We start from the raw sequence: 55,585 nt of genomic DNA, 5'->3' as shown, positions 1-55,585 counted from the left end.
GGCGCGCAGGATGTTGTCGCGGTCGATCCGCGAGCGCGAGGCGACGACGACGGAAACCTGCGCGGTCGCGCAAATCTTGTCGAACAGCTTTTCGCGCTCCTCCGCGGTGAGCCGCTTGGAATCGTCGATGCCGCGGGGAATACGGTCAGGGTCGAGAATCACGGCGGCCGCCACCACGGGGCCGGCGAGCGGGCCGCGGCCGGCCTCGTCGCAACCGGCGACCGGCCAGACGCCGCGCTTGATCAGCGCGCGCTCGCGGCGGAAGCTCGGCGGCGCGATGGCGATGATGCCTTTTTTGGCCTTGCCGCTATCCTCGTCCTTGCTGACCACGACCTTCACCGCCTTGGAAGACGCTGCCTTCTTCGTAGCATCCTTCTTTAGCGTGTCTTTGGCCGATTTTTTGGCGGACTTGTCCCGAATCATGGCCGGGATCGTGCGCAAGCGGCCCCGCCAGCGCAACCGGGAACCCCGGATAATTCCCGTTATTCAGACCGCCCTACTCTCCCAGATGCACCCGCCGGTCCGCGCCGACCTCGATACCGGGCGCGACCACGACTTCCCAGGGATGGCCGTCAGGGTCGGTGAAATAGCCGGAATAGCCGCCATAATCGGTCTCATGCGCAGCCTTCAGCAGCCTCGCTCCCTTGTCGATTGCGAAGGCCAGCACCGTATCGACCTCCTCGCGCGTGGCGCAGTTCCAGGCGAGCGTCATGCCGCGGAAGGTCGTTGGCCTCGGCTGGTCCGGCAGGGTCGCGTCGGCCGCGAGCTGATCCCAGGGGTACAACGCGATCACCGGACCACCGGTGTCGAAGAAGGCGACCGCCTCGCCGGTCGCCTTGAGCCGGCGCGAGAAGCCGAGCGCGTCGTAAAAGGCGATGCTGGCGCGGATGTCGCTGACGCCGAGGGTGATGACGGTGAGCCGCGGCACCGGCGGCAACTGCTTGCTCATGCGACGCCTCTTCCATTGCTCCAATCAGAACAGGCTGAGCTGATCGCCGTTCCGCTTGGGTCTTGCAAAGTGATCCGTCGTCAGCTTGGAGCGCCGCTTGTTCAGGCCGAGCCTGTCGCAGGCGATCTCGAAGCGGCGGCCGATGGTCCAGGCCATCGGACCGGTGCCCTTCATGCGCTCGCCCCATTTCGCATCGTAGTCGCGGCCACCGCGCATGTCGCGGATCAGCGTGAAGACGTGGCGGTAGCGGTCCGGATAGTTCGCCATCAGCCATTCGCGGAAGAGATCGCGCACCTCCAGCGGCAGCCGCAACAGCACATAGGAGGCTTCCTTGACGCCGGCATGGGCGGCGGCATCCAGAATGCGCTCGATCTCGGAATCGTTCAGCGCGGGGATCACGGGCGCGACCATGACGGTGGTCGGAATACCGGCGTCCGAGAGCTGCTTCAGCGCCTCCAGCCGCTTCGGCGGCGTCGCTGCCCGCGGCTCCATGGTGCGCGCCAGCTTCGGGTCGAGCGAGGTCACCGAAATCGCGACCTTGGCGAGGTTGCGCTTCGCCATCCGCGCGAGAATGTCGATGTCGCGCACGACCAGCGCCGATTTGGTGACGATGCCGACGGGATGGCCGGCGCGCTCCAACACCTCGAGAATGCCGCGCATGATCTTTCGCTCGCGCTCGATCGGCTGATAGGGATCGGTGTTGGTGCCGATCGCGATCATTCGCGGCTCGTAGCCGGAGGCTGCAAGCTCCTTCTCGAGCAGTGCCGGCGCCTCGGGCTTGGCAAACAGCTTCGACTCGAAGTCGAGCCCCGGCGACAGGCCGAGATAGGCATGGGTCGGCCGCGCGAAGCAGTAGACACAGCCGTGCTCGCAGCCGCGATAGGGATTGATCGAGCGGTCGAAGCCGATATCGGGCGAATCGTTGCGGGTGATCACCTTGCGCGAGGTGTCGACGGCGACCGTCGTCTTGAACGGCGGCAGCTCCTCCAGGCTCTGCCAGCCATCATCGAAGGCGACGCGGGCCTCGGCCTCGTAGCGGCCACTGACGTTGGACTGTGCGCCCCGCCCTCGCCGGCGCGCGCGGTCGATGGCGACGCCGAGCTCAGGAAAATCAGAGTCCGCACCCGCCGGCTCGGAGGGCGCCGTGACCGGCGGGTGCTTGAGAGCATGAGAGGATGCTGGACTCATGAAGCCAAGATAGCACGCATAAGGAACAAATCAAGAACAAGAAACGTGAAAACAACCCCATGCACAGTAGAGCTGCCCAAACTTCGCGCGGCCGCCTTTGACCTCACGCAACACGCTGTCACCGCGATCCCGTTTGATCCCGCGACGGATCGATCATGCCGGAACAGGGTTGATGACGATCACTGGTTGAAGGTCGGCAAGAATCGGCAGGAACATGACAAATCAACAACAATCGGCTGCCGCGAGCAGCAACCTCGACCTCCTCGATCGCTACTGGCGGGCGGCGAACTACCTCTCCGTCGGGCAAATCTACCTGCTCGACAATCCACTGCTGCGCGAGCCCCTGCGGCCCGAGCACATCAAGCCGCGCTTGCTCGGCCATTGGGGCACGACACCCGGTTTGAACTTCATCTACGCCCACCTCAACCGCGTCATCCGTGCGCTCGACCTCAACGTGATCTATGTCTGCGGTCCCGGCCATGGCGGCCCGGGCATGGTCGCCAACACCTATCTGGAAGGCAGCTACGGCGAGATCTATCCCGACATCGCGCGCGATGCGGACGGATTACGCAACCTGTTCAGGCAGTTCTCCTTCCCCGGCGGCATTCCGAGCCACGCCGCGCCCGAGACGCCGGGCTCGATCCATGAAGGCGGCGAACTCGGCTACGCGCTGGTGCATGCCTATGGCGCCGCGCTCGACAATCCCGACCTGATCGTCGCCTGCGTCGTCGGCGATGGCGAGGCGGAAACCGGCCCGCTCGCGGCGTCATGGCACTCCAACAAGTTCCTGAACCCGGCGCATGACGGCGCGGTGCTGCCGATCCTGCATCTTAACGGCTACAAGATCGCCAACCCCACCGTGCTCGGGCGGATGGGAGATGCGGAGATCCGCGATCTCTTCCGCGGATTCGGCCACGAGCCGCTGTTCGTCGAGGGCGACGATCCCAAATTGATGCACCAGGCCATGGCGGACGCGTTAGATGTCGCGTTCGCCAGCATCCGCTCGATCCAGCAGCACGCCCGCCACGATCGCAAGAACATCGAGCGGCCGCGCTGGCCGATGATCGTGCTGCGCAGCCCCAAGGGCTGGACCGGGCCGAAGGAGGTCGACGGCAAGAAAGTCGAAGGTTTTTGGCGCGCGCACCAGGTCCCGGTTGCGGGCTGCCGCGAGAACCCCGCACATCTGAAGGTGCTCGAAGACTGGATGCGCAGTTACGAGCCCGAAAAGCTGTTTGACGCGAACGGCGCGCTCGTTCCCGAGCTCCAGGCGCTTGCGCCAGAAGGCCATCGCCGCATGGGCGCCAATCCGCACGCCAATGGCGGAGTGTTGAAGAAAGAGCTGAAGCTGCCGGACTTCCGCAGCTTTGCCATCGAGGTGCCGCGGCCCGGCGCCGTCGTCGCGGAAGCGACACGCGAGCTCGGCAAATTCCTGCGCGATGTCATCCGCCTCAATGCTGACGAGCGCAACTTCCGCATCATGGGTCCTGACGAGACCGCGTCAAACCGGCTCGACGCAGTGTTCGAGGCCACCGAACGCGTCTGGATGGAGCAGACCGAACCTTACGACGTGCATCTCGCGCAGGACGGCCGCGTGATGGAGGTCCTGAGCGAGCATCTGTGCCAGGGCTGGCTCGAAGGCTATCTGCTCACGGGGCGCCACGGCTTCTTCTCCTGCTACGAGGCCTTCATCCACATCGTCGATTCCATGTTCAACCAGCACGCCAAATGGCTGAAGGTGACGCGGCATCTGCCATGGCGGCGCCCGATCGCCTCGCTCAACTATCTCTTGACCTCGCATGTCTGGCGCCAGGATCATAACGGCTTCAGCCATCAGGATCCCGGCTTCGTCGATCTCGTCGCCAACAAGAAGGCCGACATCGTCCGCATCTATTTCCCGCCGGATGCCAACACCCTGCTGTGGATCGCCGACCACTGCCTGCGCACCTACAATCGCGTCAACGTGATCGTCGCCGGCAAGCAGCCGGCGCCGCAATGGCTGTCGATGCAGGAAGCCATCACGCATTGTGATGCCGGCATCGGCATCTGGACCTGGGCCGGCACGGATGATGCCATCAGCGAGCCCGACGTGGTGATGGCCTGCGCCGGCGACGTGCCGACGCTTGAGACGCTCGCCGCCGTCGACCTCCTGCGCAAGGCGCTGCCGGATTTGAAGATCCGCGTGGTCAACGTCGTCGACCTGATGACGCTGCAACCGAAGGAGCAGCATCCGCACGGCCTCTCCGACCGTGACTTCGACGGCCTGTTCACGCGCGACAAGCCCGTGATCTTCGCCTATCACGGCTATCCCTTTTTGATCCACCGGCTGACCTATAGCCGCACCAACCATGCCGGCATGCATGTGCGCGGCTTTGCCGAGGAAGGCACCACGACGACGCCGTTCGACATGGTCGTGCTCAACGAGCTCGACCGCTATCACCTCGCGATCGAGGCGATCGAGCGCGTTCCGGGGCTAGCCACCAAGGCGGCGCATGTGAAGCAGCAGTTCCGCGACAAGCTGATCGCGCATTCACGTTATGTGCGTGAGCACGGCGAGGACATGCCGGAGGTCCGCGACTGGGTCTGGCCGGGCAGCGCAGGCGGCAACACGCCGGCTGAAGCCGGCGACTGAAGCCATGTCGGACACCGTCCTCGTGCTCAACTCCGGTTCGTCGAGCATCAAGTTCGGCCTGTTCGACGTCTCCGCGGCCGACCCTGCCCTGCTCTGCAAGGGCCTGCTTGATGAGCACGAGGCAAAGCCCCGGCTGGTCGTGAAGAGCGCCGCGGGCGAGGACCTGTTCGAGAAGCAGAGGGAAGCATCGGACGCGGACGGCGGTCAGCTGTTCGCCGACGTGCTGGCCTTCGTGAACGCGCGTTTCGGCGAGCACCGCCTGCGCGCCATAGGCCACCGCATCGTTCATGGCGGGCCGGATTACTTCGGGCCGGTCGAACTGACGGACGACGTCTACACCAAGCTGGAGGCGCTGACGCCGCTGGCGCCGCTGCACCAGCCGCGTTGCCTGGAGCCGGTCCGCGCTATCTCGGCGATCCGGCCCGACCTGACGCAGATCGCCTGCTTCGACACCGCCTTTCATCACGATCTCGCGCCACCCGCGCGCCGTTTCGCCATTCCGAGGCACTATGACGAGCGCGGCGTCAGGCGCTATGGCTTCCACGGCCTCTCCTTCGAATATGTCGCAGGCCGTCTGACCGAGATCGCGCCGGAGTTTGGCGCGAAGCGTACCGTCATCGCGCATCTCGGCAATGGCGCGAGCCTCTGCGCGCTGCGTGTCGACACCACGATGGGGCTGACGCCACTCGACGGCCTGGTGATGGGCACACGCGGCGGCACGATCGATCCCGGCGTGCTGCTCTATCTGCAACAGCACGAGCGGATGTCCGTCGAGGCCGTCCAGCACCTGCTCTATCACCAATCAGGCCTGCTCGGCGTCTCCAGCATCTCCTCGGACATGCGCACGCTGCTCGCGAGCCGCGAGGCTGCGGCGCGGGAGGCGGTCGATCTGTTCACTTTCCGCGCCGCCCAGCAGATCGCGGTGATGGCGAGTTCGCTTGGAGGACTGGACGGCCTGGTGTTCACCGGCGGCATCGGCGAACACGCCGGCGAGATCCGAGCCGGAATCGGCGAGCGTCTCGCCTGGCTCGGCGTGCGGATCGATGCGGCTGCAAACGACGCGGCGCGCGAACGGATCAGCGACGGCGGCAGTGCCATCGAGGTGTTCGTCATTCCAACCAATGAGGAGCTTGCGATCGCGCGGCATTGCGCGGCGGTACTGCGAGCGATGGCGAGCGCATCCAACTAGCGCGTGATGTCAGCCAACCCGTCATTGCGAGCGAAGCGAAGCAATCCAGACTGGCTCTGCGGCGGGATTCTGGATTGATTCGCTTCGCTCGCAATGACGGAGAATCCGGCAACAGCGCGCATCATAGAGCACTATGCAGGCGCGCGGAGACAGTATCGTAGGGTGGAGCGAGCGAAGCGTGCCCACCACTTCGGTCGCAGTGCTGGATCGATGGTAGGCACGGCGCAAGCGCGCCTTTGCCCACCCTACGAGTCCAGACACGCGGAGAGACACCCCTCACCCTGGTGAATTCCGTCTTCCAGCGGTGCTGCCCTCTCCCGCAAGGGGAGAGGGCACAGTCACGCGCAGCCCGCACGCCGCGGCTCAGTGAGTCCCCGACGAGATCTGAAAAACGCTCATCGCGACCTCGATCAGGATCAGCACCACCACCGCGATTTCGAGGCGGAGCGAGCGCTGGGTGTCGATGATGTCGGTCAGCGCGTTGGCGGTCTCCGACACCGCCGTGAGCTTGCGCTCGAGCGTGTCGAGCCGCTCCTTCAGCTCGTACTCGTCTTCGAGACGGGCGTAGAGCCGATCCAGCTCCGGCTTCTCCCAGAGCACGTCGGGTTTCTCGGCCACGGCCACGCGGCCGGCCACGCGCTGCTGGACGAGTAGCGCGTTGCCGATCAATTGCAGGATGCCCTTGCGTCGTGACGGCGTGCGGCCCTGCTCGGCAAGCTTGTGCGCGAGGGGTTCGATCACGTCGAAGACCGCGGCAACGCGCCGCTCGTCGCGCGCCAGCGAGGTGCTCTTGGCGAGCGCATCCGCGATCAGGAGCAGCCGGTCGTCGGTGAATTTGGCGAGGCAGATCGGTCCGCCCGGCTGGATCACCTCGGCGTTTTCGTCCTTGCAGAGCTGCGCCTGCGCGGTCTCCTCCTCATGGGGGCTGAGCTCGCCGATCACCCGCGACTTCAGGCTGTCGATGACGACCTTCTCCTCCGATGGGAGGAGGCCGATCAGCACCACGACGCCGTAGCGGAAGATCACGGCCAGCCCGGCGTGAACGCGGAAGGCGGCCGGCGTCGAGGACACCAGCGCGCCGAGTTCGAGGCCGGAGGCGTTGATGCGGTCGCCCAGCATCAGCGCCCGGATGCGCAAGGTCGGCACGGCCTCCGCTCTGGCGGATGTTGCCGCTGCGCTGGCAGCTAGTTGATCGGCGTTCATTCGAATATCCTGGTCTGCACCGAGGTCGGTCGCTTAACCCCGGATTAGTACGGACCGGCGGGTTTACTCCGACACATTCGGCAACGTTGCCACCCCGCGCGGGACATATTTGGATGCAACGGTCCGCGCAGTTTACCATCGAACGCCGAGGCGCTGGCCAAAAGTTGCGCTCGGCAGCGCCGCGTGTTTATGACACCATCATAACAAGCTACGCTTCGCCCGAAATTTAAGACAGTGAAGCCTCGATCATGCTGAGCGTCATCATACCGACCGAAGGCGTCGAACAGACGGCGGTCGCAACTCTGGCTGCGCTGGTTCCTGGGGCCGCGGCCGGCATCATCCGGGAAGTCCTCCTGGTCGACGGCACCGGCAACGGCGTCATCGAGCGCGTTGCCGACGTTGCCGGCTGCCGTTTCGTCGGCTTCCAGGGTTCCTCGCAAGGTGCCGCGCTCGCCGCCGGCGCGCTGCAGGCGCGCTCGCCGTGGCTGATGTTCCTTCCCGCAGGCGCCGTGCTGGAAACCGGCTGGATCGAGGAGACCACCCACTTCATCCAGACCGTCTCGAGCAGCGGCCGGGATCGTGCCGCGGTGTTCCGTTATGCGCGCTCGCCCTACGCCGACACCGGGATCCGCGACATCCTCCGGGCCGTGGCGCGCAAGCTCGTCGGTCCGCTCGGCGATCAGGGACTTTTGATCGCGCGTGATCATTACGATCGGCTCGGCGGCTATCCGCCGCAGGCCCGCCGTTCCGAGGCGCGGCTGCTGCGGCGGCTCGGCCGCTCGTCGAGAACCATGCTGCGCAGCCGGATCGTCATGGCCGGCTGAAGTCACCCATACTTGCCAAAGTCAAATAATTAATTGACAATGGCAAGTATCGAGGTGTGCCATGGCAATCGACGGTACCGACGACCAAATCGCAGCGGTTCGCGCCTTCAACCGCTTCTATACCCGCAAGCTTGGTGTGCTCGACCAGCATCTTGGAAAGAGCCCGTTTTCGCTCAGCGAGGCCCGCGTGCTCTATGAGCTCGCCCATCGCGACGACCTCGCGGCAAAGGAGATCGGAACCGAGCTTGGTCTCGACCCCGGCTATCTCAGCCGCATCGTGCAAAACTTCGACGAAAAGGGGCTGATCACGCGAAAGCCCCTGCCCGCAGATCGCAGGCAATACCAGCTCAGCCTCACCGCCAAGGGTCGCCAATCCTTCGCCAAGCTGAACCTGGGCTCGCAAAACGAGGTCGCAGCAATGCTGGCTCAGCTTTCGCCCGGCGATGCAACGCGGCTCACGCAGGCCATGGCGACCATCGAAACCGTGCTGGAGCCACGTCGAAGCCAGCCCGCGGCTTTCATGCTGCGCAGCCATCGCGTCGGCGACATGGGCTGGGTCATCTCCCGGCAGGCCGCCGCCTATGCCGCCGACTACAACTGGGATATCAGCTACGAGGCGCTGGTCGCCGAGATCTGCGCGCAGTTCATCAAAAATTACGACGCCGCACGCGAGCACTGCTGGATCGCGGAAGTCGGTGGCGAGCCGGTCGGCTCGATCTTTCTGGTCAAGGCCACCGACGAGATCGCAAAGCTGCGCCTGTTGCAGGTGGAGAAGAAGGCACGCGGGCTCGGTGTCGGCCGCGCACTGGTCGAGCAGTGCATCCAGGGCGCACGCGAGCGGGGCTACAGCAGGATGACGCTGTGGACCCAGAGCATCCTGGTCGCCGCACGCGGCATCTATCAAAGTGCAGGCTTCAGGCTCGTGAAGGAAGAGAAGCACCACAGCTTCGGTGCCGATCTGGTCGGGGAGACGTGGGAGCGCGATCTCTGATTTCGCGCCAGCGCGCGACTACACCGTCGCGCCCTGCGCCTTCGGCCGCCGCAGGTGCTCGTCCAGCCGCGGCATGATCTCGACGAAATTGCAGGGACGGGTGCGATAGTCGAGTTGGGCCTTGAGGATGCCGTCCCAGGCGTCGCGGCAGGCGCCGGGAGAGCCCGGCAGGCAGAAGATGTAGGTCGCGCCCGCAACGCCCGCGGTGGCGCGGCTCTGGATCGTCGACGTGCCGATCTTGGCGTGGCTCAGCATATGGAACGCGATCGAGAATCCATCCATGCGCTTCTCGAACAGCGGCTCGATCGCCTCCGGCGTGACGTCGCGCCCGGTGAAACCGGTGCCGCCGGTGGTGATGACGACGTCGATGCCGACATCCGCGATCCAGCGACGGATCACGGCGCGGATCGCCTCGACGTCGTCGGTGACGATCTCGCGCGCGGCGAGATGATGGCCCGCCTCCGTGAGGCGGTCGGCCAGCGTCTGGCCCGACTTGTCGTCGGCGAGCGCGCGCGTGTCGGACACGGTGAGCACCGCGATGTTGAGCGGGATGAATTGTTTTGACTCGTCGATGGACGCCACGACTTCACTCCTGCTTCCAAACCACCGCCATCATCCCCGGACGAACGCAATTGCGTTCGCTCGGGAGGTGCGCGCAGTGCGGTGCAAGCACACCGCACGGCAAGCCTCGAAGGATGGGCCGCGGGCTCGCCATCCTTCGAGGCTCGCCAAGAGGCGAGCACCTCAGGATGACGCCACTACTCCCGGACTCCCAGATGCGCAATGGCGCATCATAATTCGCGCCGCGTCCGGGGCACGAGGCCGTCGGTCGTTACAACGCCCCGCCACCGAACGTGTTGCAGGCTTGCACCGTGCCCTGCTGGTAGCCGGTCATGAACCACTGCTTGCGTTGCGCCGCCGAGCCATGGGTGAAGGAATCGGGCACGACGCGTCCGGTGGCCTGGCGCTGCAGCGTGTCGTCGCCGATCGCGCTCGCCGTGGTCAGCGCGGCGTCGATGTCGCCGGGCTCCAGGAAGTTCGGACGCTTCTTGGACTCGCGATTGACCCAGACGCCGGACAGGCAGTCGGCCTGCAATTCGACCTTCACCTGGAGCGCATTGGCCTCGGCCTTGCTGCCGGCCTGCTGCTGCAGCCGCGTCACGCGCGGGATGATGCCGAGCAGGTTCTGGATGTGATGGCCGGCCTCATGCGCGATGATGTAGGCGGTGGTGAAGTTGCACGCGGACTTGCCGGAGCAGCCGCGAAAGCGCGTCTCGACCTCGCGGAAGAAGCTGGTGTCGAGGAAGATGGTGCGATCCGGCGGGCAATAGAACGGCCCCATCGCCGACTGCGCCATGCCGCACCGGCCGCCATTGGTGGCGTTGCGGAACAGCACGATCTTCGGACCGGTGTAGGACTGGCCGCTGGCCTGGAAGATCTCGCTCCAGCGATCGTCGATCTCGCCGAGAATGCCGGAGATCATGCTGCCCATCTCGTCGGTCGGCGCGCCGCGCTTGCCCGAGGACGCCTGGCGATCGGTCTGGTAGGTCGGCGCCTGGCCGCCGCCCGTCAGAATCTCGGCGCCCCCGATCAGGATGCGCGGGTCGATGCCGAAGGCATAGCCGATCAGGCCGAGCACGATGATGGTGCCGATGCCGAGCCCGCCGCCGCCCATCGGCAGGCCGAACCCGCCGCCTCCGCCGCCGCCAAACCCGCCACCCTCGTCGCGACGATCCTCGATGTCGTCGCTGCGGCGGAAATCATCGTAACGCATGGCGGCCTTCCCTTTGGGGTCCCTGATCCAGTTTCGTCGGCGCGCAGAGACGCGAAAGCTCAACGCGCCACACACGTAAAATTTCCTTTGCTTTTATCAATATCGTGGTCGGCAAAAATTGCCTAGTGCGGCAACATGCCGATGCCAGCAATTTTTTCCGAGGGTCGAGCAACTTTTTCCGAGAGAAATTTGGCGCCTTTTTGGAGCCATGATTGCTCCCGCGATGCGACGAAATGCGAAATACGCTGCAAAACACGCCGAATGTGCACGTCGACATGCGCACAACGCGCGGTGCGAGGACTGCTCACGAAAGCGGCGGGTTAAGTCGATTTTTACTTTGCGCCTTCAATGTAAGGGCCAGTCGGTTGTTTGGTCCCGCGTCGCCGACAGCGTCGCCTGAGTCAGAGTTCTTGAGTCATGGTAGAGTCGCGTCGCGGGGCGTCTGCAAGGGCGCCCCGCACAAATTTTGAGTCCCCGTCGCATCGCATCACCCTCGGCGATTGCGTCGCCGAGATGTCGAAGCTTCAAGCTGGTTCGGTCGATCTCGTGTTCGCCGATCCGCCCTACAATCTCCAGCTCAAGGGCGATCTCAAGCGCCCCGACGAATCCCATGTCGATGCCGTCGACGACGATTGGGACAAGTTCGATTCCTTCTCCGCCTATGACGATTTCACCCGCGCCTGGCTGCTTGCCGCCCGCCGCGCCATGAAGCCGTCGGCGACGATCTGGGTGATCGGCTCCTATCACAACATCTTCCGCGTCGGCGCGATCATGCAGGACCTCGGCTTCTGGCTCCTGAACGACATCGTCTGGCGCAAGTCGAACCCGATGCCGAATTTCCGCGGCCGCCGCTTCACCAATGCGCACGAGACCATGATCTGGGCCGCGCGCGACGAGAAGGCCAAGGGCTACACGTTCAACTACGAGGCGCTGAAGGCGGCGAACGAGGACGTTCAGGCGCGCTCCGACTGGCTGATCCCGCTCTGCACCGGCGAGGAGCGTCTCAAGGGCGCCGACGGCAAGAAGGTGCATCCGACGCAGAAGCCGGAAGGCCTGCTGGCGCGCGTGCTGCTGTCCTCGTCAAAGCCCGGCGATCTCGTGATCGATCCCTTCAACGGCACCGGCACCACCGGCGCGGTCGCAAAGCGTCTCGGCCGCTCCTATATCGGCTTCGAGCGCGACAAGACCTATGCGAAGGCGGCCGAAGCGCGCATCGCAGCGGTCGAGCCGCTGCCGGAAGAGAGCCTCGCCCCGTTCATGACCGCGCGCGAAGCGCCTCGCGTGGCGTTCTCCGAGCTGATCGAGCGCGGCATGATCATGCCCGGCACGAAACTGTTCGACGCCAAGAAGAAGCTCGGCGCCCTCGTCCGCGCCGACGGCGCCATCATGCTGGGCGACAAGGTCGGCTCGATCCACCGCATCGGCGCCGTGGCGCAGGGCGCGCAGGCCTGCAACGGCTGGACCTTCTGGCACGTCGAGACCAAGAAGGGTCTCAGGCTGATCGACGAGCTCCGGGCGGAGATCCGCGCCGGCATGGCGGAGTAGTTTCTCTCCGTCATTCCGGGGCGCGAGCGAAGCGAGCGAGCCCGGAATCCATCCAGCTACAGTACAAGCGGCCCAATGGATTCCGGGCTCGCGCTTCGCGCGCCCCGGAATGACGGCGGCAGTTGAAACCCGACGCCATCAGGACTAGATTCACCCGATCAGTCCGTCTTGACCGGTCTTGCTCCCATGCGACGACAGTCCGAGACATTGCTGCTGGTGCCGCTGCTGCCGATCTTCCTGCTCGGCATGTTTCCGATGTTCCTGATCGCGCTCCTGGGATTCTTCGGGCTCGCCTTGTTCGGCGTGCTGGTGATCTGCGTCGGGCTCGCCAGCAGCAACGAGGCCCACGACAATTTCAATCACGACGTCATCGTCCACGGCTACGCGCGCGGGTCGGAGCGCAAGGCGCGGGCCTCCGACATGCATCTCGCCGCGCGGCTCGGGCTGCGGCTGGAGGCGGTCGGCGCGGCGATGGTCATTACGGCGGCGATCGGTCTTTGTTACGCTGGCTGATCTGCGCCGCGCGCAGATACCGCCCGGCAAACTCGCCGGTTGCTCTCCCGCAACGGGTTCAGGCAAGAGAAGGACGCCAGCCGCAATGACGCTGCGTTTGCTCTCGGCAACAGCCACTGGGGAGATGCCCGATGCTCAAATTCTATTTCAACGGATCGCCGAACCCGACCAAGGTCGCGCTTTATCTCGAGGAGTCCGGCCTGCCCTACGAGCCGGTCAAGATCGACACCCGCAAGGGCGAGCAGTTCACGCCGGAGTTCCTCAAGATCAATCCGAACGCCAAGGTGCCGGCGATCGACGATGGCGGCACCATCGTGTTCGATTCGAATGCCATCCTGCTCTATCTCGCCGAGAAGACCGGCAAGTTCCTGCCCGCAGCCAACGTGCGCGGCGAGATGCTGTCCTGGCTGATGTTCGTGGCGACCGGCGTCGGGCCGTATTCGGGTCAGGCCGTGCACTTCAAGCATTTCGCGCCGAAGGACCAGAACCACGACTACGCCCATAACCGCTATCAGTACGAGACCGATCGCCACTACAAGATTCTCGACGGTCACCTCGAAGGCCGCCGCTACATGGTCGGCGACAGCTATTCAATCGTCGACATGGCGCTGTGGGGCTGGGCGCGGATGGTGCCGTTCAAGCTCGGCGACGACGCCTTTGCGCGATACCCGAACGTGAAGCGGCTGGTGGACGAGATCTCGGCGCGCCCGGCGGCAGCGCGCGCGATCGCCCTGAAGGACAAGTTCACCTTCAAGGCCGAGATGGACGACGAGGCGAGAGCCAACATGTTCAGGCACATGACGACCAAGGTGGCCTGATCGCACCACGTCGCGCTTCAAGGCCACGCGCATGCGCGTGGCCTTTTGCTTTTCACGCTCAGGCGGCGTGGACCGAGTCCAGGAACTTGGCGACTTCGAGCTTGAGGCGGTTGCTGTCGGCCGACAGCGAGCGCGCCGCCGAGAGCACCTGCGAGGAGGCCGAACCGGTCTCCGACGCGCCGCGCTGCACGTCGCCGATATTGGTCGAGACGCGCTGGGTGCCGTGAGCGGCCTGCAGCACGTTGCGCGAGATCTCCTGCGTGGCGGCGCCCTGCTGTTCCACGGCGGCGGCGACCGTCGAGGAAATCTCCGACAGCCGCTCGATGGTGCCGCTGATCTCCCTGATGGCGCCGACCGATTGCTCCGTGGCCGCCTGGATGTTCGCGATCTGCTGGCCGATCTCGCCGGTCGCCTTGGCGGTCTGCTCGGCGAGCGCCTTGACCTCGGAAGCCACGACGGCGAAGCCACGGCCGGCTTCGCCGGCGCGCGCTGCCTCGATGGTGGCGTTCAGCGCCAGGAGGTTGGTCTGGCCGGCGATCGTGCTGATCAGTTCGACCACGTCGCCGATCCGGGAGGCCGCCTTGGAGAGCTCACCGACGCGGTCATTGGTCCTGCTGGCCTGACCGACCGCCTCTCCCGCGATGCGGGCGGATTCCTGCACCTGGCGGGCGATCTCGCTGACCGAGGAGGACAGCTCCTCGGTGGCAGAGGCGACCGCCTGCACGTTGGCGGTGGCTTCCTGCGATGCGGACGCCACCTCGGTCGACAGATCCTGGGCGCGCGAGGCGGTCGTGGTCAGGGTGCCGGCGGAAGCTTCCAGCTCACCCGATGCCGACGATACGGTGTTGACGATCTCGCCAACCGCCTGCTCGAACTGGTCGGCGAGCCTGACCATATCGGCCTTGCGGCTTTCTGCCTGCCGCGCCTCGAGCTCGGTCTGCTCGGCACGCATGCGCTCTGTGTCAATCATGTTGTCCTTGAACACCTGGATCGCCTTGGCCATGTCGCCGATCTCGTCGGCCTTGCCGCGGCCGGGAATCTCGACCTCGAGATTGCCGCCGGCAAGCCGCCCCATCGCGCCCGTCATCGAGGTCAGGGGACCGACGATGCTGCGGGCGATCAGGAAGGCGACGATGCCGCCGAACAGGATGGCAAGGCCGCCGGCGATCTCCTGAACGGTCGTCGTGCCCGCGATCACGGCTTCGGCATTGGTGCGCGAATCCCGGTAATCCTTCTTCAAGGTCGTTTCCGCGGCCTTGAGCTTGCCGATGCTCTCGACGATGAGCGGGGCGAGGTTCTTGTGATAGATCTCGTCGGCCTGAAGCATCGCGGCGGAGGTCGTCTCGAACGCGGATTTGTAGATTCCGAGAGCGGTCTTCAGCGGCGCGAGCGTGGTTCGCAATTCCGCCGCCTGCGGACTCTTCTCGATCGCCGAGAGCCGTTGTGCTGCCCTGTCCACACTCGCCCGGAAATTCGCAGGCCCCTGGGTGTCCCGCAGGGCCAGGAAACGCCAGTTTGCGACCCGAACGAGAAGGACCCGGGATTCAAGGTCGGCGACCAGAGCCGCGGTGTCTTCATCAACGGCTGCGCGCGCCGTATCGACCAGCTTGCTCATCTTGACGGTGAGGTCCTCCCCGCTCGGCAGCAGCGTCGCCTTGCCCGTTCTCGCCTCGTTGACGGCGTCCCCGAGCTTGTCACGCAGACGTCGCATCTGGGCGATGTCGTCGATGAGGCCCTCGTAAAGCCTTCGCCGCTCCTCCGACAGCGTGCCCTTCGCCCCGACCTGCAACAGCTCGGTCGCCGCGGCCTCCCGCTCTTGCGCTTCCTTCATCGCGGGCTCATTGGCGTCGTAGACGTAACGCAGATTGGCCCGCTGGATCGCCTGGAGGTGGGTGGAAATCTCCAGCACCCGCGCCGTGCTGTCCGAGAGCGCGGATTGTCTTGCGACCTGGTCCTGCACCGCCCGCAAATTCCAGACGGCGACGACCGCCATCACGACACCAACCGCCACAAGGGCCATGAAGCCTGCGTACAGGCGTCCCCTGATCCGCAAACGAAACTTCGGCATTCCCACTGTCCACCCAGATGCATGTGACTTCGAGCGGCCGAACGCGTCCGACGATCGTCCCTGGCCACCCCGGCAGCCGCGCGTCGCGCCGTTGCGACCCACGCTGCACCGCGACACAATGGGGGACACTCGTTAATTGAACCTTCAAATTTTTCGCGCATGCCTGCGCGAGATCGCACAAGCCTGCTGATTTTATCGGCAGTTGCGCAAGGTCTTGGCGCGCAGCCGGCAACGGCATGCGGCGTGCTGCATGCGTTGCCGGACTGAATATATGCGAGGCGTTCGCGCGCATGCGGGCGCCGAGGTCGAACAGGATGATCTCCGCGGCCATTGCGACGATCAGATTGTCCTCGACGATCAGCGCCCGGTCGTCGCTCGCTCTCTATTTCCGCCGGCGGGGCTTATGCAGCTCGTAGGCGATCTCCGACCGTGTCATTCCAAAGTCCAGAAGCTCCCGCTCGGTCATCGCAGCGAGCTGATACCGGGCCCGGGACCGCTCGCGGCTGATACGGATCATCTCGACCAGCGCCCGCCAGACCCGCACGACCATGACCGGCTCCGGCGGACGGCATCGGCCGGTGGACGTGACGCGGCTCAATCCACTCAGCTCGCAGCCCTCACCGGCGCTTGCGGGAAAAGGCCGAGCGCCTTCTCGGTCAGCACCGAGTCGCAATATTCCCGGATCTCCTTGATCTTGCCGTCCTCCAGGCGAAACACGAGGCAATAGTCGTTGTCGTAACGCACGCCTTCAGGCGTGACGTTGTCGCCCTTGGCTTCCACCACGACGATGTCGCCGTCGGCAATGAAGCGGTGGGCGACCGTGCGCGTGCGATCGCGCAGGCGGGTGCGCACGTAGCCATGCAGGTCGTTGAGGATCGCCTCTTTGCCGGCGAAGGTGCGCGACCAGGAATATTGCCCGGTCACGATCCATTTGGCGTCGTCAGCAAGGCTCGCGGTGAACAGCGCGCGGTCGCGCGCGGCGGGGTCAGGGTTGGCGGCGGCTGCAAAGATATCCTGCATCAGTTTCTTGTTGGCGCTCGCGTTCATGGCGGCATCTCCGTTGGTGAGAACGCGCAGATCATCGCCGGGCGAAGAGAATTCTTCAAATCGATAGTGAATATGATATCTATTCACCTGATGAATTTGAATTCGCTTGACCTCAACCTTCTGACCGCCCTCGACGCATTGCTGCGGGAGGCCAACGTCAGCCGTGCCGCACTTCGGATCGGCCTGTCGCAGCCGGCCGCGAGCCACGCCCTCCAGCGCCTGCGCGACATTTTTGGCGATCCGCTTCTGGTGCGCACCGGCGCCCGGATGGAGTTGACGCCGCGGGCGCAAGCCCTGCGCGCGCCGCTGGCGCAGGCGCTCGATCAGGTGCGCGGGCTGTTCGTGCCGGAGGATTTCGACGCCGCGCGCAGCGAGCGGCAATTCCGCCTGATGATGCCGGACCTCGCCGTCGAGCTGCTGATGCCGCCCTTCATGGAAAAGGTGACGCGCCTTGCGCCGAACGTCCGCATCGACGTCGTACCGTGGCGCGGATCGGCGATCTTCCACGCCGAGTTCGCCCGCACCATCGACCTCGTGATCTCGATCGGCAATGCGTTCAAAGGCTTTCACCGCCAGCTGCTCTACACCGACAGCGACGCGCTGGCGGTGCGGCGCGGCCATCCGATGGCTGCGAAGCTGACGCGGCGCGAGGCGTTCCTGGCCGCACGCCATGTCGGCGTGATCATCCGTGGCGGCGCCGAGGACCTGATCGACACCTGGCTGCGCACCAAGGGCATCGAGCGGCATATCTCGCTGGTGGTGTCAGGCTATCTCGAAGCGCTGCACGTCGCCGCCCGCACCGATCTCGTCGCCTTCGTGCCGCGCCGGCTGATCGCTGCTCTGTCGAAGCAATTCGGCCTCGTCACGGTGACGCCGCCGCTCGACCCCGGCATCGACGAGCAGTTCATGTTCCACCCGACGCGAGCGCAGATGGACCCCGGCTCGATCTGGTTGCGGCGGCTGATGCTGGAGACGGGGCGGGAATTGGAGCAAGCCAAGCGCAGGCTCTCGTAGGGTGGAATGGACTCTCAACACACTCGATGTCGTCCCGGACAAGCGCAGCGGAGCGGAGCGCAGATCCGGGAACCATAACCCCAGGAAGGTGTTTGGCGAACACTCGCCGTTCGGTACTCCTAGCGAACGCGATCGATAGATTCCGCGGTATGGGTCCCGGCGTTCGCCGGGACGACAGCGGAATCTGCGGCGCGCCCCTACGCCTTCTGCTCGTCCATCACCTTGCGCACCGCCGGCCGGTCGGACATGCGCTTGAAGTGATCCGCGATCTTCGGCGTCGCGTTGATGTCGACGCTGTCGCCCTCGAGCCAAGTCGAGAGCGTGTGGAGATAGGGATCGCAGATCGTGAACTGATCGCCCATCACCCACGGTCCCCTGAACATCCTCTGCTCGATCAGGGCGAAGCAGGCGCCCATGGTCTTCGGGACCATCGCCTTCATGTCGGCGAACGAGCTCTCCTGCGTCGCCCAGCGCGCGCCGCGCAGCTTGTGGGCATGGTTGATGTGCACGGTCGAGCAGAGATAGGAGTTGAACGACTGCACCTGCGCGAAGTCGAAGGGATCATCGAGCGGCGCGAGCTTCGCCTTGGGGAAGGTCTGTGCGATGTAGGCCAGCATCGCCGGCGTCTCGGTCAGGACGCCGCGATCCGTCACCAGCGCAGGGACACGGCCCTTCGGGTTGATCGCGAGATAGTCCGGGCTGGTCTGCTGGTTGTCCTTGAAGCTCAGCCGCTCGGCCGAGTAGTCGGCGCCGACCTCCTCCAGCGTGATGTAGGTGGCGAGCGCGCAGGTGCCGGTGGCGTAGTAGAGCTTGAGCATGTCGGACCTCATGGGAAAGTTGGAAGTTAACGGCTGCCGGGCCTGAGGTCCATAGCACGTTGTTCTACGTGCTTTGCTCTTCGCAGTTGCCCACCGCCGCCCGCCTGTGCCAAGACGCCTCCAATTGGAGGGGTTTTGTCATGACCGTACTCATCGCCGGTGGCGGCATCGGCGGGCTGACGCTTGCGCTCAGCCTGCATCAGATCGGCGTTCCCGCAAAGGTGTTCGAGAGCGTCGCGGAGCTGAAGCCGCTCGGTGTCGGCATCAATGTGCTGCCGCACGCGGTGCGCGAGCTGATCGAGCTCGGCCTGATGGACAAGCTGAATGCCAGCGGCGTCCGCACCCGCGAGCTCGCCTATTTCTCCAAGCACGGCAAGCCGATCTGGAGCGAGCCGCGCGGGCTGGAGGCCGGCTACAAATGGCCGCAATTCTCGATCCATCGCGGCACGCTGCAACAGCTGCTGCTCGACACCGCGGTCGAGCGGCTCGGCCGCGAGAACATCCTCACCAGCCATCATTTGACCGGCTGGACCGAGACGGCCAACGGCGTGCGCGCCGACTTCATCGACAGGGCGACCGGCAAGGCCGCCGCCGGGAGTTACGACGGCGCGATCCTGATCGCCGCCGACGGCATCCATTCCGCCGCGCGAGAAAAGCTCTACCCGAACGAAGGCCCGCCGATCTGGAACGGCCGCATCCTCTGGCGCGGCGTCACGCCTGCGAAGGCCTTCCTCACCGGCCGCACCATGATCATGGCCGGACACGAGATCCTGAAATTCGTCTGCTATCCGATCTCGAAGGAGCCGGACGCGGCCGGCAACCATCTGATCAACTGGGTCGCCGAGCGCCACATGCCCCCGACCTATCAGTGGCGGCGCGAGGACTATAACCGCGCCGCGCGCCTTGAGGAGTTCTTGCCCTGGTTCGAGAGCTGGCAATTCGACTGGCTCGACGTGCCCGGCCTGATCCGGAACTGCCCGCACGCCTATGAATATCCGCTGGTCGACCGCGATCCGGTCTCGCAATGGACCTTTGGCAAGGTCACGCTGATGGGCGATGCCGCGCACCCGATGTATCCGATCGGATCGAACGGCGCCTCGCAGGCGATCCTCGATGCCCGCGTCATCACGCGCGAGATTCTGGCGCACGGCCCGACGCAGGCCGCGCTGCTCGCCTATGAGGCCGAGCGGCGGCCCGCGACCACCGACCTCGTCCTGCTCAACCGCAAGAACGGCCCCGAGCAGGTGATGCAGCTGGTCGAGGAGCGCGCGCCCGACGGCTTTGAGGTCGTCACCGACGTCTTGTCGCAGCAGGAGCTCGAAGACATCGCCGCCAACTACAAGCGCGTCGCGGGTTTCCAGGTGGAGGCGCTGAACGCGAAACCGCCGATCGTGAGCAAGGACGCCCGCGCGAGGGCGTGAGTTTTCGCTCAAGGCTCCACTTCACCTCTCCCCGCTTGCGGGGAGAGGTCGGATCGCCCTTGCGATCCGGGTGAGGGGGTACAAGTCTCTCTTCGATCCCACTCGTGGAGAGAGGCCCCTCACCCCACCCTCTCCCCGTAAGAACAGGGCGAGGGAGTGAGAGACCGATGCCCGCCTCACTTCACCACCCTCGCCGCCTCCAGCAACCGCTCGCTCGCACTTGCCGTCGCCAGCACCGTGCCGTCCTCCGCCATCAGCCTGCCCTCGACAAAGGCAATCGTCTTCCCGAGCTGCGTCACCCTCGCCTCGCCGATGATCGGTCCCGGCTTTGCGGGGCTGAGGAAATTCACGGTCATGCTGATGGTGGTGGTGTAGAGCCGGCCCTCGCTCATCACCAGCACGGCGGGGCCCATCGTGTCGTCGAGCATGGCCGAGAGCATGCCGCCCTGGATGAAGCCCGCCGGGTTGCAGAATTCCGGCTTGCCCTCGAAGGCAAGCTTGATCCAGCCCTCTTCCGGGCGGGCATCGAGCAGGCGCCATCCGAGCAGTTCGGCGCAGGGTGGCCTTGGAAAGTTGTCGAGTGCGGTCTTGATCATTGGCAGCCTCCGATCGCGCACTGATAGCTTAGCTCTGCTGCCAGCGTGCTGTCAGGAGGATAGGCCCGATCAAAGGTCCAGTGCGTGCGCGATCACCTTGCGCATGACGCTGGGCAGCGCCTCGCCGGCAAGGGTCGCGATCGGCACCCAGCGCATGCCTTCGGGTGCGCGCGTGCGCGCCTCAGCCTTCGCCGTGTAGACGACGAGCTCCAGCGGAAAATGCGTGAAGACGTGGGTGACGACGCCCACCTTGCGCTGCCAGCGCGACAGCCCCTTCAGCTCCGGCGCCTGCTGCTTCGCCGCCGCATCGTCCTGGCCGGCGAGCCAGTCCGAGCCCGGCACTTCCGTCATGCCGCCGAGCAGGCCCTTTTCGGGACGGGTGCGGACGAGCAGCTCACCGCCGCGCGTGACGACGAAGGCGGCTCCGCGCCGCAACGCCCCGCTCTTCTTCGGCGCCTTGCGCGGAAACGTCTCCTGCGTTCCCAGCGCACGCGCGGTGCAATCCTCTGTGAACGGGCACAGCGAGCAGGCCGGCTTCTTCGGCGTGCAGATCGATGCGCCGAGATCCATCAGCGCCTGTGCGCTGTCGCCGGTGCGGGAATCGGCCAGCAGCGTCGCCGCCCGTTGCTGGATCAGCGGCTTGGCCTGCGGGAGCTCTTCTTCAACTGCAAAGAGCCGCGACACCACGCGCTCGATATTGCCGTCGACCGGCATGGTGCGGCGGTCGAAGGCGATCGCGGCGATCGCCGCCGCGGTGTACGGCCCGATGCCCGGTAGCGCGCGCAGACCTTCCTCCGTGTCTGGAAACACGCCGCCATGCTCGCGCGTCACCGCGACCGCGCAGGCGTAGAGATTGCGTGCACGCGAGTAATAGCCGAGCCCGGCCCACATCCGCAGCACATCATCGAGCGAAGCCCGGCCAAGCGCCGTGACATCAGGCCAGCGCGCCACGAATTTTTCGAAGTAAGGGCCGACCGCCTTCACCGTGGTCTGCTGAAGCATGATCTCCGACAGCCAGACGCGGTAAGGGTCCGATGCCTCGCCGGGCGCGGCCCGCCAGGGCAGCCTGCGGCGGTGGCGGTCGTACCATTGGAGGAGCACGAGCGGACGCGACGAGATCTCCGACTGAACTGGTTCCGACTTGGCCTTGAGGGCGGATCTGGGGCTCATGCTCTCACTGTAACGACAACGCACCGCCCCCTCCACGTCATGCCCGCGCTTGTCGCGGGCATCCACGTCTTTCTTCGCGGTGGGGAGCCTGCGGATCGCCCTGGAGTGCTATAAGGTCCCGATGTCCAAATTCCCTCCCAAACCCGGTCCCATCAGCGCCAAGCCGCTGTCGCTCCTGCTTGATGATGTCTTTGCGGAAGCCTACGCCAAGCAGGGTTTTGCCGCGCGCGAGCTGGTGACGCGATGGGCGCAGATTGCCGGGCCGGAGATCGCGGCTCATGCCGAGCCGCTCAAGATGCAATGGCCGCGGCCGGTGGAGGGCCAGCCGCAGGAGCCGGCGACGCTGGTGCTGCGGGTCGAGGGGCCGATGGCGCTGGAGATCCAGCACTCCGCCGACGTGATCCTGGAACGGGTCAACCGCTTCTTCGGCTGGAGCGCGGGCGGCAAGCTCGCCTTCCGCCAGGCCCCCCTGTCGCGGCCCCGCCGCCGGGCCCGACCGGGCCCGCCGGACCCCAAGAGCGTCGCCAAGGTGGCAGAGAGCCTGGGCGATATCGAAGATGAACAATTGAAGACGGCGCTGGCGCGGCTCGGGGCCGCCATCAAGCGAAATTGAGCCTCATTCCGCCGCTAATCTGGACCTGTCCATGCGGCTCGCCATTGCCTCAAACGACGTTTCAAGCTAGCGACAGGCCGCCCGGGAACCTCGATGCAACCTCGGGCGCGACCACGCCAATCCGGGAGCCGACCTTGATCATCACCCGCCGCGCCTTCACCACGATGCTGTCGCTGACCGGGCTTGCCGCACTCGCCGGGCTCTCGCCGCTGCGGTTCATCTCGGAAGCGATGGCTCAGACCGCCGCCGATGTGGCGAAGCCCGTGTCGCTGCCGGACATGGCGCTCGGCCCGAACGATGCCGCCGTCACCATCACCGAATATGCCTCGATGACCTGCCCGCATTGCGCGGCCTTCAACGAGCAGGTGTTCCCCAAGATCAAGAAGGAATACATCGACACCGGCAAGGTGCGTTACATCTTCCGTGAGTTCCCGCTCGACATCAAAGCCGCTGCCGGCTCGATGCTGTCGCGCTGCATCGCCAATGGCGATGCAGAGAAATACTTCGCCGTCACCGACATGCTGTTCCGTCAGCAGAACGACTGGGTGTTGAAGAACACCACCGAGACCCTGACGCGGATCGGCAAGCAGGCCGGCCTCACCCAGCAGCAGGTCGAGGCCTGCCTGAAGGACCAGGCGCTGCTCGACAAGATCGCCGCCGACCAGAAATACGCCAGCGACGTGTTGAAGGTCGATTCGACGCCGACCTTCTTCATCAACGGCGAGAAGATCAAGGGCGAGGCCTCGTTCGAGGAATTCGCCAAGAAGATCAATCCGCTGCTCAAGAGCTGATTCGCACGCCACAATCCTGATTCGCGCATCGAGAGCCGTATCTTTCCCGGCATAAATCCCTTGGGAAAAGCGGCTTTCGCCGGTTGCCCTCGCGGCGCACCGCGGCCATTGTCCAGCCGCATGAGGCGCCTCGCGCGACTCGCCCGGATAGCGACATTGCCTTCCATGGTATTGTCCCGGCAGGGGGATTCGCGCCTGCCAACAGAGATGCGTGCTTATGAAAATCACCCGCCTGCGCCTTCACGGCTTCAAGTCCTTCGTTGAGCCCACGGACTTCGTCATCGAGCCCGGCCTGACCGGCGTGGTCGGTCCCAACGGTTGCGGCAAGTCGAATCTCGTCGAAGCGCTGCGCTGGGCGATGGGCGAGACCTCCTACAAATCGCTGCGCGCCGCCGACATGGATGCGGTGATCTTCGCAGGCTCCGGCAACCGTCCGGCGCGCAACCACGCCGAAGTGACGATGACGATCGACAACGCCGATCGCACCGCGCCGGCGGCGATGAACGACAGCCAGCTGCTCGAAATCTCCCGCCGCATCGAGCGCGAGGCGGGCTCGGTCTATCGCATCAACGGCCGCGACGTGCGCGCCCGTGACGTGCAGATCCTGTTCGCCGACGCCGCCACCGGTGCGCGCTCACCCGCCCTCGTCCACCAGGGCAAGATCGGCGAGATCATCCAGGCCAAGCCCGAGCAGCGCCGCCGCGTGCTGGAAGACGCCGCCGGCGTCGCCGGCCTGCATGCCCGCCGCCACGAGGCCGAGCTGCGGCTGAAGGCGGCCGAGACCAACCTCACCCGCGTCGAGGACGTGATCGGCCAGCTCTCCGGCCAGATGGAAGGCCTGAAGAAGCAGGCCCGCCAGGCCGTGCGCTATCGCGAGGTCGCGGCCAAGGTCCGCAAGGCCGAAGCCACGCTGTTCCATCTGCGCTGGATCGGCGCGCATGCCGACGTCAACGAATCCGGCCAGACCCACGATCTCGCCGTGCGCGAGATGGCCGAGCGCACCCAGCACCAGGCCGAAGCCGCCCGCATCCAGGCCATCCGCGCCGCTGAAATGCCGGCACTGCGCGACGCCGAAGCGCGTGCCGCGGCCGGGCTCCAGCGCCTAACCAATGCCCGCGAGCTGCTCGACCGCGAGGAAGAGCGCGCCAAGGAGCGCGTCGCCGAGCTCGAACGTCGCCTCGCGCAATTCGAAGGCGACATCTCGCGCGCCCAGCAGCAGACCATGGACGCCGACGTCGCGCTCCAGCGGCTCGACACCGAGGACGCCGAGCTCAAGGAAGAGATCAAGTCGCGGGTCGAGAAGCGCTCCGGCGTCGACGAACGCGTCGGCGAAGCCGAGGCGGTGCTGACCGAAACCGAGCAGCAGTTCGCCGAGCTCACCACCGCGCTCGCCGACCTCACCGCCAAGCGCAATCAGCTCGAAGCCAATGTTCGCACCCATCGCGACAAGCTCGCCCGGCTCGATCAGGAGATCGCCAATGTCGCGGCGGAAGAGCAGAAACTCACTGAGGCGACCGGCGGGTTCGGCGATCTCGACGAGCTGACCGCAACGGTCGAGACCGCGGAGCAGACGCTGGCAGCTTCCGAAGCCGCCGCGCAGGCGAGCGAAGCCGCGCACGTCGCCGCCCGCCAGACGCTGGAATCCTCGCGCTCGCCGCTCGTCGAAGCCGACAAGCGCGTGCAGCGGCTCGAGACCGAGGCGCGCACGATCTCCAAGATCGTCAACGGCGAGACCAAGAATCTGTGGCCGCCGATCATCGACGGCATCACCGTCGACAAGGGCTTTGAAAAGGCGATCGGCGCCGCACTCGGCGACGATCTTGACGCGCCGGTCGACCCGTCGGCGCCGATGCGCTGGACCAATGCCGGCGTCACCGAGGGCGATCCGGAGCTGCCCGAAGGCGTGGTGCCGCTCGCGAGCCACGTGCAGGCGCCGGCCGAGCTGGCCCGCCGCCTGGCGCAGATCGGCGTGGTGCCGCGCGAGCGCGGCGCCGAGCTGGTTTCGCAGCTCAAGACCGGCCAGCGGCTGGTCTCGCCCGAAGGCGACGTCTGGCGCTGGGACGGCTTCGTCGCCGCGGCTCACGCCCCGACCGGCGCCGCGCGGCGCCTTGCCGAGCGCGCCCGCCTCGTCGACATCGAGAACGAGCTGGAGCAGGCCCGCATCGACGCGCAGATCAAGCGTCAGGCGCTGGAGAATGCCGAGTCCGAGCTGCAGATGGCCGCCAGCACCGAAGGTGCCAGCCGCGAAGCCTGGCGCGCCGCGCAGCGCGAGCTCAACGTCGCGCGCGAGCGCCACGCCACCGCCGAGCGCGAGATCAGCCGCCACGCCGCGCGCAAGGCGACGCTGTCGGAAGCGCACAGCCGGCTCGCCGCCGACCGCGCCGAGGCCGAGGCCGCCTACGAATACGCCGAGGCCGGGATCAGCGAACTGCCGTCGAGCGAAGACACCGAGACCCGTCTCGCCGCGGTCAGGAGCGACATCGAGGGCCAGCGCCGCGTGGCCGCCCAGGTCCGCGCCGAGGCGCAGGCGCTGGCGCGCGAGGCCGAGCTCGCCGACCGCCGCGTCCAGGCGATCCTCGCCGAGCGCACCGAGTGGCAGAACCGCAAGGAGAGCGCGGCCTCCCATATCGACACCATCCAGGCCCGTATCGCCGAACTCACGATCGAGCGCAGCGAACTCGAAAACGCGCCCGCCGTGTTCGCCGAGAAGCGCAGCGCGCTGATCACCGAGATCGAATACGCCGAGAACGACCGCCGCATGGCCGCCGACGCGCTCGCCGCGGCGGAAACCGCGATGGCCGAGACCGATCGCGTCGCCAAGCTGACGCTCGAAGCACTGTCGAGCTCCCGCGAGGCCACTGCCCGCGCCGAGGAACGCATGGAAGGCGCGCGGCGCCGGCTCGAGGACATCGAGCGCGAGATCCGCGACATGCTCGAAGTCGAGCCGCAGGCCGTCGCCGGCCTCGCCGAGATCGAACCCGGCGCGGAGCTGCCGCCGCTGCACGACATCGAGGAAGACCTCGAAAAGATGCGCCGCGACCGCGAGCGCCTGGGCGCGGTCAATTTGCGCGCCGAGGAAGAGCTGCGCGAGGTCGAGACCCAACACACCGGCCTCGTCACCGAGCGCGACGATCTCGTCGAAGCCATCAAGCGGCTGCGCCAGGGCATCCAGAGCCTCAACAAGGAGGCGCGCGAGCGTCTCCTGACCTCGTTCGAGGTCGTCAACAACCACTTCAAGCGCCTGTTCGTCGAGCTGTTCGGCGGCGGCGAGGCGGCGCTGCACTTGATCGAGAGCGATGACCCGCTCGAAGCCGGTCTCGAAATCATCGCCAAGCCCCCGGGCAAGAAGCCGCAGACGCTGTCGCTGCTCTCGGGCGGCGAGCAGGCGCTGACCGCGATGGCGCTGATCTTCGCGGTGTTCCTCACCAACCCGTCGCCGATCTGCGTGCTGGACGAAGTCGACGCGCCGCTCGACGACCACAACGTCGAACGGTACTGCAACCTGCTGCACGAGATGACCGGCTCGACCGACACGCGCTTCATCATCATCACGCACAATCCGATCACGATGGCGCGGATGAACCGCCTGTTCGGCGTCACCATGGCCGAACGCGGCGTCTCGCAGCTGGTGTCGGTGAGCCTGGCCGAGGCGGTGGACATTCTCGACCAGAACGTGGCTTGAAGATTGACCGTCATTCCGGGGCGATGCGCAGCATCGAACCCGGAATCTCGCGCTACAATCTCTGGATTCCGGGTTCGCGCTTCGCGCGCCCCGGAATGACGTGAGCTTGCCGATGATAGCCCCCACCCTCCCCGCCGAACTGAAGGCCGCCCTCGACGGCAAGCTCCAGGGCTTTTCCCGCACCGACGCCGCACAGCGCTCGCAAAAGATCTCGACCACCTACCGCGCCGGTGGCGGCTCCGGCACGATCAAGTCGGAAGCCGATGCGCTCGCTTATGCGCTCGCGCGCATGCCGGCGACCTACGCGGCCGTCGCCGCAAGCCTGAATGCGCTGACGGAGATCGCGCCGGACTTCGCCCCGGAAACATTGCTCGACGTCGGCGCAGGGCCGGGCACCGCGAGCTGGGCCGCTGCGGAGGCCTTTCCCTCACTGCAAGACTTCACCCTGCTCGACGCCAACGCCACACTGAGCCGGCTCGCGCTTGACCTCGCGCGCGACAGCACGCGTCTGGCGGAGTGCCGCTATCTGCCGGGCGATGCCGGCGGCAATCTCGCCGAGGTCTCGCAAGTCGATCTCGTCGTTGCGAGCTACATCATCGGCGAGCTCGGTGAGGCCGATCAGCGCAAGCTCACGGAAGCGATGTGGGCGAAAGCGCGCCACGCGCTGGTCGTGATCGAGCCCGGCACGCCTGCCGGCACCACCCGCATCCTCGCGCTGCGCCAACAGCTGATCGCAGCCGGCGCCTTCGTTGCGGCGCCCTGCCCGCACGAAAAGCCCTGCCCGCTCACCGCGCCCGACTGGTGCCATTTCAGCCAGCGCCTGCCGCGCTCCCAGGCGCATCGACAGATCAAGGGCGCCGAGGTGCCGTTCGAGGACGAACGGTTCATCTACGTCGCCCTGACCCGTGCGCCGCCCGCGAGCCGCGCCGCGCGCGTGCTGGCAGCACCGGATGTCGGCAAGGCCGAGATCACGGCCAAGCTCTGCGCCGAGGACGGTGTTGAGCTCGCGAAGGTCCCACGACGTGACAAGGCCGCCTATGCGAACGCCCGGCGCTGGCGCTGGGGCGATACCGTCCTGTCCGAAAGTTAACCTCGTTCAGGGCTTTTGCCTTGAACTTGGACGGTTCCTCGTCCGACCAAGCCTTACCTCCCCTCTGCGCCGGGGCTCTCGCCCTGCGCCAATTTGGTCTACCCTAGCGACCGCCTTCTTTCCCCATCAGGAGTTCTCCATGTCGACCGGCTGGATCGTTCTCGGCGTCATCGTCGTCCTCGTGTTCCTGGCCTTCAGCGCCTACAACCGCCTGGTGGCCCTGAGCCAGCGCGTCGGCCAGGCCTTTGCCGACATCGATGTACAGCTCAAGCAGCGTCACGATCTGATCCCGAACCTGGTCGAGACGGTGAAGGGCTACGCATCGCACGAGCGCGGCACGCTCGACGACGTCATCAAGGCGCGCAATTCGGCGATGTCGGCGCAGGGGCCGGCACAGGTGTCCGCGGCCGAGAACCAGCTCTCCGGTGCGCTCGGCCGGCTGATCGCACTGTCGGAGGCCTATCCCGACCTCAAGGCCAACGCGAATTTCCAGCAGCTTGCATCCGAGCTCTCCGACCTCGAGAACAAGATCGCGGCGAGCCGCCGCTTCTTCAACAATGCGGTCCAGGAATACAACACCGGCATCCAGCAAATGCCCGCCGCACTGTTCGCCGGCATGTTCGGCTTCACCAGGAAGGACTTCTTCGATCTCGGCACGAGCCGCACCGAGGTCGAGGCCACGCCTCAGGTGAAGTTCTGATTAGCTGACATGTTCATCGCCTTTCTCCGTCATTCCGGGGCGTCGCAAAGCGACGAACCCGGAATCTCGAGGTTCCGGGTTCACGCCTTCGGCGCGCCCCGGAACGACGGACTTTGACGAAGGCGCGCCATGGCCGCATACGGTCTCTACACGCACATCGCCTCGAACAAGCTTCGTTCGATGCTGCTGCTCGCCGGCCTGTTCGCGCTGGTCTATGTGGTGGTCTATGCCGGCGCGCTGGTCGCCGAAGTCGTCATCAACGGCAACGGCACGGTCGCCTATTATCTGAGCCACGCCTTCCATGATCTGAAGGTCGCCGCGCCGGTTGCGACGGTCGTGGCAGCGGTCTGGGTCGTGATCGCGTACTTCTTTCACCAGTCGATGATCGACGCGGTGACCGGCGGTCACGACGTCACCCGGCAGGAGCAGCCGCGGCTCTACAATCTGCTCGAAAACCTCTGCATCTCGCGCGGCATCACCATGCCGAAGCTGAAGATCATGGAGAGCCCGGCGCTGAACGCGTTCGCGACCGGCCTCAACCCGCGGCAATATTCGGTCACCGTCACCACGGGTCTCCTCGACGCGCTGAACGACAAGGAGATCGAGGCGGTGCTGGGCCACGAGCTGACCCACATCAAGAACGGCGACGTGCAGCTCATGGTGGTCGCCGTCATCATCGCCGGCGTGGTCGGCTTCTTCGGCGAATTGTTCTTCCGCCTGTTCACGAGCCTCAACTGGAGCTCCGGCTCCGGCGGCTCATGGTCCTCGGGTTCCTCCTCGTCGTCGCGATCGTCCTCGTCATCGAGCGACAGCAAGAGCTCCGGCGGCGGCGCGGTCATCGTCATCATCATCGCGGTCGTGCTGATCGTGGTGGCCTGGCTGATGTCGCAGGTGGTGAAGCTTGCACTGTCGCGCTCGCGCGAATTTCTCGCCGACGCAGGCTCCGTGGAGCTGACGAAAGACCCCGATGCCATGATCTCGGCCCTGCGCAAGATCGAGGGCCGCGGCGAGCTGCCGGGCGCGACCTCGGCGGTGATGGAGCTCTGCGTCGACAATCCGCGCGAGGGCTTTGCCGATCTGTTCGCGACCCACCCGTCGGTGCAGTCCCGCGTCGACGCGCTGGTCAAATTTGCCGGCGGCCATGATCCCGGTCGGCTGCCGGACCCCGCCGAGGAGACCGACGAGCCGACGGCGCAGGTCGAACAGCAGGACGCCCCGCCGCCTCTGCGCCATGGCCCGTGCGACGATGCAGATGGCTCGGCCAGCCCGCCGCCCGTGTCCGCACCCAGCTCCTCCGGAACCGCGGCCGCCAACCCGATGGGCAACCCCATGGGTCCCTGGGGCCGTCATTGAGCGCCTGATGTCCTGCCGCGCGCGGCAGGTTTGACCGCGATCGGGAAAAACCCAGGGAATCGCCCAACTACATGCCGAGGATTTGAATTCTCCCTTCTTTCTGCCATGTTCGCGCCCAACAGCAGACTTGGGACCTTCTTGGGACATCGATTTGGGGCCCGGCCGATTGCGACCTCGCGATCGGGGGCGCGCGTTAGGGGACAGCAATGGCAAAGCCGGCAGTGGTTGTGGTGGGCGCGGACAAGGGCGGGGTCGGCAAGACCACGGTATCGCGCACCTTGCTCGATTATTTTTCCGCCAACAACGTACCGACGCGCGCCTTCGACACGGAGTCGCCGCGCGGAACCCTGAAGCGCTTCCACCCCGACATCACCGAGATCGTCGACATGACGACGACGGCCGACCAGATGAAGATCTTCGACACGCTCAACGCAGTGAGCCCGTCGGTGACCGTGATCGACGTCCGCGCCGGCCTGCTCTCGCCGGCGCTGGCCTCGCTGCGCGACATCGGCTTCCTCGACGCCGCCAAGGCCGGCCAGATCACCTTCGCCGTGTTCCACATCCTCGGCCCCTCGATCGCCTCGCTGGAGGAGATCGCCGAGACCGCGGGCTTCATGACCGGCGCGAAATATTTCCTGGTCAAGAACTTCATCAACGACACGCAGTTCTTCCAGTGGGACCAGTCGACCTATAATTCGTACTTCCATCGCATCAAGGACGCGACCGAGCTGACGATCCCCAAGCTCAACGAAATGGCCTATGAGCAGGTCGAGGTCTCCTCCGTCCCGTTCCTCAAATTCGTCGCCAACAAGGGCATCAGCGACGATGCCGCGAACTATTCGTTCGTGCTGCGCGGCTATGTCCGGCACTGGCTGGCCAACGTCTGGAGCGAATTCGACCGGATCCGGCTGACCGACATCGTCGGCTCGAAGCCCGTGACCCGCAACAGCGAAAAATAGTTGCGGAGGCCGGGCCGATACGGCTGGATTGGGCGGCGAGTTCGCTCAGATAATAGTTCGTGATGCCCGCAACGCCCGTCTACATCATCTGTTCGCCCCGCCCGCAGGTCGGCAAGACCCTGCTGGCGCGGCTCTTGAGCGAATTCCTGCTGCTCAAGAACGGCAACGTCGCAGCCTTCGACGTCAATCTGAAGGAGCCGTCGCTGGTCGACTATCTGCCGAAGATCACCGAGACCGCGGACGTGATCGACACCTACGGCAAGATGCAGCTGATGGACCGCGTCATCGTCGATGACGGACTTGCCAAGGTGATCGACCTCGGCTTCCACGCCTTCGACGAGTTCTTCAAGATGACCGACGAGATCGGCCTGCTCAAGGAGGCCGCGCGCCGGCATGTCGCACCGCAGATCCTGTTCGTCGCCGACACCGACCGCGTCTCGGCCCGCGCCCACGAGATGCTGCGCGGGCAGATTCCGCGGATGAACCTGATCACGGTGGACAACGAGTACGTCGTGCGCGGCGAGCTGCCGCGCGCGATGGAAGGCGGCCGACTGTTCCGCCTGCCCGCGCTGCCCGGCTTCCTCAAGACCTATATCGACCGGCTGAACTTCTCCTTCACCGGCTACCTGCGCCAGGAGAAGGACGCCTCGACCGAGCTGCACCAGTGGACCCGGCGCAATTACCTCGCCTTCCGCGAGCTCGAGCTGAGCCTGATCCTGCAGCGGTAGATAATTTTACCCGGATAATATTGACCGGCGGCTGACTTGGCTGTATGAGGTCCGGCGACAGCAGCATCCTGCCGAGGACCTTCCCCGTGAGCACCGACCGAAAAGCCGCGATCGCCGCCTACAAGGAGCGCAAGGTCTTTGCCGGCATCTACGCAATCCGCTGCGCTGATACGGGCGAGGCCTGGGTCGGGCAGGCCCTCAACCTCGAAAAGGTCCAGAACCGCATCTGGTTCACCCTGCGCCAAGGCGGCCATCTCTGCCGCAGCCTGCAGGCAGCCTGGAACGTGCATGGTTAAAAGGGCCTCTCATTCGCCGAGTGCGAGCGACTGGAAGAGGACGAGACGGACTATGTGAGGAATGCGCTTCTGAAGGAGCGCATGCTGCATTGGCTGGCGGAGCTGAGGGCCGAGGTGATCTGAGAGGCGCTCAATGCCCCTCGAACGTCATCAGCGTGCGCACCGGCACGTCCATGGCGCGCAGCTTGGCGGCGCCGCCGAGCTCGGGCAGGTCGATGATGAAGCAGGCAGCGACGACATTGGCGCCGATCTGGCGCAGCAGTTTCACTGCACCCTCCGCGGTGCCGCCGGTGGCGATGAGGTCGTCGACCAGGATCACGCGCTCGCCGGGCTGGATCGCGTCGACATGCATCTCCATCTCGTCGATGCCGTATTCGAGCGAATAGGCAATGCGCACGGTGGTGTGCGGCAGCTTGCCTTTCTTGCGGATCGGCACGAAGCCCGCCGAGAGCTGGTGCGCCACCGCGCCGCCGATGATGAAGCCCCGCGCCTCCATGCCGGCGACCTTGTCGATCTTGTTGCCGGCCCAGGGATTGACGAGCTCGTCCACCGCGCGGCGGAACGCGCGCGCATCCGCGAGCAAGGTCGTGATGTCGCGGAACATGATGCCCGGCTTGGGATAGTCGGGAATGGTGCGGACGCTCGCCTTCAGGTCGTGGTCAAAGGTCATTTGTATCCCATGTGGCTGTCATTCCGGGGCGGCTCGAAGAGCCGAACCCGGAATCTCGAGATTCCGGGTTCGATGCTGCGCATCGCCCCGGAATGACGAGCATGAAACATGCACTCAATTCGTCCCAGCATCCAGCCGGAACGCGTTCTCGACAATCCTCAAGCCCACCTCGCCACCGAGCGACATCAGCGATTCCGGATGGAATTGCACGCCGGCGACCGGCAGGGTCTTGTGCTCCAGCGCCATCGCGACGCCGTCCTCGGTGCTGGCGGTGACGTTCAACACCTCGGGCATGCTGTCGCGCTCGACATAGAGCGAATGGTAGCGGCCGATGATGATCTCGTTCGGCAGATTGCGCATCAAGCGTCCGCCGCGCACCTGCACCCGCGAGGGCCGGCCGTGGGCGGGATGGGTGAGCTGGCCGAGTTCGCCGCCGAAATATTCGCCGATCGCCTGCACACCGAGGCAGACGCCGAACACCGGCAGCTTCTTCTCCAGCGCCGCGTCGATGGTCTTCTTGATCCCGAAATCCTCGGGGCGCCCGGGACCGGGCGAGAGCACCAGCAAGTCCCACCTCTTCTGCTTGAGCATGTCGAGCGCATGCACATAGCGGACCACGGTGACGCTGGCGCCGACCTGGCGGAAATAATCGGCGAGCATGTGCACGAAGCTGTCGTCGTGGTCGATCAGCAGCACCTGCTTGCCCGAGCCGGTCGCATCGGGCGCGAAGGTCGAGAGCGGTTTTGGCGGGTCGCCGCGCAAGGCCTGGAACAGCGCCGCGGCCTTGACTTGGCATTCGCGGTCTTCCGCGGCGGGATCCGAGTCGAACAGGCAGGTGGCGCCGACGCGCACCTCGGCCAGACCATCCTTCATGCGGATGGTGCGGATGGTGAGGCCGGTGTTGATGCTGCCGTCGAAATTCACCGCGCCGATCGCGCCGGCATACCAGCGCCGCGGCGAGCGCTCGTGATCTTCGACGAACTGCATCGCCCAGAGCTTTGGCGCACCGGTCACGGTGACGGCCCAGGCATGGGTGAGAAAGGCATCGAGCGCGTCGAAGCCGGGACGCAGCATGCCCTCGACGTGATCCACGGTGTGGAAGAGCTTCGAGTAGGTCTCGATCTGGCGGCGCGCCAGCACCTTGATCGTGCCGGGCACGCAGACGCGCGCCTTGTCGTTGCGGTCGACGTCGGTGCACATGTTGAGCTCGAACTCGTCCTTCTCCGAGTTCAGGAGCTGGCGGATCTGCTCGGCATCGCCGATCGCATCAAGGCCGCGCGCGATCGTACCCGAGATCGGGCAGGTCTCGACGCGGCGTCCGTCCGAACGCACGAACATTTCGGGCGAAGCAGAAACGAGAAACTCTCCTTCTCCGAGATTCATCAGCGCGCCATAGGGCGACGGGTTGATGACGCAGAGCCGCTGGAACACTTCCGCCGGTGAACGTTCGCAAGGTTCGGCGAAGAGCTGCCCCGGCACGGCTTCAAAGAGGTCGCCGCGGGCGAAGGCCGCGCGCGCGGTCTCGACCGTGGCCTGATATTCGCCGGGCGCGTGATCGGCAAAGCCCTGGCGAGGCGTCTTGAGATAGGGGCTGTCGGCCGTCTCGCGCGGCAGGCCATCGGTGGACTTGCCGTTCCAGGCGAAGTCGTAAGCGAGCACCACGCCGCGGCCGGTGGCGCGGTCATAGGCGAGCAGGCGATCGGGGACATAGAGCACGATGTCGCGCTGGTCCTGCTCGCGCGGGCGCTTCTGCACGAGGTCCTCGATCTGGAACACGAGGTCGTAAGCGAAGGCGCCGAACAGGCCGAGCAGCCCGTCGTCATTGGCGGAGAAGGCGGCGACGAGATCGCGCACCAGCGACATCACGCTGGCGCGCCGGGTGCGCTGGTCCTCCTCGACCGGAGCGTCGCCGCGGATGATGTGGCCAGCCAGGCGCGTGGCCGTCTTCTCGGAGATCACGACGCAGGGCTCGCGCAGGACGTCGCCGAGGAAGGCGATCAGCACCTGCCCGCGCTCGTTGAGCGCTTCCAGCTTGAAGTTGACGCCGACGGTCTCGAGCTTGAGCGGCGGGTCGGAGAAGCCGAGGTCGAAGCTCTCGTAGCGCCCGGGCACGGTCGTGCCCGAGGACAGCACCACACCGCGGCGGCGGTCGAGCAGGCTGATGAGATCGTCGAGCCGGCTGGCGCCGCCGGTAAACTGCTCGGCCACGCGCGTGATCGAAAGACCCGCGCGGGTCACATAGTCGCTTCTGGCCGGGAGGGCAAAGACGGTCCTGTTCATGGGCTCCTCTTACGAAACTTGCCGAGGGAACGCCACACAGGACAAACGATCAGGCCGCCGCGCTGTGCTGGCGACCTTCGACGATTTGGGAAAGGGAAATCGCACCGGCCACCTCTTTAGGAGGTGCGCCACCAAAGACGGGCTGGGCGGACGGCGGTGCTCATGGGACGGATACTCACCATGGTGCGGGGACGGCGTCAAGGGTGGCGCCGGAGCCGTAGCCCGGATGGAGCGCAGCGCAATCCGGGTTCGTGCCATGACGAAACAACCCCGGATTACGCTTCGCTCCATCCGGGCTACACGGCTTCAGCTCTACCCCAGATGCTTGCGGAAAAACTCCGTCGCCCTGCCCCAGGCGAGCTCGGCGGCTTCGCGGTCGTGCACGGCCTGACGCTGCTCGTTGACGAAGGCGTGCTCGGCGTCATAGCGGAACAGCTCGAGCGACTTGCCGGCGGTCTTCATGGCCTTCTCGAAGCCGTCGACCAGCTCCGGCGTGCACCAATCGTCCTTGTTGGCGAAATGGGCCTGGAGCGGAATCTTGACGTCGGCGGGCTTGGCCGCCTGCTCCGGCGGGATGCCGTAGAACACGACGCCGGCCGCGAGCTCCGGGATCTTCGTCGCACCTATGATGGTGACGGCGCCGCCGAGGCAGAAGCCGGTCAGGCCGACCTTGGCGCCGTTGCGTGACAGATATTGCGTGGCGCCGCGCACGGTCTGCGTGGTGGCATCCATGAAGTCGAGCGAATTCATCTCCTTGTTGGCGCTCTCGGTGTCGTGATACGGCACCACCTTGCCCTTGTAGAGATCGGGCGCCAGCGCATCGAAGCCGGCGAGCGCAAAGCGGTCGCACAGGCCCTTGATCTGGTCCGACAGTCCCCACCATTCCTGGATCACGACCACGCCCGGCGCATTGCCGCGCGCGGCATTGGCGAGATAGCCCGATGCGTCCTTGCCGTCCGGGCGCTTGAAGGTGATGGTGGTTCCCATGGTGTCCTCCGACAGGTTTCTGGGGGAGCGGTTGGAGGTATTTTGGCCGCTGGCAGCGCGCGGCGCAATCCACACTCACGTCATTCCGGGGCGAAGCGTCAGCATCGATCGCGGAATGGCAATGCAACAAAAAAGCCCCCTCGCGGGGGCTTCTTCATTCTCGTCTCGCCTCACACCGCTCAGTGCGAGTCGGCCCAGACTTTCTTCTTGGTGAAGTACATCAGGAAGGCGAAGATGATCAGGAACACGAACACCTGGAAGCCGAGGCGCTTGCGCGCTTCCATATGCGGCTCGGCGGTCCACATCAGGAACGTGGTGACGTCCTTGGCGTACTGCGCCACCGTGGTCGGCGAGCCGTCGTCATAGGTCACCTGGCCGTCGCTGAGCGGCTTCGGCATCTTGATGGCGTGGCCCGGGAAGTACCTGTTGAAGTAGGAGCCTTCCGGGATGGTCACGCCTTCAGGCACCTTGTCCTCGAACCCCTGAAGCATGGCCGCGACGTAATCCGGACCCTGCTCCTGGTATTGGGTGAAGAAGTCGATGATGAACCAGGGGAAACCGCGCTTGTAGGAGCGCGCCTTGGTGATCAGGGACAGGTCGGGCGGCGCCGCACCGCCGTTCGCGGCACGCGCTGCCTGCTCGTTCGGGAATGGCGAGGGGAAATAGTCCGCCGGCCGGCCCGGACGCTCGAACATGTCACCGGCATCGTTCGGACCGTCCTTGACCTTGTATTCCGACGCGAACGCCGCCGCCTGCGCAACGGAATAGCTGGGGCCGCCGGGCTCCGACAGGTTGCGGAAGGCGATGTAGGACAGGCCGTGGCAGCTGGCGCAGACCTCCTTGTAGACCTTCAGGCCACGCTGGAGCGCGCCGCGGTCAAACGTGCCGAAAGGGCCGGAGAACGACCATTTGATGCCCGGCGGGGTGTCGCTGCCTTCGGACGCTTTCGCGCTGTCGATCGAGCCTGCGAACAACGAACCGGCGAGCGCCAGCACGATCGCGGTCGACACCATCGGCGTCGCCTTGCTTCCGGTCTTGGCCAGCACCGCCTCCGAGATCGAATTCGGCACCGGCCGCGGCGTCTCGATGCGCGAGAGCAGCGGCAGCACGATCAGGAAGTAGGCGAAGTAGCAGAACGTCAGGACCCGGCCGGCAACGACGTAGATGCCTTCCGGCGGCTGTGCGCCGAGATAGCCCAGCAGCACGCAGACCACCACGAAGATCCAGAAGAACTGCTTGGCGAGCGGACGGTACTTCGACGATCTCGTCCTGGCGCTGTCGAGCCAGGGCAGGAAGCACAGGATGATGATCGCTCCGAACATCGCGATGACCCCCGCGAGCTTGTTCGGGATCGAGCGCAGGATCGCGTAGAACGGCAGGTAATACCATTCCGGCACGATGTGCGGCGGCGTCACGCCCGGGTTCGCCGGGATGTAGTTGTCGGCGTCGCCGAGATAGTTCGGCATGTAGAAGATGAACCAGGCGTACAGCAGCAGGAAGCAGGCGACGCCGAACATGTCCTTGATGGTCGCATGCGGCGTGAACGGCACCGTGTCCTTTTCCGTCTTCGGCTCGACGCCATCGGGATTGTTCTGGCCGGCGACGTGCAGCGCCCAGACGTGCAGCACGACGACGCCCGCGATCAGGAACGGCAAGAGGTAGTGCAGCGAGAAGAAGCGGTTCAGCGTCGGGTTGCCGACCGAATAGCCGCCCCACAAGAGCGTCACGATGCTCTCGCCGACATAGGGAATGGCGGAGAACAGGTTGGTGATGACGGTGGCGCCCCAGAAGCTCATCTGGCCCCAGGGCAGCACGTAGCCCATGAAGCCGGTCGCCATCATCAGGAGGTAGATGATGACGCCGAGGATCCACAGCACCTCGCGCGGCTCCTTGTACGACCCGTAGTAAAGGCCGCGGAACATATGGACGTAGACGGCGACAAAGAACATCGACGCGCCGACAGCGTGCATGTTGCGCAGCAGCCAGCCGAAGTTGACGTCACGGACGATCAGCTCGACCGACTTGAAGGCGAGATCGGCATGCGGCGTGTAGTGCATCGCCAGGATCACGCCGGTCAGGATCTGCATCCCCAGCATGAAGGAGAGGATGGCGCCGAAGGTCCACCAGTAGTTCAGGTTGCGCGGGGTGGGATAGGCGACGAAGGAGGAATGGATGAGACCAATGATCGGCAGGCGCCGCTCGATCCATTGCAGGGCCGGATTGCTCGGCTGGTAGTCGGATGGTCCGCTCATGATGCGATCCTGAGGAAATATAACGACGAGATGGCGCGAGGCTTCGGACGGAGGTCCGAAGCTCAGCCGATCTGGATTTTGGTGTCGGAAACGAACTGGTAGGGCGGCACCGGCAGGTTCGCGGGCGCGGGCCCCTGGCGGACGCGGCCGGACGAGTCGTACTGCGACCCATGGCAGGGGCAGAAGAACCCGTCGTAGTTGCCCTCATGAGCGATCGGGATGCAGCCGAGATGGGTGCAGATGCCGATCACGACCAGCCACTGCTCGTGGCCGGACTTGACCCGGGCCTCGTCGGTCTGCGGATCGGGAAGGCTCGCCACATTGACGGCGCGCGCCTCGTCGATCTGCTTCTTGGTGCGGTGGCTGATGTAGATCGGCTTGCCGCGCCAGAACACCTTGATGTCCTGGCCCTCGGCGATCGGGCTGAGATCGACCTCGATCGGCGCCCCGGCGGCGATGGTCGAGGCATCCGGATTCATTTGGGAGATGAAGGGCCAGAGCGCAGCCGCGCCCCCTACTGCTGCAGCTGCCCCGGTTGCAACGAATAAGAAATCACGGCGTGTCGGATGGTCCGCCGAAGACGCTGTCGTCACGATTCCAACCCTTTCTTCTTATGCGACCGGAGGAACCGCTCCAGGGGGCGCCCATGAGGTCCCCGGAAGGCTGCCGGCGCCCGCGGCCCCCCGCGGCGGCAGAACTTTGCTTGCTCACGCCCAAACGGGGAAAACAGCAGTCCAGAATCGTTCTATTGGCACCCTTGCCGGGCGAGCGCAAGCCCGCTAACGGCGGGGAAGCGTGCAATGCACGAATTCCCGGGCGAGCGATGTTTTATTGAGACATTTTCCGCCCGCAACCAAGCCGCCGCCGCCCATGCAGATAGCTCTTTTCCAGCCCGACATTCCGCAGAACACCGGCACGATTCTCAGGCTCTGCGCCTGCCTCGGCATGGCCGCCCATATCATCGAACCGGCGGGATTTCCCGTCTCCGACCGGCTGTTCCGCCGGGCGGGAATGGACTACCTCGACCATGTCAGCATCGTCAGGCACGACTCCTGGGTGAAATTCGAGGACTGGCGCGCGGCACAAGGCTACCGCCTGCTGCTGTTCACCACCAAAGCCGCCACCGACTACCGCGATTTCCATTACCAGACGTCGGACATCCTGCTATTCGGACGCGAGAGCGCCGGTGTCACCGACGCGGTGGTCGAGGCCGCGGATGCGCGGCTGGTGATTCCGATCACGCCGGGGCTGCGGTCGCTCAATGTGGCGATGAGCGTGGCGATGGCCGCAGGCGAGGCGCTGCGGCAGATCCGGAACCCGCAAGTTTGAGGAGAGACGATTGAGTTACGCGGTCAAGGAGATCTTCCTGACCCTGCAAGGCGAAGGCGCCCATGTCGGGCGCGCGTCCGTGTTCTGCCGCTTTGCCGGCTGCAACCTCTGGAGCGGCCGCGAGGCCGACCGCGCGGGCGCGACCTGCAAATTCTGCGACACGGATTTCGTCGGCACCGACGGCACCCTCGGTGGCCGCTATGCCTCGGCCGCGGAACTCGCGGGCACCATCGCCGCCCAATGGACGGGATCGGCCGACAACCGCTATGTGGTGCTCACCGGCGGCGAGCCGCTGCTCCAGGTCGACGACGCCCTGATCGAGGCGCTGCACGCACGCGGCTTCGAGATCGGGGTCGAGACCAACGGTACGATCGAGCCGCCCAAGGGGCTCGACTGGATCTGCGTCAGCCCCAAGGGCGGCAGCGAGCTCGTGCTGCGGCAGGGCCACGAGCTGAAGCTGGTCTACCCGCAGCCGCTGGCTGCGCCGGAGACCTTCGCGGATCTCCCCTTCGAGCGCTTCTCGCTGCAACCGATGGACGGGCCCGAGGTCGCCCAGAACACCGCGCGTGCGATCGACTACTGCCTGCGCCATCCGCAATGGCGGCTCAGCGTGCAGACGCATAAATCGCTCGGCATCAGATAGGATTGGTTTTCGGACAGATGTGGGAATTGACGAAATCGTTCCGCTTCGAGGCGGCGCATTCACTGACGGGCACGACGTTCGGCGCGGCGAGCGAGGAGATCCACGGCCACTCCTTCCGCGCCGAGGTCACAGTGCGCGGCACGCCGGACCCTGCGACCGGCATGGTGGTCGATCTCGGCCTCCTCCAGCGCGCCATCGAGGACGTGCGACTGACGCTGGACCACAAATATCTCAACAAGATCGAGGCGCTGGGCACGCCGACGCTGGAAAATCTCTCGCGCTTCGTCTGGGACCGATTGCAGCATATCGGCAAGCTCACCCGCGTCAGCATCCACCGCGACAGTTGCAACGAGAGCTGCACCTATTACGGTCCGCAAGGCTAGACTTCGTAGGTGGGCAAAGCGGAAGCGTGCCCGCCATTCAAGACAACGTTGACAGATGGCGGGCACGGCGCAAGGGCGCCTTTGCCCACCTTACGCGACCGGGAATGCAAATGGACGTTTCGACGATCGAAGACCGCAAGGCCCGCGCACGAAGCTGGTTCGAGCGCTTGCGCGACGACATCTGCGCGAGCTTCGAGCGGCTGGAGGATGACGCGCCGCAAGGCCTCTATCCGGGCAAAGCCGGCCGCTTCAAGCGCACGCCCTGGCAGCGCACCGATCACAGCGGCGCCGCCGGCGGCGGCGGGGTGATGTCGATGATGCACGGCCGCCTGTTCGAGAAGGTCGGCGTGCATTGCTCGACCGTGCATGGCGAATTCGCCCCCGAGTTTCGCGCCCAGATTCCCGGCGCCGCGGAAGACCCGAAATTCTGGGCCTCCGGCATCTCGCTGATCGCACACATGCGCAATCCGAACGTGCCCGCCGTGCACATGAACACGCGCTTCGTCGTCACCACAAAAGCCTGGTTCGGCGGCGGCGCCGACCTGACGCCGGTGCTGGAGCGACGGCGCACGCAGGAGGATGCCGACAGCATCGCCTTCCACGCCGCGATGAAAGAGGCCTGCGTGCAGCCGAACGGCGTTGCCGACTACGACAAGTACAAGACGTGGTGCGACGAGTATTTCTACCTGCCGCACCGGAAGGAAGCCCGCGGCATCGGCGGCATCTTCTACGACTGGCACGACAGCGGCGACTGGGACGCCGACCTCGCCTTCACCCAGGATGTCGGCCGCGCCTTCCTGAAGATCTATCCCGACATCGTGCGGCGCAATTTCGCGAGCGCCTGGACCGCTGCCGACCGCGAGGAGCAATTGATCCGGCGCGGCCGCTATGTCGAGTTCAACCTGCTCTACGACCGCGGCACCATCTTCGGGCTCAAGACCGGCGGCAATGTGGATTCGATCCTGTCGTCGCTGCCGCCGGAAGTGAAATGGCCATGACCATGCCGAAGTCCGTCATGAGGCCGCTCCCCCGCGCCATGCTGATCGACATGGACGACACCATCCTGTCGGCCTATGGCCGCCCCGAGATCGCCTGGAACACGATCGCGAACGAGTTTGCCGAGGAGCTTGCGCCGCTGCCGCCGCGAGAGGTCGCGACCGCGGTGCTGGCGTTCGCGCGAAACTTCTGGGCCAACGCGGAGGCCGCCTGGCGGCTCAAGCTCGCCGAGGCCCGGCACCTCACGGTCAAGGGCGGCTTCGCCGCGCTTGCCGCCGCCGGCCACCGCGCCCTGCCCGACGACCTCGCCATTCGCATCGCCGACCGCTTCACCGCCTATCGCGAGGAGGAGATGTTCGTCTTCCCCGGCGCGCATGACGCGATCGACAGTTTGAAGGCGCTCGGCATCAAGCTCGCGCTGGTGACCAACGGCGCCGCCGACACCCAGCGCGCCAAGGTCGAGCGCTTCGAGCTGGCGCACCGCTTCCACCACATCCAGATCGAGGGCGAGCATGGTTTCGGCAAGCCCGAGGAGCGCGCCTATCTGCACGCGATGGACGCGCTCGGCGTCACCGCCAAGGATACCTGGATGATCGGCGACAATCTGGAATGGGAAGTCGTGACGCCGCAGCGCCTCGGCATCTACTCGATCTGGATCGACGTGCATGGCGACGGCCTGCCCGAGGGCTCGACGGTCAGGCCCGACCGCATCATCCGCTCGCTGACCGAACTCGTGCCGGACCAGCCGTAACGCTTATCGGGAAGCGCGCCTGTGGCCATCCTTCGAAACGCCCGCCTCCGGCGGGCCCTCAGGATGAGGTCGCGTCTTGCGGCGAGATATCAGACCCTCATGTGAGGAGCCCGCCAAAGCGGGCGTCTCGAACCATGCAGTCCGCCGTATGCTGTGCTCAAAAACAAAAACGGCGAAAACAACCCCATGCACAGTAGCCGGCCGCTGCAAAATCAAGCGCTTGCTGATTTTACGAAATCCGTTTGACGCGTCGGGCAAAACAGGGGCATAATGCCATCGTCGCAGGTCTTGCGAAGGACAGGCTTCTGCGCGGGCCGCATCCGATCGGCGGGCCTTTGCCGAGCGGGATTTCGGCAACTCCCCTGCCTTACTTGAAGTGAAGTGCTTCACAGTCCGCAATCCGGGATTGCGCTACCCTTTCTCCACGGGGCGTGGAGTGAGTTGGAGGCGATCATGGAGCAGGACCTGCCGAAGGAAGCAGCGCGCGCACAACCCGCGGCCGACGCACCGGGCGTGTGGCAGAGAATTCAATCCTGGGACAGCCGCCTGTCGGTCACCAAGGGACTGACGGCCGTCACCCTGCTGACCGGCTTCCTGGGTGGATACTTCCAGTATCTGAACTCCTATGAGCAGAAGGTCGGTGACCAGGCCAAGGCCGACATGCAAAAGGCCACGGACACCTTTCTTGAAATCTCAAACGCGTTCGCCGAAGTGCAGACGCAGCAGGAGACCATGCTGCGCGAACAGTTCGGTTCGCTGAAGGCGCAAGCAAGTCCCGCCTTCATACCGGTGGACGCGAAGACGCTCGAACCGCTGTCGGATTATCTGAAAGCACGCACATCCCTGCGGCGGAACGGCGCCATCTTCGCACGGAAGGCGGAGATCTACATCGATTGGCCCAGTGATATGGGCCGCGACGCAGCTGCGGAGCACACGCTGGATCAGGATCCTCTGACGGCCACAATGCTTGCGAAGTACAATTTCGATTGCGACGCCGACGCCAATCAGCCGCAGTTCAAGGGGGCAATCTACAACGGCGGCGATCCGGGGCGCCCAAGCGAGGAACTCTGCAACGACCCGACGGCCGATGGGCTGAAGTCCTACGTCAATCTCTGTGCCAGGAACCCGGACGGGACGATCAACCATTTGCAGAAGGTTATTGCCATCAACTGGTGGAGCGCCAAGCACCACGTTCTGGTGATGCACCATTGCTTCGATGCATTCCGCAGCCAGCCGAACGCGTTGCAGGCACCGGCGTCGAGCGGCGATAGCCCCAACGATCGCAAGCAGGACGCCACGACGCCGCGGAACAGCCCCGAACAAAGGCTGCAGCTTCAGGCGCGTCGGCTCGATGCCTTCATGACACTGACGATGGCCCAGCTCGACCGCATTCGGGTTCGATACCGTCCGACCGGTTTCTTCTGTCATGTTCCGGTCGTTCGCGATGCTGTGGGCCTTTTCAGCAACGAATGCCTGCCGATACAGCCGAACGAGCGCAGCTGAGTCCGATCCACGGGGCGGCGAAGTTTCGCCGGCGCCGGCCTTGCGTGATCGGCGTGTCATGACCGCCTGCTAGCACATCCGGGTCGATCAACTCGGAGGACAATCCATGGACTTGAAAGCCGGCGATGTCGTGATGCTGAAATCCGGCGGCCAGCCGCTGACCGTCGCGGAGGTGAAGGAGGACGAGGTGCTGTGCCTCTGGATGGGCATGGAGGGCGATCTGTTCCGCGAGACGCTGCCGCTGGCCACCCTCGTGCAGGTGGAAGAGGACGACGAAGACGAGGATGACGACGAGGACGAAGACGACGAGTAGGCACGTCTGAGATCGCATCCTGCCCGGGTCGGAGCGCTCGCCTCCGGTGCGCCTGATGTCCGCTTCTCTGCCAATAACGGCGTAATAGCGGACATCGATGTATGCCGGAGACGGGCCAATAGCCGTCATTCGTGACGACATAACCGGCCTTAGCGAGACTCTCCGAAGTATCTCGGCGCCAGCGCAATGCGCTCAATTTCTGACTGTCGCGACGATGTCAAACTCCACGAATAGACGCGGAAACATCTCGCACGGATCAATAGACACGCTCGAAGCACCGCGCGTGACCAAGCCGCTACAAAATTCTTCTGAAGGTCAGCATGGCCAGGGCACGCAAACGGTTCTTCGAGATTTCGCCAAGCTGGGCGGGGGCTGCCACCGTTGGTTTATTGACAGACGACAAACTCTACGCGCCCCTCACGACCGCGATATGTTTCGCCGGCCTCCAAGCGCTGTACGGCGAGCCGATGCCGTCATCGGGGCAGTTCGGGTTCCACAAGCGTCCGAACGCGATCCCCGACATGGGTGCACGCTTCCGGCGAAGTGCCAATTGTCACCGCGACATTCAAATCTGTCGTCGAAGGCGTTGCGCCGGGCGAAGCGGAGTTCCGACCGTTCGCAATGCGTTGGCCTGACGATGAGCCGGTCGCCGGCGAATGGTACCTCATGAACGTCCTGAACATCGTCGATTGCTTCGATTTCGAACGCATGGGCAAGCAACGCCCTGCGCCACTCAAACACTCAATAACCGGTGAGGAATTGACGCCTCTTGAGGCATGGTTGCATGAACGATCTGCTCAACATCCACAGACACCGCCAGTCTATGTCGATCCGGAGTTGGTCGGCGGCCTTCAGATTTGGCGGCCATTGCAGCACTCGCATTCGCTCTTTTGCACAAGCGAGCTACTCAAGGCCTTAAAGGCTGCTGGTGTGCGAAGATTGCATGCCGCGCGGCTTGGCACTCGGGATGATCCGATTCCGGTGATCGATTGGGAAGCACTAGGAACGCCCCTCCTGATAAAGCGGCCGAGCTTATAAACAACGCAAACGATAACGCGCTGCTCGATGACCGGCGGGGATGATAAATAAACTGGGCTGTAGAAGCGAGGCTCGCCCATGCGGTCCATCGCTGACTGCCGGGCCGCTTTGGGTCAAAACCGCCGTTTTGATCAGCGGTCGAGCGCTTCCGGTTTACCCCCGCCTTCGGACAGCTCGCCGCTAGGCCCTAACGGAAGCGATGTGCCATGCTGTGGACTGGTCTACCCAGCCGGGTCTGTTTCTCCACGGCGACGAAAGGCAAAGCAAACGTGGCGGGCGCTGCCGACGACGGAGTTAGTGGCTTGCCGCCGCCGCAGCAGTCGCCACATATTTCATGTAGAATTCGGCGACCCGGCCGCGCCACATGCCGACGAACGCCTCTGACGTCACGTTGTCCACCGATTTCCAGGTGCGCTTGAAGGCCGGAAGTGCATTGCCCCAAATCGCGCGTTTGCACCACCTCTCACCCTTCTGCTTGCCTTCGCTGGTGGCGCACATTGATTTCCAGGCGGTGCGGGCGGGCCGGCTGATGTGCTCAGCGGCGCCTTCCCAGCCTTGCTGATGGATCAGGTAAAGATCGCTCATGTCCGGCGTCCGGTGCGTGATCCACTCGAACTGGACGCCCTCGGTAATGATTTTGTAGGCGGCGGCAACGGCGTTATCCCGCGGACTGCGAATCTGCCCGAAGCCGAACTTCCCGAACTCATAATGGCTCAGCTGAAACAGCCCGATATACGACCCGGTGCGTTGATTGGGGTTGAAACCGGATTCGATCTTGGCAACCGCCATCATGAAATTGAAATCGAGACCAAACGCGTCGGAAGCGCGCTTGATCTCTTCGGCCGGCGTTCCGACCGGAATGTCCTTGAACGCACGCAAGACGATCTCCGCCGGTTTCTCGGCGGGCGGCAGTTCGGACCAGACGTAGTAAACCAGATAACGGAAATCCTGCGTCGACGCCGCTTTCGGAGCATCGTCGGATGCCTCGCGTTCCGGCGGCAGCGGTTGGACGGCATCCTGTCCCAATGACGCCAATTTTGGCGCGGCGGGTTCATCGACGATCTCGGCTTCGGTGCTCAACGGCCTGGAACCTGCTGACGTCACCGAGCCAAGCTCTGCTCTTTCTGCCCGAAGCGCTGCCGCAAGTCTGGCGGATGCCTCTGCGTACACGGCAGGCGTCACCATGTTCGCAGGAGCCGCCATGCTCGCTGCCGCTTCCGGCATGACATCCGGCATCGTCGCGGCCGGTCTGTTACTGGCGGCCAGATAAAATCCCACGGATGCGACAACAGCCACGATGCAGCTGGTCTGCAAGACCTTCATCGCCTGAAGTCTACGGATGGCTTCTGTAGGAAGGCTGTTCGCATGGTCCTGCGGCCCGTGGGTGAGTACTCTTCGTAGAATCTTAAGGTTTAAATGTGGTGAACGAGGGCCGGCATTCTGCCTCGCAACTCGATGTGTCCCCCTTTGGCGCACGAGCGGCCCCTGGCGGGAGACGCTCGTGGGGTCGGCGATCATATGCTGCCAATGGCGTCCGATCTTAGCGGCTCCGCTCCACACCCCGCAACGGACGTGCCGACAGCAGACTGGGACCTTCGGCTACGGGCCATGTGTGGACGGCTCCGGGTTGGCAAGAAGAAACTTCACTTGCGGCGTTGGTCGGAGCAGCCATGTGTTCGGCCTTCGAGCGCGGTACTCATGACCGCTGGCCATAATGCCCTCCGCGGATCAGGTCCCGGTCAAAAGCACGCATTCGACGATGCTGTGGCCCAAGTGGGTTGTCCTGATCGCCGGATCGACCGGCGCTGCATTAGTGCTGTTCGCCCTTCCAACCGTTGCGTCACACCGGGATGACCGGCTGTGATCTCGTTCATGCCGTAAGAGCAGCGGGCTCCTTGTAGCATTCGTTCCTGACCATCATCGCCCATGCCATCCTGGCGAGCTTGTTGGCGAGTGCGATGGCGACGACCTTGGTGGGGCGCCGCGCCAATAATCCAGTGAGCCAGGGCCGATGCCCCGTGCCATGGATCTTGGCATAGCGAATCACGGCGAGCGCGCCTGCCGTGAACAAACTGCGCAAATAGCGATCACCTTGTTTGCTGATCCTGCCCAGCTTGTCCTTGCCCCCGCTCGAGTTCTGCTTCGGAACGAGCCCCACCCAAGCCGAGAAGTCTCGTCCCGATCGGAAAGCCTTGGGATCAGCAATGCTGGCGACCAGAGCTGTTGCCAGCGCCGGCCCGACGCCGGGGATCGCGTCCAGCCGTTTGCTCGTCGCGCTTGATCGATGCCAGGCGATAATGCGTCGGTCGAACTCCAGGATCTGGGCCTTCAGGGCTCGCAACTGGCTGCCGAGAGCAGCAAGACACACACGGCCCACTTCGGGGAGCCGGCAGTCGGTTGTATCGGCGACGACTTCCAGCAGTTGCTCGACACCCCTGCGCCCGACAGGGGCGACAATTCCGAACTCAGCAAGATAGGCGCGGATTGAATTGATAACGGCAGTCTGCTGGCGGATGAAGAGATGGCGCGCACGATGAAGCATCAGACAGCTCTGTTGCGCGACCGTCTTGGTCGGCACAAACCGCATGTTGGGTCTCGTGACCGCCTCGCAAATCGCCTCCGCATCGGTGGTGTCGTTCTTCTGCCGCTTGACGTAGGGCTTCACATAGGCGGGAGGCATCAATCGCACGAGAGCAGGTCGGGGTTGAGGACATCTGCATGCGTGGTTAGCATGCCATGCGGGTAGCCGGGATAGGTCTTCAGCGACCCATTCCTGAGCAAGTGGGGGACGGGCCAATACCAGATATCATCTCGGCGGTCGCAGCTTGCTGTTGTCGTTTGATGATGGGACGCCCGAGGCTTGCCGCTCCTTCGCTTCGTAGTACTCGGCTGAGAACTTGATAGACCATCGTGAGAAGAACGAACGCAATTTCCGAGTGCGCTTCTCGACGCCGAGGTGTTCGGTGACATGCGCCCTGCGCAGCCACAATACCGCCGATGCGAGGCCGGCGGTGCGCTCGAGCCTATCAATCGCCGCGATGCTGGCGACCTCCACCTGCCGATAGCGAAAGCTGATCTTCCTGATCGCATGAACGCGCTGGATGGCTCGACAGATCCTGAATACGAGCTGAACGAACGGATGTTTCTTGGCCTGTGGCCAGGCTGCCGGGTACACCGGCACCACCAAAAGCTTGCTCTTGGCGATGATCGTTGCAAGCGGATGCAAGAGTTGCGTCCAAGCGGGCAAAGAGGCGACATTGGCAATCAGCACCGCGTGCATCACCGTTGCAGCCACGAGAGAGATCGGGAGCCAAAGCACCGCGCCCAGGATCACGAGCAATGCGGCGTTCGGCGTGAGGTGCCGACATTCTCTGAACACCCATGCCATGCCGCTTTCAAAGGCATCATGCACGGCTTGTTCGAACGCCCGATAGCTGATCCTCCGCCGTAACCACGACCAATTTCGGCGGATCCGCATGCGCCACTGTCGGCGTTTTGCCTCGGAAAGGGGAAGGAAGTGGAAAGCGCTGTTTATTAGAGCAACGACGACATTGCCAAGAAGCTTGGCCGCAAAGAGCGGAAGCCAGACAATCCGCACTGCGAACGGGAAGGCGTAGTCGAGCAGCCGCATCAAAATGGAAATAATGAAATGCAGGATTTTGTTTGCAACGAGCGCAACACAAACAAGCGGGATGATAATCACATCGTCGAGGGAACCGCGGAAGCGGCCTCCGTCGATCCATGCCGGATGAGGATAATCGGTCATGGTGCAACGCTTCCGGGCTGAAGACAGGGTCGTGCCGGGCGCAAAATCAGTATAGCACAATGTAATGGCCAGGCCGGCCTCAAATTACCGGTCGTCGATCAATAGCTTGTTGTCTGCCAAGGGCGTCACAAGCGGCGGTCAAGGCAGGCGCGGCTCGGTGTCCGGTTCGCCCCCATATCTTGAAGAACGCCGCCTATTCGGGAATACCGGCCTTGATCAAGCCCTCCGCGAACACCTCGCAATGAGCGAAGCCGCGCAGATTGTTGCGCAGCACGCTCACCCTCAGCGGTGGCCCGACCTTGTTGCGGCGGGCAGTGAATTCCGCCGCCTCTTCGATCAGGCCGAGATGCCCGCAGCAGCTGATGAGCGCATTGTAGTGCCCAGCGAATTCGGCATCGGCGACGACCGATGCCCGCACATACGGCAGCGCCTCCGCGAAACGCCGCGCCGCGAGCAACGCCAAGCCGTGGATCGTGGTGTAAAGGCCGGAAAAGGAATCCAATGGGCTCATGCGAAGCGCTTTTGCAGTTTCGGCGATCGCATCATCGAAGCGACCGGCCCGCAGCAACGCCCAGCCATAAGCCATGTGCGCGAGCGCGAAGCTGGGATTGAGGTTGAGGGCGGCCTGGTGCTCGGCCAGCGCGCGCTGGTGTTGGCCGGAGGTGCTCAAGTTGAGGCCAACCATCATGTGGGCCCAGGGCTCGCTTTGGTCGAGGCGCAATGCCTTCTGGGCGTGCAAGGCGCTCTGCCTGTAGCCCTCGGCGCGGTCTTCAACGTAATAATAGAGCGTGGCCCACCAGATCGCCCAGCTGAGAGTGGCGTGCGCTCGCGCATAGTTCGGGTCAATCTCTATGGCGCGGCGCAGCAAGCGTTGTGCCTCTTCGTTGTGCTTGCGGCCAAACTTGTTAATGAGGTCGATGGCGCGGACCACGAGTCCCCAGACATCGACACTTTCAGGCGGCTGTCGGGCGGCACGATAGCCCTCCTGGGCGTAGAGGTGCGGCTCGATCGCGGCAACGATGTTTTCCGTGATCTCGTCCTGGACCGTGAAGATGTCGTGCAGTTGACGATCATATTTCTCCGCCCAGATGTGCTTGGCCGTCTCCCCGTCGATGAGCTGACCCGTGATGCGGATGCGCTGGCCAGCGGTGCGTACGCTGCCCTCCAGCGCATAGCGTACGCCGAGATCGCGGGCGATTGTCCTCACATCGACGGCTTTGTCTTTGTAGACAAAGGCCGAGTTGCGGGCGATGACAAAGAGCCAGCGAAGCCGGGACAGCGCCGTGGTGAGATCCTCGGTGACGCCGTCCGCGAAGTACGCGTGCTCCGGATCGTCGCTGAGGTTCATGAAAGGCAGGACCACGATCGACGGCCTGTCCGGCAATGGCAGGGTTGGCGGAGCGGACGCGGTAGCGGCCAAGCCGACGTTGATCCGAAATACCTGCAACGGGTCAGCGATGTTTTTCAAGCGCTGTTCACCCATATCAGCGTACTGGGTGTCGATCTTACTCTTGACCTGTTCGTATGCGGAACGCGACAAGCAGATTCCGCCGGGTTCGGCAATTCCTTCGAGTCGCGCTGCGATATTGACACCATCGCCCAGAATGTCATCGCCCTCGACCAGCACCTCGCCGAGATTGATGCCGATGCGGTATAGCACGCGCTGTTCCGCGATCAGCTTGGCATTGCGTCGGGCCATTAGCTTCTGCACTTTGATCGCACATTCGACCGCTGCCACCACCGATGGGAACTCGATGAGCACGCCGTCGCCCGTGGTCTTGACAATCCGCCCGTCATGCCTTGCGACAATCGGCCGTATCGCCGCTAGATGGTCACGCAAGCGGCGCGCTGTCCCTGCTTCGTCCATGCCCATGAGCCGGCTGTAACCAGCCACATCGGCGGCAAGGATCGCTGTAAGCCTGCGTTCGACCCGCTGCTGTGCCATGGACTGCCCTCCAGGCTACGGCTCGCGGCACTGTATCACAATGAGCGCACGGCTAGCACCACGCGGCGATATCTGGCTCTGCCGCCGCCTTTGTTGAGGTGCATATGCTGCGCTTCGCCGGCCGACGTCATAGGCCGGGAAGTGACATGGCTTTGGCACCGAAGGCTGGCGAGAGAATCACAACGCCCGAGCGCATCAACGACGTTCGTTTCAACTCAGACGGCAGCTGCCGCCAGCAGGGAAGCGCCGCCAAGCGCGACCAGCACGAGTCCAGGCCAGTTCGATTTGATGCCGAAGCCGCTACCCGGCCGTTCGGGCTCCAGCGTGTCACCCCCGGAGCGAAGCCACTTGGTGCCACTCAGTCGGCCTCGCCAGATCGGCTGAAACGCCATCTGGAGCACGCCGACGAAAACAAGGAGCGCACCAAGCCATATCAGGGTCATGTTCATCTCCTGCACCGGTGAACGCCGGGAGGTTACTCCCGCCGGGAAGCCGTCCATTCGAGGTCTGGCTGGCGCTCCCAGGGGGTACCGACCGGCAGGTGGCCGCTCAGTGGCCTGATACCGGCTGGCCTGGCGCGCGGTCCAGCGGCGGGTGCGGCCGCGCGAGGCCCAGCGCGCCGGGCGCGGCCTCGTTGCTCGCTGTCCTCGTGTCGACCCGCTCGAACGTGGTGACGAATGCCGCCAGTATCGCGATGATCATCGCCACGGCGAAAAGCACCACGGCGTTACGGTGGCTGTTCCGCTCGTTACTCATGAGGGACCTCCACTCTCACCCAGAAACGTTAATCGGCCCGGATGGTTCCCTGCGCGCAACCGGCTGAATTGGGGAGGATGGGCGAAAGTCCGCACGTCAAGGATGCGAGCGCCGCGATGAGCACGCGCGTTTGAACTGAGGGAGCAGGCGGGCAAACCCGAAGGACGCGCAGACGAGTTCTGGCAGCAAGCCGATGCCAGGGATGTGACCAATCGTGAGGCCGCCATGTGCTGGGCCGCTGCGGCGGAGCGCTAACTAAGCACGGGGCGTCTGGAGAAAAAACGATGCGTTCTATTTTGGCCTTGAGCCTCTTGATCGCCCTGGGCGGTTCTGCGAACGCGGCGCAAGTGCATCACGCACACCGGCGGCATGCCATTGTTCATTCCAATCAGGGCATGGTCGCACCAGGTCCCGCTTCCGGTTATGCCTATGCGTCGCCTCGGCCGCCGACACACGCCTGGGCCGCCGCACCCTACCCTGGCGACAATGAACCGTATTTCGGCGCTTCCCAGGGTTACGCGCCTGGCGAAAAGCAGCGATTCCTCGGCAGCTTGTTCAGCCCGTGAAGGCTGGGTATCTACGCGATCAGCTGCCTGCCAGCCGCCGAGATCATCACCAGCCCGCCGGTGATGACGGCGGCATCCAGGATCGCGGTGTGGATGTGCACCGGCATGCGCTCGACAAAGGCCTTGGCGAGGAACGCGCCGGGGATCGAGATGTCGGCGAAGCCTGAGACGATGGTCACGGTCTCTCATCGCGGCTGACGCGGGCCGCAGCTTGATCGGCGATGGAAGCGAGTGCGGCTTCCTCCAGGGGAAAATCCGCCGCAAGCCAAGCGTCCTCGGCGAGCGTCAGCACATGTCCGAGCGCGGGTCCTTCCGCCATGCCGCGCGCGATGAAGTCGGCGGCACGAAGCGGAAATTTCGGCGCAGTCCAGCGCTGCGGCAGCTCGGCGAGCGCACGCCATCGCGACGAGCGGACGTCGCCGCCGGCCCGTGCCCAGGCCAGCAACACGCGATCGTGATAGTGCTCCGCGCCGAGCCGGTAGAGCAGCCGCCGTGCGCTGGCTTCATCCTTGGTGGCGAAGCGCCACCAGCGGTGCCCCATCGAATCCAGCGCCTTGGTTTCCGCATTGGAGAGCCGGAGGCGCGTGGCGACGCGCTTGGCATCTTCGGTCACGGCGACCGTCAGCGCAGCCAGGCGCCGCGTTGCGTTGGCGGTGAGGCCGAGCTCGCGCTCGATCGCGATCATCGCCGACAGCGGCCCGGTATAGACGACGCCGCCGGTCAGCACTTGCAGCAATCCGCCCTCGGCCATCGCCAGCACGGCTGCGGATGCGCCGTCGGCCACCAGCAGCTTCAGCATCTCCATGCGCACCCGCTCGGCCGAAAGATTCGCAAGGCCCGCGCGTCCGCGGATGCAGGCGAGATAGCCGTCACGGTCAGGTTCGCCCGCGCCGAAGGCGGCGTGGATGCGGAAGAAGCGCAGGATGCGTAAGTAATCCTCGGCGATGCGCTGGTCGGGATCGCCGATGAAGCGCACGCGCCGCGCGGCGGCATCCGCCATGCCGCCGACATGGTCGTACACGACACCGGTCGCGTCGACCGACAGGCCGTTCATGGTGAAGTCGCGCCGCTCGGCGTCCTTCACCCAGTCGCGCCCGAATGCGACCCTGGCCTTGCGGCCGAAGGTCTCGGTGTCCTCGCGCAGCGTCGTGACCTCAAAGGGCTGGCCGTCGATGACCAGCGTGACGGTGCCGTGATCGACACCGGTCGGCACGCTCTTGATGCTGGCAGCCTTGGCGCGCCGCATCACTTCGTCCGGCAGCGCCGTTGTGGCAATGTCGATGTCGCCGGGCGGCAGACCGAGCAGCGCGTTGCGCACGGCGCCGCCGACCACCCGCGCCTCCTCGCCGTCCGCGTTGAGCAATTGCAGGACGCGCGCGGTCCCGCCTGAGATCAGCCAGGGCGCATCCGCAAGTAACGGCTCCGCACTCATCGGCAGGCCCCTATCTTTCCGTGCCCGGCACGAACTTGCCGTCCTCGATATGGGCGGGAACGTAGGTCGAATCCGGTCCGCCGCCGGAGAATTGCGCAAGCCCGATCAGGCCCGCGATCACCAGGACGAGCGCCACCAAAGCGAGACGAGCGACGACGTAGACCGGCCAGGACGACTGCACGAACAGGCCGGACCGCGTGGCGGCCAGGAACAGCGCATAAACGGCAAAGGGGATGAGGAAGATTCCGATCTCGGTCAGAATCTGCCGGATCATGATGAGTAAATCCGCTCATACAGCACACGCAGCATTCCGGCCGTCGCACCCCAGATGTAGCGTTCCGCGAACGGCATCGCATAGTAGGAGCGCGCCATGCCGCGGAATTCCTTGCTGTGCACCTGGTGGTTCGCCGGGTTCATCAGGAAGGATAGCGGCACCTCGAACGCGTCATCAACCTCGGAATGGTTGATCGAAAGCTCGAAGCCGGGCCGCACCTTGGCGACCGTCGGCAGGATACGGAAGCCGAAGGCGGTGCCGTAGAGATCGAGATAGCCGATCGGCTCGACGAAGTCTCTGGACAGGCCGACCTCCTCCTCGGCCTCGCGCAGCGCCGCATCGAGCGGCGACGAATCGATCGCATCGATCTTGCCGCCGGGAAAGGCGATCTGGCCGGCATGGTCGTTGAGATGCGCCGAGCGCTGCGTCAGCAGGATGGTCGGCTCGGGACGGTCGACCACGGCGATCAGCACAGCCGCCGGCCGCACCGGCTGCTCGCGCGCGATGATCTCGAGCATCTTGTCGGTGCCGGGATCGCCCGAGGCAGGAATGATGTTCGGATCATAGAGGCCGGGCGGCACGTCGAAGCCGAGCTTCGCCCTCGAACGGGCGAAGAAATCCGGCGCGCCAAGTGCGACAGGACCACTCTTCAGGATAAGCTTGTTCAAAGCGCGGCCCTCACCTGCTCCGCGTCGGCCATGGCGAAGAATTCGCCGGCCGACTCGACGCCGAACATCGGCTGGCCATCGACCATCCGCTCCTCGCCCATGTCAACAAGATCGTAGTAGAGCGCGCGGGTGACCTTGGCCCAGAGATCGGCGCGGACATGCAAGTAGGGCGTCAACCCGCCGTCCGCCGCCGGCGCGAAACGCAGCCGGTGCGCGGCATCGCAGGTCACCCAGTCGTCGACATTGGTGCGGAAGCGCAGCACGCGATGATTGTCCTCGCCGTCCTTCTGCATCTCGACCGCCATGAAGGGCGCGTCGTCGACGCGGATGCCGACCTTCTCCACCGGCGTGACCAGGAAGTGCTTGTCGCCCTCGCGCTTGAGGATGGTCGAGAACAGGCGGACCAACGGTTGGCGCCCGATTGGCGTCCCCAAGTAGAACCAAGTACCATCGGAAGCGATTCGGATATCGAGATCGCCGCAAAACGGCGGATTCCACAGATGCACCGGAGGCAGGCCCTTTTTGGCGCCTTCGGCACTGGCAGCACTTTTGGCGGCGGCAGTCAGCCCCTCAAGACCGCGATCGGCGCTCTGCCCTTGGTTCGCCATGGTTTGCCCTGACTTTGTCATTTGGCACGATTGGTGCAGGTCTACGTTGTACTCGGGTGCTCGGTTCCACTCCGGATTAGTCCGGTGTGGGAGGTCGCCACTTCGTGATGCCGTACATAACCCGAAGCCGATAAGGTGGGGATAGGTTAATTCAACGAATACATGGCCTTCCTGCAAGTCTAGCATAGGGGCCATGACCTGATCTGATGTGCTGACGTGACATGTGCTGACGTGACATGTGCTGACGTGACGACGCAAGCAAGCCGCGTGGCAGGCTGAAGGAGCGAGCGAATGGCGGAAAGTGTCGAGAAACTCGAGGACGGGATCGTCCGGTCGGCCGAGCAGGTATCGAGCCAGATTCGCGCGGCGAAGGATGCGATCGGGTCCGTCATCTTCGGCCAGGATCGCGTGATCGAGAACACGCTGGTCACCATCCTTTCCGGCGGCCATGCGCTG

54 protein-coding genes and 4 pseudogenes (2 of these 58 only partly in view) are annotated in these 55,585 nt (G+C 64.8%); 29 read left to right on the top strand and 29 right to left on the bottom strand.

The annotated features are described in order from the left end of the window. From rnhB to GPL20_RS13785, 3 genes are all read right to left on the bottom strand, one after another. Positions 1-423 carry the beginning of a ribonuclease HII gene (gene rnhB, locus GPL20_RS13795; RefSeq protein WP_157330021.1) on the bottom strand. The gene continues 435 nt to the left of window position 1, outside the view, so 423 of the gene's 858 nt are visible here — the first part of the coding sequence; the start codon lies at positions 421-423; its stop codon lies off the left edge, out of view. Positions 424-496: 73 nt separating this feature from the next. Next, entirely contained in the window at positions 497-949 is a 453-nt protein-coding gene (locus GPL20_RS13790; RefSeq protein ID WP_157330020.1) for a VOC family protein, read from the bottom strand. A 24-nt stretch (positions 950-973) separates the two neighbouring features. Next, positions 974-2,137 carry a PA0069 family radical SAM protein gene (locus tag GPL20_RS13785; RefSeq protein ID WP_157330019.1) on the bottom strand — a complete coding sequence of 388 codons (1,164 nt, stop codon included), beginning with the start codon at positions 2,135-2,137 and terminating at the stop codon, positions 974-976. Positions 2,138-2,351: 214 nt separating this feature from the next. Here GPL20_RS13785 and GPL20_RS13780 point away from each other — a divergent pair, with 214 nt between their 5' ends. Together GPL20_RS13780 and GPL20_RS13775 are read left to right on the top strand one after the other, a co-directional pair. Continuing rightward, positions 2,352-4,766: a phosphoketolase family protein gene (locus GPL20_RS13780; RefSeq protein ID WP_157330018.1), complete on the top strand. Its 2,415-nt coding sequence runs from the start codon at positions 2,352-2,354 to the stop codon at positions 4,764-4,766. A 4-nt stretch (positions 4,767-4,770) separates the two neighbouring features. Further along, positions 4,771-5,955, top strand: coding sequence for an acetate/propionate family kinase (locus tag GPL20_RS13775; RefSeq protein ID WP_157330017.1), 1,185 nt, complete (start codon positions 4,771-4,773; stop codon positions 5,953-5,955). A 363-nt stretch (positions 5,956-6,318) separates the two neighbouring features. Here GPL20_RS13775 and GPL20_RS13770 read toward each other — a convergent pair whose 3' ends face one another. Beyond that, complete coding sequence (locus GPL20_RS13770) at positions 6,319-7,158, bottom strand: RMD1 family protein (RefSeq protein WP_157330016.1); 840 nt, start codon at positions 7,156-7,158, stop codon at positions 6,319-6,321. Positions 7,159-7,406: 248 nt separating this feature from the next. Between GPL20_RS13770 and GPL20_RS13765 the strand changes: the two genes are divergently transcribed. Together GPL20_RS13765 and GPL20_RS13760 are read left to right on the top strand one after the other, a co-directional pair. Further along, positions 7,407-7,982, top strand: coding sequence for a glycosyltransferase family protein (locus GPL20_RS13765; RefSeq protein WP_157330015.1), 576 nt, complete (start codon positions 7,407-7,409; stop codon positions 7,980-7,982). A gap of 61 nt (positions 7,983-8,043) precedes the next feature. Next, positions 8,044-8,973 carry a bifunctional helix-turn-helix transcriptional regulator/GNAT family N-acetyltransferase gene (locus GPL20_RS13760; protein WP_157330014.1) on the top strand — a complete coding sequence of 310 codons (930 nt, stop codon included), beginning with the start codon at positions 8,044-8,046 and terminating at the stop codon, positions 8,971-8,973. Between the two features lie 18 nt (positions 8,974-8,991). Here GPL20_RS13760 and moaB read toward each other — a convergent pair whose 3' ends face one another. Further along, on the bottom strand, positions 8,992-9,555 hold the full coding sequence (moaB, locus tag GPL20_RS13755; protein WP_254125766.1) for a molybdenum cofactor biosynthesis protein B: 564 nt from the start codon (positions 9,553-9,555) through the stop codon (positions 8,992-8,994). Positions 9,556-9,805: 250 nt separating this feature from the next. Further along, positions 9,806-10,747: a KPN_02809 family neutral zinc metallopeptidase gene (ypfJ, locus tag GPL20_RS13750; RefSeq protein ID WP_157330013.1), complete on the bottom strand. Its 942-nt coding sequence runs from the start codon at positions 10,745-10,747 to the stop codon at positions 9,806-9,808. A 417-nt stretch (positions 10,748-11,164) separates the two neighbouring features. Here ypfJ and GPL20_RS13745 point away from each other — a divergent pair, with 417 nt between their 5' ends. The 3 genes from GPL20_RS13745 to GPL20_RS13735 all read left to right on the top strand — a co-directional run bounded on the left by GPL20_RS13745 (position 11,165) and on the right by GPL20_RS13735 (position 13,623). Then, entirely contained in the window at positions 11,165-12,292 is a 1,128-nt protein-coding gene (locus GPL20_RS13745) for a site-specific DNA-methyltransferase (RefSeq protein WP_157330012.1), read from the top strand. 186 nt (positions 12,293-12,478) lie between these two features. After that, positions 12,479-12,805 carry a hypothetical protein gene (locus GPL20_RS13740; protein WP_157330011.1) on the top strand — a complete coding sequence of 109 codons (327 nt, stop codon included), beginning with the start codon at positions 12,479-12,481 and terminating at the stop codon, positions 12,803-12,805. 131 nt (positions 12,806-12,936) lie between these two features. After that, positions 12,937-13,623, top strand: a complete 687-nt coding sequence (locus tag GPL20_RS13735; RefSeq protein WP_157330010.1) for a glutathione S-transferase family protein — start codon at positions 12,937-12,939, stop codon at positions 13,621-13,623. A 58-nt stretch (positions 13,624-13,681) separates the two neighbouring features. On the opposite strand, the gene GPL20_RS13730 is transcribed toward GPL20_RS13735, so the two are convergent. The 3 genes from GPL20_RS13730 to GPL20_RS13720 all read right to left on the bottom strand — a co-directional run bounded on the left by GPL20_RS13730 (position 13,682) and on the right by GPL20_RS13720 (position 16,738). Beyond that, positions 13,682-15,691 (bottom strand): methyl-accepting chemotaxis protein, encoded by a 2,010-nt coding sequence (locus tag GPL20_RS13730; RefSeq protein ID WP_157330009.1) that lies wholly within the window; start codon positions 15,689-15,691, stop codon positions 13,682-13,684. Between the two features lie 382 nt (positions 15,692-16,073). Next, the gene (locus GPL20_RS13725) at positions 16,074-16,241 is read right to left on the bottom strand and encodes a YjiS-like domain-containing protein (protein WP_157330008.1); all 168 of its coding nucleotides are present in this window, start codon (positions 16,239-16,241) and stop codon (positions 16,074-16,076) included. A 53-nt stretch (positions 16,242-16,294) separates the two neighbouring features. After that, positions 16,295-16,738 carry a nuclear transport factor 2 family protein gene (locus tag GPL20_RS13720; RefSeq protein WP_157330007.1) on the bottom strand — a complete coding sequence of 148 codons (444 nt, stop codon included), beginning with the start codon at positions 16,736-16,738 and terminating at the stop codon, positions 16,295-16,297. A 90-nt stretch (positions 16,739-16,828) separates the two neighbouring features. Between GPL20_RS13720 and GPL20_RS13715 the strand changes: the two genes are divergently transcribed. Beyond that, entirely contained in the window at positions 16,829-17,752 is a 924-nt protein-coding gene (locus tag GPL20_RS13715) for a LysR family transcriptional regulator (protein WP_157330006.1), read from the top strand. 197 nt (positions 17,753-17,949) lie between these two features. Here GPL20_RS13715 and GPL20_RS13710 read toward each other — a convergent pair whose 3' ends face one another. Next, positions 17,950-18,570, bottom strand: coding sequence for a glutathione S-transferase family protein (locus GPL20_RS13710; protein ID WP_157330005.1), 621 nt, complete (start codon positions 18,568-18,570; stop codon positions 17,950-17,952). 140 nt (positions 18,571-18,710) lie between these two features. Between GPL20_RS13710 and GPL20_RS13705 the strand changes: the two genes are divergently transcribed. Continuing rightward, positions 18,711-19,991, top strand: a complete 1,281-nt coding sequence (locus GPL20_RS13705; protein ID WP_157330004.1) for a flavin-dependent oxidoreductase — start codon at positions 18,711-18,713, stop codon at positions 19,989-19,991. A gap of 176 nt (positions 19,992-20,167) precedes the next feature. Here the strand turns inward: GPL20_RS13705 and GPL20_RS13700 are convergent, their stop codons facing one another. Both GPL20_RS13700 and mutY read right to left on the bottom strand, forming a co-directional pair. After that, a complete protein-coding gene (locus GPL20_RS13700) occupies positions 20,168-20,587 on the bottom strand; it encodes a PaaI family thioesterase (RefSeq protein ID WP_157330003.1) in 420 nt (139 codons plus the stop codon). A 69-nt stretch (positions 20,588-20,656) separates the two neighbouring features. After that, positions 20,657-21,757, bottom strand: coding sequence for an A/G-specific adenine glycosylase (mutY, locus tag GPL20_RS13695; RefSeq protein WP_157330002.1), 1,101 nt, complete (start codon positions 21,755-21,757; stop codon positions 20,657-20,659). Positions 21,758-21,878: 121 nt separating this feature from the next. Here mutY and GPL20_RS13690 point away from each other — a divergent pair, with 121 nt between their 5' ends. The 9 genes and pseudogenes from GPL20_RS13690 (at position 21,879) to GPL20_RS13650 (ending at position 32,092) form a co-directional block, all read left to right on the top strand. Continuing rightward, positions 21,879-22,370: a DUF721 domain-containing protein gene (locus GPL20_RS13690; RefSeq protein WP_157330001.1), complete on the top strand. Its 492-nt coding sequence runs from the start codon at positions 21,879-21,881 to the stop codon at positions 22,368-22,370. Between the two features lie 134 nt (positions 22,371-22,504). Further along, a complete protein-coding gene (locus tag GPL20_RS13685) occupies positions 22,505-23,161 on the top strand; it encodes a DsbA family protein (protein WP_157330000.1) in 657 nt (218 codons plus the stop codon). Positions 23,162-23,378: 217 nt separating this feature from the next. Beyond that, positions 23,379-26,843 carry a chromosome segregation protein SMC gene (gene smc / locus GPL20_RS13680; protein WP_157329999.1) on the top strand — a complete coding sequence of 1,155 codons (3,465 nt, stop codon included), beginning with the start codon at positions 23,379-23,381 and terminating at the stop codon, positions 26,841-26,843. 112 nt (positions 26,844-26,955) lie between these two features. Then, positions 26,956-27,933 (top strand): small ribosomal subunit Rsm22 family protein, encoded by a 978-nt coding sequence (locus GPL20_RS13675; RefSeq protein WP_167533013.1) that lies wholly within the window; start codon positions 26,956-26,958, stop codon positions 27,931-27,933. A 139-nt stretch (positions 27,934-28,072) separates the two neighbouring features. Further along, entirely contained in the window at positions 28,073-28,633 is a 561-nt protein-coding gene (locus GPL20_RS13670; RefSeq protein ID WP_157329997.1) for a LemA family protein, read from the top strand. Between the two features lie 129 nt (positions 28,634-28,762). Next, positions 28,763-29,986, top strand: a complete 1,224-nt coding sequence (locus GPL20_RS13665; RefSeq protein ID WP_157329996.1) for a M48 family metallopeptidase — start codon at positions 28,763-28,765, stop codon at positions 29,984-29,986. A gap of 206 nt (positions 29,987-30,192) precedes the next feature. Next, positions 30,193-30,945, top strand: coding sequence for a P-loop NTPase family protein (locus GPL20_RS13660; protein ID WP_157329995.1), 753 nt, complete (start codon positions 30,193-30,195; stop codon positions 30,943-30,945). Between the two features lie 62 nt (positions 30,946-31,007). Beyond that, a complete protein-coding gene (locus tag GPL20_RS13655; RefSeq protein WP_157329994.1) occupies positions 31,008-31,673 on the top strand; it encodes a hypothetical protein in 666 nt (221 codons plus the stop codon). Positions 31,674-31,759: 86 nt separating this feature from the next. Then, a pseudogene (locus GPL20_RS13650) lies at positions 31,760-32,092 on the top strand (GIY-YIG nuclease family protein). Positions 32,093-32,099: 7 nt separating this feature from the next. Here GPL20_RS13650 and GPL20_RS13645 read toward each other — a convergent pair. From GPL20_RS13645 to petA, 5 genes are all read right to left on the bottom strand, one after another. Further along, the gene (locus tag GPL20_RS13645; protein ID WP_011085277.1) at positions 32,100-32,639 is read right to left on the bottom strand and encodes an adenine phosphoribosyltransferase; all 540 of its coding nucleotides are present in this window, start codon (positions 32,637-32,639) and stop codon (positions 32,100-32,102) included. Positions 32,640-32,753: 114 nt separating this feature from the next. Beyond that, a complete protein-coding gene (locus GPL20_RS13640) occupies positions 32,754-34,919 on the bottom strand; it encodes an anthranilate synthase component I (protein WP_157329993.1) in 2,166 nt (721 codons plus the stop codon). Between the two features lie 312 nt (positions 34,920-35,231). Further along, the gene (locus GPL20_RS13635) at positions 35,232-35,906 is read right to left on the bottom strand and encodes a dienelactone hydrolase family protein (RefSeq protein WP_157329992.1); all 675 of its coding nucleotides are present in this window, start codon (positions 35,904-35,906) and stop codon (positions 35,232-35,234) included. 179 nt (positions 35,907-36,085) lie between these two features. Beyond that, positions 36,086-38,158 carry a cytochrome b/c1 gene (gene fbcH, locus GPL20_RS13630; protein WP_157329991.1) on the bottom strand — a complete coding sequence of 691 codons (2,073 nt, stop codon included), beginning with the start codon at positions 38,156-38,158 and terminating at the stop codon, positions 36,086-36,088. A gap of 62 nt (positions 38,159-38,220) precedes the next feature. Beyond that, positions 38,221-38,751, bottom strand: a complete 531-nt coding sequence (gene petA / locus GPL20_RS13625) for a ubiquinol-cytochrome c reductase iron-sulfur subunit (RefSeq protein WP_254125760.1) — start codon at positions 38,749-38,751, stop codon at positions 38,221-38,223. 277 nt (positions 38,752-39,028) lie between these two features. Between petA and GPL20_RS13620 the strand changes: the two genes are divergently transcribed. From GPL20_RS13620 to GPL20_RS13585, 8 genes are all read left to right on the top strand, one after another. Continuing rightward, positions 39,029-39,487, top strand: coding sequence for a tRNA (cytidine(34)-2'-O)-methyltransferase (locus tag GPL20_RS13620; protein WP_157329990.1), 459 nt, complete (start codon positions 39,029-39,031; stop codon positions 39,485-39,487). Between the two features lie 10 nt (positions 39,488-39,497). Further along, entirely contained in the window at positions 39,498-40,130 is a 633-nt protein-coding gene (gene queE, locus GPL20_RS13615; RefSeq protein WP_157329989.1) for a 7-carboxy-7-deazaguanine synthase, read from the top strand. A gap of 17 nt (positions 40,131-40,147) precedes the next feature. Continuing rightward, positions 40,148-40,513 (top strand): 6-pyruvoyl trahydropterin synthase family protein, encoded by a 366-nt coding sequence (locus tag GPL20_RS13610; RefSeq protein ID WP_157329988.1) that lies wholly within the window; start codon positions 40,148-40,150, stop codon positions 40,511-40,513. A gap of 110 nt (positions 40,514-40,623) precedes the next feature. Continuing rightward, positions 40,624-41,511, top strand: a complete 888-nt coding sequence (hemF, locus tag GPL20_RS13605; protein WP_167533012.1) for an oxygen-dependent coproporphyrinogen oxidase — start codon at positions 40,624-40,626, stop codon at positions 41,509-41,511. A gap of 2 nt (positions 41,512-41,513) precedes the next feature. Then, positions 41,514-42,260, top strand: a complete 747-nt coding sequence (locus GPL20_RS13600) for an HAD family hydrolase (protein ID WP_373568250.1) — start codon at positions 41,514-41,516, stop codon at positions 42,258-42,260. A gap of 453 nt (positions 42,261-42,713) precedes the next feature. Further along, positions 42,714-43,763, top strand: coding sequence for a hypothetical protein (locus tag GPL20_RS13595; RefSeq protein ID WP_157329985.1), 1,050 nt, complete (start codon positions 42,714-42,716; stop codon positions 43,761-43,763). Between the two features lie 106 nt (positions 43,764-43,869). Next, positions 43,870-44,076: a YodC family protein gene (locus tag GPL20_RS13590; protein WP_157329984.1), complete on the top strand. Its 207-nt coding sequence runs from the start codon at positions 43,870-43,872 to the stop codon at positions 44,074-44,076. Between the two features lie 525 nt (positions 44,077-44,601). After that, positions 44,602-45,114, top strand: coding sequence for an imm11 family protein (locus GPL20_RS13585; protein ID WP_157329983.1), 513 nt, complete (start codon positions 44,602-44,604; stop codon positions 45,112-45,114). A gap of 294 nt (positions 45,115-45,408) precedes the next feature. Here the strand turns inward: GPL20_RS13585 and GPL20_RS13580 are convergent, their stop codons facing one another. The 7 genes and pseudogenes from GPL20_RS13580 to GPL20_RS13550 form a co-directional block, all read right to left on the bottom strand. Next, positions 45,409-46,437, bottom strand: coding sequence for a lysozyme family protein (locus GPL20_RS13580; protein ID WP_157329982.1), 1,029 nt, complete (start codon positions 46,435-46,437; stop codon positions 45,409-45,411). A 547-nt stretch (positions 46,438-46,984) separates the two neighbouring features. Next, a complete protein-coding gene (locus GPL20_RS13575; RefSeq protein WP_157329981.1) occupies positions 46,985-47,794 on the bottom strand; it encodes an IS110 family RNA-guided transposase in 810 nt (269 codons plus the stop codon). Then, positions 47,794-47,895: pseudogene (locus GPL20_RS39535) on the bottom strand (alpha/beta fold hydrolase); the annotation flags it as partial. The pseudogene GPL20_RS39535 and the gene GPL20_RS13575, both read right to left, overlap by 1 nt. A gap of 25 nt (positions 47,896-47,920) precedes the next feature. Continuing rightward, complete coding sequence (locus tag GPL20_RS13565; RefSeq protein ID WP_157329980.1) at positions 47,921-48,880, bottom strand: hypothetical protein; 960 nt, start codon at positions 48,878-48,880, stop codon at positions 47,921-47,923. Positions 48,881-49,073: 193 nt separating this feature from the next. Continuing rightward, positions 49,074-50,825: an adenylate/guanylate cyclase domain-containing protein gene (locus tag GPL20_RS13560; RefSeq protein WP_157329979.1), complete on the bottom strand. Its 1,752-nt coding sequence runs from the start codon at positions 50,823-50,825 to the stop codon at positions 49,074-49,076. 215 nt (positions 50,826-51,040) lie between these two features. Beyond that, on the bottom strand, positions 51,041-51,268 hold the full coding sequence (locus tag GPL20_RS13555) for a hypothetical protein (RefSeq protein ID WP_157329978.1): 228 nt from the start codon (positions 51,266-51,268) through the stop codon (positions 51,041-51,043). Between the two features lie 106 nt (positions 51,269-51,374). Next, positions 51,375-51,581 (bottom strand): hypothetical protein, encoded by a 207-nt coding sequence (locus GPL20_RS13550; protein WP_157329977.1) that lies wholly within the window; start codon positions 51,579-51,581, stop codon positions 51,375-51,377. A 129-nt stretch (positions 51,582-51,710) separates the two neighbouring features. Between GPL20_RS13550 and GPL20_RS40150 the strand changes: the two are divergent. Together GPL20_RS40150 and GPL20_RS13540 are read left to right on the top strand one after the other, a co-directional pair. Continuing rightward, positions 51,711-51,836, top strand: a pseudogene (locus GPL20_RS40150) (hypothetical protein); the annotation flags it as partial. 29 nt (positions 51,837-51,865) lie between these two features. Beyond that, positions 51,866-52,147: a hypothetical protein gene (locus GPL20_RS13540; RefSeq protein ID WP_157329976.1), complete on the top strand. Its 282-nt coding sequence runs from the start codon at positions 51,866-51,868 to the stop codon at positions 52,145-52,147. Between the two features lie 11 nt (positions 52,148-52,158). Here GPL20_RS13540 and GPL20_RS13535 read toward each other — a convergent pair. The 5 genes and pseudogenes from GPL20_RS13535 to GPL20_RS13515 form a co-directional block, all read right to left on the bottom strand. Beyond that, positions 52,159-52,299: pseudogene (locus GPL20_RS13535) on the bottom strand (sulfite exporter TauE/SafE family protein); the annotation flags it as partial. 23 nt (positions 52,300-52,322) lie between these two features. Further along, a complete protein-coding gene (locus GPL20_RS13530) occupies positions 52,323-53,579 on the bottom strand; it encodes a CCA tRNA nucleotidyltransferase (RefSeq protein WP_157329975.1) in 1,257 nt (418 codons plus the stop codon). Between the two features lie 10 nt (positions 53,580-53,589). Then, positions 53,590-53,853, bottom strand: a complete 264-nt coding sequence (locus tag GPL20_RS13525; protein WP_157329974.1) for a DUF6111 family protein — start codon at positions 53,851-53,853, stop codon at positions 53,590-53,592. Beyond that, entirely contained in the window at positions 53,850-54,521 is a 672-nt protein-coding gene (locus GPL20_RS13520; protein WP_157329973.1) for a CoA pyrophosphatase, read from the bottom strand. Before GPL20_RS13520 ends, GPL20_RS13525 begins: the two co-directional genes overlap by 4 nt. Then, the gene (locus tag GPL20_RS13515) at positions 54,518-55,129 is read right to left on the bottom strand and encodes a DUF1285 domain-containing protein (protein WP_157329972.1); all 612 of its coding nucleotides are present in this window, start codon (positions 55,127-55,129) and stop codon (positions 54,518-54,520) included. Before GPL20_RS13515 ends, GPL20_RS13520 begins: the two co-directional genes overlap by 4 nt. Before the next feature lie 291 nt (positions 55,130-55,420). Between GPL20_RS13515 and GPL20_RS13510 the strand changes: the two genes are divergently transcribed. Continuing rightward, positions 55,421-55,585 carry the 5' end (the start) of an AAA family ATPase gene (locus GPL20_RS13510; protein WP_157329971.1) on the top strand. 834 nt of this gene lie beyond the right edge of the window, so the window shows 165 of its 999 coding nt (coding positions 1-165); it begins with the start codon at positions 55,421-55,423; its stop codon lies beyond the right edge, outside the window.

Source organism: Bradyrhizobium cajani (assembly GCF_009759665.1).
Lineage (GTDB): Bacteria > Pseudomonadota > Alphaproteobacteria > Rhizobiales > Xanthobacteraceae > Bradyrhizobium > Bradyrhizobium cajani.
The sequence above is the reverse complement of the archived record's forward strand: the minus strand, read 5'-3'. Positions and strand labels throughout refer to the sequence as shown.

Excerpts from the sequence above, each read along its gene's own strand:
- GPL20_RS13790 (WP_157330020.1), bottom strand. The coding sequence starts at position 949 with ATGAGCAAGCAGTTGCCGCCGGTGCCGCGGCTCACCGTCATCACCCTC.
- GPL20_RS13785 (WP_157330019.1), bottom strand. The coding sequence starts at position 2,137 with ATGAGTCCAGCATCCTCTCATGCTCTCAAGCACCCGCCGGTCACGGCG.
- GPL20_RS13780 (WP_157330018.1), top strand. The coding sequence starts at position 2,352 with ATGACAAATCAACAACAATCGGCTGCCGCGAGCAGCAACCTCGACCTC.
- GPL20_RS13775 (WP_157330017.1), top strand. The coding sequence starts at position 4,771 with ATGTCGGACACCGTCCTCGTGCTCAACTCCGGTTCGTCGAGCATCAAG.
- GPL20_RS13770 (WP_157330016.1), bottom strand. The coding sequence starts at position 7,158 with ATGAACGCCGATCAACTAGCTGCCAGCGCAGCGGCAACATCCGCCAGA.
- GPL20_RS13765 (WP_157330015.1), top strand. The coding sequence starts at position 7,407 with ATGCTGAGCGTCATCATACCGACCGAAGGCGTCGAACAGACGGCGGTC.
- GPL20_RS13760 (WP_157330014.1), top strand. The coding sequence starts at position 8,044 with ATGGCAATCGACGGTACCGACGACCAAATCGCAGCGGTTCGCGCCTTC.
- ypfJ (WP_157330013.1), bottom strand. The coding sequence starts at position 10,747 with ATGCGTTACGATGATTTCCGCCGCAGCGACGACATCGAGGATCGTCGC.
- GPL20_RS13745 (WP_157330012.1), top strand. The coding sequence starts at position 11,165 with ATGGTAGAGTCGCGTCGCGGGGCGTCTGCAAGGGCGCCCCGCACAAAT.
- GPL20_RS13740 (WP_157330011.1), top strand. The coding sequence starts at position 12,479 with ATGCGACGACAGTCCGAGACATTGCTGCTGGTGCCGCTGCTGCCGATC.
- GPL20_RS13735 (WP_157330010.1), top strand. The coding sequence starts at position 12,937 with ATGCTCAAATTCTATTTCAACGGATCGCCGAACCCGACCAAGGTCGCG.
- GPL20_RS13730 (WP_157330009.1), bottom strand. The coding sequence starts at position 15,691 with ATGCCGAAGTTTCGTTTGCGGATCAGGGGACGCCTGTACGCAGGCTTC.
- GPL20_RS13725 (WP_157330008.1), bottom strand. The coding sequence starts at position 16,241 with ATGGTCGTGCGGGTCTGGCGGGCGCTGGTCGAGATGATCCGTATCAGC.
- GPL20_RS13720 (WP_157330007.1), bottom strand. The coding sequence starts at position 16,738 with ATGAACGCGAGCGCCAACAAGAAACTGATGCAGGATATCTTTGCAGCC.
- GPL20_RS13715 (WP_157330006.1), top strand. The coding sequence starts at position 16,829 with ATGAATTTGAATTCGCTTGACCTCAACCTTCTGACCGCCCTCGACGCA.
- GPL20_RS13710 (WP_157330005.1), bottom strand. The coding sequence starts at position 18,570 with ATGCTCAAGCTCTACTACGCCACCGGCACCTGCGCGCTCGCCACCTAC.
- GPL20_RS13705 (WP_157330004.1), top strand. The coding sequence starts at position 18,711 with ATGACCGTACTCATCGCCGGTGGCGGCATCGGCGGGCTGACGCTTGCG.
- GPL20_RS13700 (WP_157330003.1), bottom strand. The coding sequence starts at position 20,587 with ATGATCAAGACCGCACTCGACAACTTTCCAAGGCCACCCTGCGCCGAA.
- mutY (WP_157330002.1), bottom strand. The coding sequence starts at position 21,757 with ATGAGCCCCAGATCCGCCCTCAAGGCCAAGTCGGAACCAGTTCAGTCG.
- GPL20_RS13690 (WP_157330001.1), top strand. The coding sequence starts at position 21,879 with ATGTCCAAATTCCCTCCCAAACCCGGTCCCATCAGCGCCAAGCCGCTG.
- smc (WP_157329999.1), top strand. The coding sequence starts at position 23,379 with ATGAAAATCACCCGCCTGCGCCTTCACGGCTTCAAGTCCTTCGTTGAG.
- GPL20_RS13675 (WP_167533013.1), top strand. The coding sequence starts at position 26,956 with ATGATAGCCCCCACCCTCCCCGCCGAACTGAAGGCCGCCCTCGACGGC.
- GPL20_RS13670 (WP_157329997.1), top strand. The coding sequence starts at position 28,073 with ATGTCGACCGGCTGGATCGTTCTCGGCGTCATCGTCGTCCTCGTGTTC.
- GPL20_RS13665 (WP_157329996.1), top strand. The coding sequence starts at position 28,763 with ATGGCCGCATACGGTCTCTACACGCACATCGCCTCGAACAAGCTTCGT.
- GPL20_RS13660 (WP_157329995.1), top strand. The coding sequence starts at position 30,193 with ATGGCAAAGCCGGCAGTGGTTGTGGTGGGCGCGGACAAGGGCGGGGTC.
- GPL20_RS13655 (WP_157329994.1), top strand. The coding sequence starts at position 31,008 with ATGCCCGCAACGCCCGTCTACATCATCTGTTCGCCCCGCCCGCAGGTC.
- GPL20_RS13645 (WP_011085277.1), bottom strand. The coding sequence starts at position 32,639 with ATGACCTTTGACCACGACCTGAAGGCGAGCGTCCGCACCATTCCCGAC.
- GPL20_RS13640 (WP_157329993.1), bottom strand. The coding sequence starts at position 34,919 with ATGAACAGGACCGTCTTTGCCCTCCCGGCCAGAAGCGACTATGTGACC.
- GPL20_RS13635 (WP_157329992.1), bottom strand. The coding sequence starts at position 35,906 with ATGGGAACCACCATCACCTTCAAGCGCCCGGACGGCAAGGACGCATCG.
- fbcH (WP_157329991.1), bottom strand. The coding sequence starts at position 38,158 with ATGAGCGGACCATCCGACTACCAGCCGAGCAATCCGGCCCTGCAATGG.
- GPL20_RS13620 (WP_157329990.1), top strand. The coding sequence starts at position 39,029 with ATGCAGATAGCTCTTTTCCAGCCCGACATTCCGCAGAACACCGGCACG.
- GPL20_RS13610 (WP_157329988.1), top strand. The coding sequence starts at position 40,148 with ATGTGGGAATTGACGAAATCGTTCCGCTTCGAGGCGGCGCATTCACTG.
- hemF (WP_167533012.1), top strand. The coding sequence starts at position 40,624 with ATGGACGTTTCGACGATCGAAGACCGCAAGGCCCGCGCACGAAGCTGG.
- GPL20_RS13600 (WP_373568250.1), top strand. The coding sequence starts at position 41,514 with ATGCCGAAGTCCGTCATGAGGCCGCTCCCCCGCGCCATGCTGATCGAC.
- GPL20_RS13595 (WP_157329985.1), top strand. The coding sequence starts at position 42,714 with ATGGAGCAGGACCTGCCGAAGGAAGCAGCGCGCGCACAACCCGCGGCC.
- GPL20_RS13590 (WP_157329984.1), top strand. The coding sequence starts at position 43,870 with ATGGACTTGAAAGCCGGCGATGTCGTGATGCTGAAATCCGGCGGCCAG.
- GPL20_RS13580 (WP_157329982.1), bottom strand. The coding sequence starts at position 46,437 with ATGAAGGTCTTGCAGACCAGCTGCATCGTGGCTGTTGTCGCATCCGTG.
- GPL20_RS13575 (WP_157329981.1), bottom strand. The coding sequence starts at position 47,794 with ATGCCTCCCGCCTATGTGAAGCCCTACGTCAAGCGGCAGAAGAACGAC.
- GPL20_RS13565 (WP_157329980.1), bottom strand. The coding sequence starts at position 48,880 with ATGACCGATTATCCTCATCCGGCATGGATCGACGGAGGCCGCTTCCGC.
- GPL20_RS13560 (WP_157329979.1), bottom strand. The coding sequence starts at position 50,825 with ATGGCACAGCAGCGGGTCGAACGCAGGCTTACAGCGATCCTTGCCGCC.
- GPL20_RS13555 (WP_157329978.1), bottom strand. The coding sequence starts at position 51,268 with ATGACCCTGATATGGCTTGGTGCGCTCCTTGTTTTCGTCGGCGTGCTC.
- GPL20_RS13550 (WP_157329977.1), bottom strand. The coding sequence starts at position 51,581 with ATGAGTAACGAGCGGAACAGCCACCGTAACGCCGTGGTGCTTTTCGCC.
- GPL20_RS13540 (WP_157329976.1), top strand. The coding sequence starts at position 51,866 with ATGCGTTCTATTTTGGCCTTGAGCCTCTTGATCGCCCTGGGCGGTTCT.
- GPL20_RS13530 (WP_157329975.1), bottom strand. The coding sequence starts at position 53,579 with ATGAGTGCGGAGCCGTTACTTGCGGATGCGCCCTGGCTGATCTCAGGC.
- GPL20_RS13525 (WP_157329974.1), bottom strand. The coding sequence starts at position 53,853 with ATGATCCGGCAGATTCTGACCGAGATCGGAATCTTCCTCATCCCCTTT.
- GPL20_RS13515 (WP_157329972.1), bottom strand. The coding sequence starts at position 55,129 with ATGGCGAACCAAGGGCAGAGCGCCGATCGCGGTCTTGAGGGGCTGACT.